General features: G+C 65.7%; 48 protein-coding genes and 5 pseudogenes (1 of these 53 only partly in view). 12 read left to right on the plus strand and 41 right to left on the minus strand.

Translation table 11 applies throughout. The features are described 5' to 3' along the window. From Q1B08_RS12335 to Q1B08_RS22040, 12 genes and pseudogenes are all read right to left on the minus strand, one after another. Positions 1–289: pseudogene (locus Q1B08_RS12335) on the minus strand (hypothetical protein); the annotation flags it as partial. Positions 290–344: 55 nt separating this feature from the next. Continuing rightward, complete coding sequence (tnpB, locus tag Q1B08_RS12340; protein WP_366140011.1) at positions 345–503, minus strand: IS66 family insertion sequence element accessory protein TnpB; 159 nt, start codon at positions 501–503, stop codon at positions 345–347. Between the two features lie 16 nt (positions 504–519). Beyond that, positions 520–696: pseudogene (gene tnpB, locus Q1B08_RS22035) on the minus strand (IS66 family insertion sequence element accessory protein TnpB); the annotation flags it as partial. Further along, positions 696–1073: a transposase gene (locus tag Q1B08_RS12345; RefSeq protein ID WP_299819059.1), complete on the minus strand. Its 378-nt coding sequence runs from the start codon at positions 1071–1073 to the stop codon at positions 696–698. The pseudogene tnpB (Q1B08_RS22035) and the gene Q1B08_RS12345, both read right to left, overlap by 1 nt. A gap of 301 nt (positions 1074–1374) precedes the next feature. Then, complete coding sequence (locus Q1B08_RS12350; protein WP_299819061.1) at positions 1375–4452, minus strand: DEAD/DEAH box helicase family protein; 3078 nt, start codon at positions 4450–4452, stop codon at positions 1375–1377. 4 nt (positions 4453–4456) lie between these two features. Further along, positions 4457–5821 (minus strand): DNA methyltransferase, encoded by a 1365-nt coding sequence (locus tag Q1B08_RS12355; protein ID WP_366140018.1) that lies wholly within the window; start codon positions 5819–5821, stop codon positions 4457–4459. Continuing rightward, entirely contained in the window at positions 5755–6492 is a 738-nt protein-coding gene (locus Q1B08_RS12360; RefSeq protein ID WP_299819062.1) for a site-specific DNA-methyltransferase, read from the minus strand. The genes Q1B08_RS12355 and Q1B08_RS12360 overlap by 67 nt, the downstream gene beginning before the upstream one ends. Continuing rightward, on the minus strand, positions 6492–7166 hold the full coding sequence (locus Q1B08_RS12365; RefSeq protein ID WP_299819064.1) for a DUF4391 domain-containing protein: 675 nt from the start codon (positions 7164–7166) through the stop codon (positions 6492–6494). The genes Q1B08_RS12360 and Q1B08_RS12365 overlap by 1 nt, the downstream gene beginning before the upstream one ends. After that, positions 7163–7339, minus strand: a complete 177-nt coding sequence (locus Q1B08_RS12370) for a hypothetical protein (RefSeq protein ID WP_299819067.1) — start codon at positions 7337–7339, stop codon at positions 7163–7165. The genes Q1B08_RS12365 and Q1B08_RS12370 overlap by 4 nt, the downstream gene beginning before the upstream one ends. Position 7340: 1 nt before the next feature. Further along, positions 7341–10391, minus strand: coding sequence for a helicase-related protein (locus Q1B08_RS12375; protein ID WP_299819070.1), 3051 nt, complete (start codon positions 10389–10391; stop codon positions 7341–7343). A gap of 144 nt (positions 10392–10535) precedes the next feature. Then, complete coding sequence (locus tag Q1B08_RS12380) at positions 10536–10961, minus strand: C-terminal helicase domain-containing protein (RefSeq protein WP_299819072.1); 426 nt, start codon at positions 10959–10961, stop codon at positions 10536–10538. After that, entirely contained in the window at positions 10930–11367 is a 438-nt protein-coding gene (locus Q1B08_RS22040; protein ID WP_366140012.1) for a hypothetical protein, read from the minus strand. The genes Q1B08_RS12380 and Q1B08_RS22040 overlap by 32 nt, the downstream gene beginning before the upstream one ends. Positions 11368–11459: 92 nt before the next feature. On the opposite strand from Q1B08_RS22040, the pseudogene Q1B08_RS12385 reads away from it, so the two are divergent. Continuing rightward, a pseudogene (locus Q1B08_RS12385) lies at positions 11460–12756 on the plus strand (IS66 family transposase); the annotation flags it as partial. A 367-nt stretch (positions 12757–13123) separates the two neighbouring features. Here the strand turns inward: Q1B08_RS12385 and Q1B08_RS12390 are convergent. Continuing rightward, a complete protein-coding gene (locus Q1B08_RS12390) occupies positions 13124–13606 on the minus strand; it encodes a metallophosphoesterase family protein (protein WP_299819075.1) in 483 nt (160 codons plus the stop codon). 423 nt (positions 13607–14029) lie between these two features. Here Q1B08_RS12390 and Q1B08_RS12395 point away from each other — a divergent pair, with 423 nt between their 5' ends. The 3 genes and pseudogenes from Q1B08_RS12395 to Q1B08_RS12405 all read left to right on the plus strand — a co-directional run bounded on the left by Q1B08_RS12395 (position 14030) and on the right by Q1B08_RS12405 (position 16534). Then, a complete protein-coding gene (locus Q1B08_RS12395) occupies positions 14030–14305 on the plus strand; it encodes a GntR family transcriptional regulator (RefSeq protein ID WP_299819298.1) in 276 nt (91 codons plus the stop codon). Between the two features lie 255 nt (positions 14306–14560). Beyond that, positions 14561–14980, plus strand: coding sequence for an FCD domain-containing protein (locus Q1B08_RS22045; RefSeq protein WP_366140019.1), 420 nt, complete (start codon positions 14561–14563; stop codon positions 14978–14980). A 404-nt stretch (positions 14981–15384) separates the two neighbouring features. After that, positions 15385–16534: pseudogene (locus tag Q1B08_RS12405) on the plus strand (IS3 family transposase). Between the two features lie 118 nt (positions 16535–16652). Here Q1B08_RS12405 and Q1B08_RS12410 read toward each other — a convergent pair. The 6 genes from Q1B08_RS12410 to Q1B08_RS12435 form a co-directional block, all read right to left on the minus strand. Continuing rightward, the gene (locus Q1B08_RS12410; RefSeq protein ID WP_299819082.1) at positions 16653–19019 is read right to left on the minus strand and encodes a hypothetical protein; all 2367 of its coding nucleotides are present in this window, start codon (positions 19017–19019) and stop codon (positions 16653–16655) included. Next, positions 19016–20521: a hypothetical protein gene (locus Q1B08_RS12415; RefSeq protein WP_299819085.1), complete on the minus strand. Its 1506-nt coding sequence runs from the start codon at positions 20519–20521 to the stop codon at positions 19016–19018. Before Q1B08_RS12415 ends, Q1B08_RS12410 begins: the two co-directional genes overlap by 4 nt. Beyond that, the gene (locus Q1B08_RS12420; RefSeq protein ID WP_299819088.1) at positions 20521–22557 is read right to left on the minus strand and encodes a chromosome segregation ATPase-like protein; all 2037 of its coding nucleotides are present in this window, start codon (positions 22555–22557) and stop codon (positions 20521–20523) included. The genes Q1B08_RS12415 and Q1B08_RS12420 overlap by 1 nt, the downstream gene beginning before the upstream one ends. Continuing rightward, complete coding sequence (locus tag Q1B08_RS12425) at positions 22554–24398, minus strand: hypothetical protein (RefSeq protein WP_299819091.1); 1845 nt, start codon at positions 24396–24398, stop codon at positions 22554–22556. Before Q1B08_RS12425 ends, Q1B08_RS12420 begins: the two co-directional genes overlap by 4 nt. Next, positions 24373–27537 carry an AAA domain-containing protein gene (locus Q1B08_RS12430; RefSeq protein WP_299819094.1) on the minus strand — a complete coding sequence of 1055 codons (3165 nt, stop codon included), beginning with the start codon at positions 27535–27537 and terminating at the stop codon, positions 24373–24375. The genes Q1B08_RS12425 and Q1B08_RS12430 overlap by 26 nt, the downstream gene beginning before the upstream one ends. Before the next feature lie 206 nt (positions 27538–27743). Continuing rightward, entirely contained in the window at positions 27744–31022 is a 3279-nt protein-coding gene (locus tag Q1B08_RS12435) for a TM0106 family RecB-like putative nuclease (RefSeq protein ID WP_299819097.1), read from the minus strand. Between the two features lie 145 nt (positions 31023–31167). On the opposite strand from Q1B08_RS12435, the gene Q1B08_RS12440 reads away from it, so the two are divergent. Next, entirely contained in the window at positions 31168–31329 is a 162-nt protein-coding gene (locus Q1B08_RS12440; protein ID WP_299819099.1) for a hypothetical protein, read from the plus strand. Between the two features lie 723 nt (positions 31330–32052). Here Q1B08_RS12440 and Q1B08_RS12445 read toward each other — a convergent pair. Both Q1B08_RS12445 and Q1B08_RS12450 read right to left on the minus strand, forming a co-directional pair. After that, a pseudogene (locus Q1B08_RS12445) lies at positions 32053–33093 on the minus strand (IS5 family transposase). A gap of 102 nt (positions 33094–33195) precedes the next feature. Further along, positions 33196–34113, minus strand: a complete 918-nt coding sequence (locus tag Q1B08_RS12450; RefSeq protein WP_299819101.1) for a zinc ABC transporter substrate-binding protein — start codon at positions 34111–34113, stop codon at positions 33196–33198. Positions 34114–34180: 67 nt separating this feature from the next. On the opposite strand from Q1B08_RS12450, the gene Q1B08_RS12455 reads away from it, so the two are divergent. The 3 genes from Q1B08_RS12455 to Q1B08_RS12465 are packed head-to-tail and all read left to right on the plus strand — an operon-like array spanning position 34181 to position 36173. Beyond that, on the plus strand, positions 34181–34657 hold the full coding sequence (locus Q1B08_RS12455; RefSeq protein ID WP_299819103.1) for a transcriptional repressor: 477 nt from the start codon (positions 34181–34183) through the stop codon (positions 34655–34657). Beyond that, entirely contained in the window at positions 34654–35379 is a 726-nt protein-coding gene (locus Q1B08_RS12460; RefSeq protein ID WP_299819105.1) for a metal ABC transporter ATP-binding protein, read from the plus strand. Before Q1B08_RS12455 ends, Q1B08_RS12460 begins: the two co-directional genes overlap by 4 nt. After that, positions 35379–36173: an iron chelate uptake ABC transporter family permease subunit gene (locus tag Q1B08_RS12465; protein ID WP_299819302.1), complete on the plus strand. Its 795-nt coding sequence runs from the start codon at positions 35379–35381 to the stop codon at positions 36171–36173. Before Q1B08_RS12460 ends, Q1B08_RS12465 begins: the two co-directional genes overlap by 1 nt. Positions 36174–36236: 63 nt before the next feature. On the opposite strand, the gene Q1B08_RS12470 is transcribed toward Q1B08_RS12465, so the two are convergent. The 7 genes from Q1B08_RS12470 to Q1B08_RS12500 all read right to left on the minus strand — a co-directional run bounded on the left by Q1B08_RS12470 (position 36237) and on the right by Q1B08_RS12500 (position 41129). Continuing rightward, on the minus strand, positions 36237–37034 hold the full coding sequence (locus Q1B08_RS12470) for an ABC transporter permease (protein ID WP_299819108.1): 798 nt from the start codon (positions 37032–37034) through the stop codon (positions 36237–36239). Next, on the minus strand, positions 37031–37774 hold the full coding sequence (locus Q1B08_RS12475) for an ABC transporter ATP-binding protein (protein WP_299819111.1): 744 nt from the start codon (positions 37772–37774) through the stop codon (positions 37031–37033). The genes Q1B08_RS12470 and Q1B08_RS12475 overlap by 4 nt, the downstream gene beginning before the upstream one ends. 4 nt (positions 37775–37778) lie before the next feature. Further along, positions 37779–38150, minus strand: coding sequence for a hypothetical protein (locus tag Q1B08_RS12480; RefSeq protein ID WP_299819114.1), 372 nt, complete (start codon positions 38148–38150; stop codon positions 37779–37781). Positions 38151–38229: 79 nt separating this feature from the next. Continuing rightward, the gene (locus Q1B08_RS12485; RefSeq protein ID WP_366140013.1) at positions 38230–38490 is read right to left on the minus strand and encodes a PepSY domain-containing protein; all 261 of its coding nucleotides are present in this window, start codon (positions 38488–38490) and stop codon (positions 38230–38232) included. A 12-nt stretch (positions 38491–38502) separates the two neighbouring features. Further along, positions 38503–38937, minus strand: coding sequence for a hypothetical protein (locus Q1B08_RS12490; protein ID WP_299819117.1), 435 nt, complete (start codon positions 38935–38937; stop codon positions 38503–38505). Between the two features lie 25 nt (positions 38938–38962). Next, the gene (locus Q1B08_RS12495; RefSeq protein ID WP_299819120.1) at positions 38963–39937 is read right to left on the minus strand and encodes a YVTN family beta-propeller repeat protein; all 975 of its coding nucleotides are present in this window, start codon (positions 39935–39937) and stop codon (positions 38963–38965) included. Between the two features lies 1 nt (position 39938). Beyond that, positions 39939–41129, minus strand: a complete 1191-nt coding sequence (locus Q1B08_RS12500; RefSeq protein WP_299819123.1) for an ABC transporter substrate-binding protein — start codon at positions 41127–41129, stop codon at positions 39939–39941. A gap of 120 nt (positions 41130–41249) precedes the next feature. Here Q1B08_RS12500 and Q1B08_RS12505 point away from each other — a divergent pair, with 120 nt between their 5' ends. After that, entirely contained in the window at positions 41250–41771 is a 522-nt protein-coding gene (locus Q1B08_RS12505; RefSeq protein WP_299819126.1) for a DUF3280 domain-containing protein, read from the plus strand. A gap of 3 nt (positions 41772–41774) precedes the next feature. Next, positions 41775–42614, plus strand: coding sequence for a quinoprotein dehydrogenase-associated SoxYZ-like carrier (locus Q1B08_RS12510; protein ID WP_299819129.1), 840 nt, complete (start codon positions 41775–41777; stop codon positions 42612–42614). A 20-nt stretch (positions 42615–42634) separates the two neighbouring features. Here the strand turns inward: Q1B08_RS12510 and Q1B08_RS12515 are convergent, their stop codons facing one another. From Q1B08_RS12515 to Q1B08_RS12545, 7 genes are all read right to left on the minus strand, one after another. After that, positions 42635–43171 carry a PQQ-dependent catabolism-associated CXXCW motif protein gene (locus Q1B08_RS12515; RefSeq protein WP_299819132.1) on the minus strand — a complete coding sequence of 179 codons (537 nt, stop codon included), beginning with the start codon at positions 43169–43171 and terminating at the stop codon, positions 42635–42637. Beyond that, positions 43171–43962 (minus strand): substrate-binding domain-containing protein, encoded by a 792-nt coding sequence (locus tag Q1B08_RS12520; RefSeq protein ID WP_299819308.1) that lies wholly within the window; start codon positions 43960–43962, stop codon positions 43171–43173. The genes Q1B08_RS12515 and Q1B08_RS12520 overlap by 1 nt, the downstream gene beginning before the upstream one ends. A 31-nt stretch (positions 43963–43993) precedes the next feature. Beyond that, positions 43994–44494, minus strand: coding sequence for a c-type cytochrome, methanol metabolism-related (locus Q1B08_RS12525; RefSeq protein ID WP_299819311.1), 501 nt, complete (start codon positions 44492–44494; stop codon positions 43994–43996). 658 nt (positions 44495–45152) lie between these two features. Then, positions 45153–46961: a methanol/ethanol family PQQ-dependent dehydrogenase gene (locus Q1B08_RS12530; protein ID WP_299819135.1), complete on the minus strand. Its 1809-nt coding sequence runs from the start codon at positions 46959–46961 to the stop codon at positions 45153–45155. A 112-nt stretch (positions 46962–47073) separates the two neighbouring features. Then, positions 47074–47499: a cytochrome c family protein gene (locus Q1B08_RS12535; protein WP_299819138.1), complete on the minus strand. Its 426-nt coding sequence runs from the start codon at positions 47497–47499 to the stop codon at positions 47074–47076. A gap of 52 nt (positions 47500–47551) precedes the next feature. Beyond that, on the minus strand, positions 47552–48397 hold the full coding sequence (gene fghA, locus Q1B08_RS12540; protein ID WP_299819141.1) for an S-formylglutathione hydrolase: 846 nt from the start codon (positions 48395–48397) through the stop codon (positions 47552–47554). Then, positions 48397–49509, minus strand: a complete 1113-nt coding sequence (locus Q1B08_RS12545) for an S-(hydroxymethyl)glutathione dehydrogenase/class III alcohol dehydrogenase (RefSeq protein WP_299819144.1) — start codon at positions 49507–49509, stop codon at positions 48397–48399. Before Q1B08_RS12545 ends, fghA begins: the two co-directional genes overlap by 1 nt. Before the next feature lie 160 nt (positions 49510–49669). Between Q1B08_RS12545 and Q1B08_RS12550 the strand changes: the two genes are divergently transcribed. After that, positions 49670–50278: a hypothetical protein gene (locus tag Q1B08_RS12550; RefSeq protein ID WP_299819146.1), complete on the plus strand. Its 609-nt coding sequence runs from the start codon at positions 49670–49672 to the stop codon at positions 50276–50278. Between the two features lie 4 nt (positions 50279–50282). Here the strand turns inward: Q1B08_RS12550 and Q1B08_RS12555 are convergent, their stop codons facing one another. Then, positions 50283–51317 (minus strand): quinoprotein relay system zinc metallohydrolase 2, encoded by a 1035-nt coding sequence (locus tag Q1B08_RS12555; RefSeq protein ID WP_299819148.1) that lies wholly within the window; start codon positions 51315–51317, stop codon positions 50283–50285. Positions 51318–51416: 99 nt separating this feature from the next. Between Q1B08_RS12555 and Q1B08_RS12560 the strand changes: the two genes are divergently transcribed. After that, positions 51417–52217: a quinoprotein dehydrogenase-associated SoxYZ-like carrier gene (locus Q1B08_RS12560; protein ID WP_299819150.1), complete on the plus strand. Its 801-nt coding sequence runs from the start codon at positions 51417–51419 to the stop codon at positions 52215–52217. A 292-nt stretch (positions 52218–52509) separates the two neighbouring features. On the opposite strand, the gene Q1B08_RS12565 is transcribed toward Q1B08_RS12560, so the two are convergent. The 5 genes in view from Q1B08_RS12565 to Q1B08_RS12585 are tightly spaced (at most 47 nt apart) and all read right to left on the minus strand, a layout consistent with a single transcriptional unit that may run on beyond the window. After that, positions 52510–52854: a hypothetical protein gene (locus tag Q1B08_RS12565; RefSeq protein ID WP_299819152.1), complete on the minus strand. Its 345-nt coding sequence runs from the start codon at positions 52852–52854 to the stop codon at positions 52510–52512. Continuing rightward, positions 52851–53522: a hypothetical protein gene (locus Q1B08_RS12570; RefSeq protein WP_299819154.1), complete on the minus strand. Its 672-nt coding sequence runs from the start codon at positions 53520–53522 to the stop codon at positions 52851–52853. The genes Q1B08_RS12565 and Q1B08_RS12570 overlap by 4 nt, the downstream gene beginning before the upstream one ends. A gap of 47 nt (positions 53523–53569) precedes the next feature. After that, positions 53570–55786 (minus strand): PAS-domain containing protein, encoded by a 2217-nt coding sequence (locus Q1B08_RS12575; protein ID WP_299819156.1) that lies wholly within the window; start codon positions 55784–55786, stop codon positions 53570–53572. Beyond that, on the minus strand, positions 55783–56937 hold the full coding sequence (locus Q1B08_RS12580) for an FIST N-terminal domain-containing protein (RefSeq protein ID WP_299819160.1): 1155 nt from the start codon (positions 56935–56937) through the stop codon (positions 55783–55785). Before Q1B08_RS12580 ends, Q1B08_RS12575 begins: the two co-directional genes overlap by 4 nt. A gap of 4 nt (positions 56938–56941) precedes the next feature. Next, positions 56942–57360, minus strand: partial view of a response regulator transcription factor gene (locus Q1B08_RS12585; RefSeq protein WP_299819163.1) — the 3' portion only. 313 nt of this gene lie beyond the right edge of the window; only the last 419 of its 732 coding nucleotides appear in the window; its start codon lies off the right edge, out of view; the stop codon is at positions 56942–56944.

The raw sequence follows: 57360 nt of genomic DNA on the forward strand, positions 1-57360 counted from the left end.
CGGCGGCCCCATGGCCGGCCCTGCCGAGCGAGCAGCCTGAAAACAAGGACAGGCGACAACTCCTTTGACAAATACCGTCGCCGAGCTTCTCGGACTTCTTGCCATGCACGACATGGTTCAGCTCGGCGACCAGATGCTCGAGCCGCTCGACGATCTGCTTCAGGTCGACGGCTTCCGCCTTCAGGACCGCGTTCGCAGCCAGCAGATTTGCGTGCTCCCGCAGGAGGTCGGCGATGATATCGCGCTGGCCCTCGGGCAGGCTCGACAGGTCGATCTTGGCGGCGGGCATGCTGCGAAGATACCCCGAACCAACTAGAAAGAAACGCGGTTTCGACTGCGGAGAGTCATTCCGCCGCAGCCGGTTTCCGGGCTTCCAGCGCCCGAACCTTGCGCCAGTCCAAGCCCGAGAACAGGGCCTCGAACTGCGCCCGGTTTAGTGTCATCACGCCGTCCCCGATCGTGGGCCACGCGAAGGTCGTCTCTTCCAAGCGCTTGTAGGCCATCACCAGCCCCCGTCCCGTCCCAGAACAGGATCTTCAGTCGATCCGCCCGCTTGGCCTGGAAGACGAACACCGTGCCGGTGATCGGGTCTTCCTTCAGAGCCGACTGGACCAGGGCCGCCAGCCCGTCATGCCCCTTTCGGAAGTCCACCGGCTGCGTCGCCACCAGGATGCGCATCTTGTGCGACGGCAGCATCACGAGGGCTCGACAAGGGCACGGGCGATCTCGGCGACGCGTGCGGCCGGGGTCGAAGCATCGAGATGGACCACGACCTCGCCGATGCCGATCCGGATCTCGGCCGGCGTACGAGTGGCTTCGGCGCCACGAACGGGAGGCTCGGCGTCACGCACGACCAGCGGCGCGAAGACCGCCTCGAGCGCATCGTCCTCCGGCACCGGTAGAACCAGATCGCCGTTCTTCGCCTGGCGCCGCCAAGCAGACAGCTGGTTGGGCTGGACCCCGAACCGCGCGGCGACATCCTTCACCGTGGCCCCCGCCCACAGGGTCTCCGCGACGGCCTGCGCCTTCACCTCGTCCAGCCAGCGCCGATGCCCCGACGCATGGATCTCCACACCCAGCGATCTGAGAAACGCATTCGTAGAACACATTGCGAAAAGCACTCCCTGCCTCATCACAGGGATGCATTCGCAACTCGTCAGACCAGCCGGAAGGCGGGGCTTAGCCGCCGCTTACGCAAGGAACCGGTCCAACAGCGTAGCGGATTCCGTGTCCTGTGCGAGGACCGGGCCAGCCGCCAGAGCCGCTGCTGCGAGGAGAAGCCGTTTCATTGAGGCCTTCGTCTTTCAAGCTGGGTCCAGACTACGCTGAAATACCACGATCCTTCGTTGCGAAGGCACCTGTTCCATTGTCACGCTAAGTGATCAGGTTCATCAGCTCATCGTACCCATCGATCTTTTCGTAGCGCACGTCGTCCACGACATCGTCAAAGAACTGGCTTGCGCATTCGATGCGCTGTCGTTCACCGGGCCGCAAGTCCTCGTCCTGCATTGATCCCTTCGTCTCCGCGACGAAATAGATATGCTTGGTTCCAGCGTCTCGGTTATCCAAGGCGATGGCCCAGTCGGGGTTATAGTCGCCGCCAGGCGTCGGAATGACGAAGCCCCGTGGGAGCTTGGCATAGACGACAACCCGGTCCTCGCCTTCCAGCTTAGCCGCGAACGCAAGCTCCGTATCGGAATCCGTCACGACGTGATCGAAAACGGACCGCGACGATTCAAGCGTTCGGGCCATGTCGACGGTCGGCTGATCCGACGTAAAAATTGCGGCGTCGTGGATCTCCATAGTCTTGTCATAGCGCAGCCGTTCGATGGCGAGGCGAACCTTCTCGGCCCTGATCAAATCGGCAGCCTTCTTGATGAATGTCTCGGGGTTCTGGCCAAACATGGCGAAGGTCTGCCCTTTAATTCTCTTGAGGATCGACCCCGTAGTCTGGCGAGTTAGACGCGTCTCGCCTGCTAGGCGGCCGACGAGGTCGTAGCGGATTGTGCTCCCGACGCTCGCAACCAGCTCGGTCGCGGCACGGTCCAGCTTGAAGCTTTGTCCCGAGCGCACCGCATCGGCGTCGAGCGTCTGTTTCTGTGCACCGCCCGTAACGACAACTTGCTGCTTAGGCACGCTCAAGTCTTTGTCGAGCCGACGGATGGCGGCCTCGATCAGCGCGGCGGTGTCGAAGGCGGTGAAGTAGACGGCCTTGCGGTTGATCCGGCCCCATAATTCCTGGAACGCTGCTTTGTCGAAGTTCTCGCGGCGCAGCCGGGGCGTGACCGTCGTACGACCGTTACCGACGATTTTCGCGGCCTGTGACGGATCGAAGACCGTGTCCACGAGGGCCAGAAGACCTTCTTGGATCGGGGCGAGGTCGTCTGGCATGGTAGCGAGTAGGCCTTTCTCCTTATGTTGATGATAGGACGGTTCGATACGATCGGCATCGTCAACGTAGCCCGCTCGGACAAGCCAGCGGTGCAGCTTGCGTGCCATCGCCTCGTCGACCGTGATGTCACCATCCTCGGTCTTGATTACCTTGCCGGTAAAGAAGGCCTCGTTCGCCTCCAGAGGACGCCCTTTCAGCGCTTCGCGCATCTCGTCCTGAAGCGCCTTGGCGAAATCCTCGTAGCTCTCGGACGCGACGACAGTCAGCAGATTAATATCGTGGACGTTCGGGCCGTCCATCCGGCTGCCGTCCTTATCAACGGAAATGCGTAGGCCGCGCCCGACCTCCTGGCGCTTACCAACCTCGTTGTCCGAGTGCTTAAGTGTGCAGATCTGAAAGACGTTCGGGTTATCCCAGCCTTCGCGCAGGGCGGAGTGTGAAAAAATGAAGCGTACGGGCTCGTCCAGCGACAACAGGCGGCCCTTGTTCTTCAGGATCAGGTCGTAAGAGTCGGATCCCTTCGCCTCCCCTGCTTCGTCACCTCGACCGTGAACGTCAGGATCGCTTAGACGTCCCGTCTTCTTGTCGACGGAGAAGTAGCCCTCGTGAACGGCGGTCGCCGCATCGCGCTGAACATAACGATGCCAGGCCTCATCGGTCGCGTCGAGTTCGCCCAATTCGTCGACCGCAGCTTGATACTCCTCATCGAACATCCGGGCATACTCGCCCGCCGTCGCGTCCCCGTCCTCGCTGTAGAGGCGGTACTTCGCAACCTCATCGATGAAGAATAGCGATAGGACCTTAATCCCGCGGTCGTGGAGCTGGCGCTCGCGCTCGAAATGGGCGCGGATCGTCTCGCGGATCTGGATGCGGCGGACGGCGCTTTGGTCCTCGGTGCCATTGATCTCGCCCAACTGAATGCGGTCCCGGGTCGTGAAGGACAGCCAGCCCTCCCCTGCATGCATGTCCTCGATCAGCAGGCCCTCGTACTGGTCGAGCCCGCCCGACATCTCGTACAGGTTCGATCCCTTCTCGACCCAGCGGGATATGCGGCGCGGCTCGCCGCCCTTCTTGGCGACCTCCATGTGAAGCCGCGCGCGCGGGGCTTGACTGCCGCGCCGCTCGAACGCCTCCAGCACCATGTAGCCGGTGGTGCCGCCCAGGCCCTTCGAAGTCACGCCGCGCACCATGATCCGCTTCACGAGCTTGGCGTTGTAGGCGTCGAGCGCGTCGAGACGGTGGACGAGGTCGTGCCGTGTCTTGTGCGTTGCGGAGTAGCGCAGCGCGACGGGTGCCTTGAATAGGCCGAGCGCTGCTTTGACCTTCGGGCCATCCAACCGCTGCGGCTCGTCCAGGATCAGGATCGGCCGGTTTGCAGCGATTACGTCGATGGGGCGTCGGGAGCCGAACTTGTCGGGCGTGTCAAAGATGACCCGTCCGCCGCCGGCCTTCTTGCCTTCTCTCGCCTTCTTCGCGGCGTCCACGTCGCCGGTGAAGGCCTGGCTGTTGATGATCATGCAGTGCAGACCGCGATCCTCGGAGAAGGTCGTCAGCTGCTCCAGCCGGCTGGAGTTGTAGATGAACCGGCGAACCTTGTGGCCGTACTTGCCCTGGAAGTGCGCCTCGGTGTCTTGGAACGTGTTGAACACGCCTTCTCGAATGGCAATCGAGGGGACAACGATGATGAATTTTGACCAGCCGTAATCGCGGTGCAGGCGGTACATCGTGTCGATGTAGACGTAGGTCTTGCCAGTTCCCGTCTCCATCTCGACGTCGAGGTTAATGGGTGCCGCGTCCGTGCGGGTCAGCGTCTCGGAGGGCGGCAGGAGGGCCTTGGCCTGGATGGAACGGATGTTGGCGAGCAGCTGGTCGTCCTTCAGCGCCACGGGGGCGTTGCGGGTGCCGGTGAACAGCTCGGCCTGGGTGGAAGCCTGCGCGCCGGGGTCGATCATATAGGCCGGCCCCGGATCGCGGGGCTGGCCTTCGAAGCAGGCGACGACCGCCTCGGCGGCGCGGTCCTGATGGGGGAGCGTCTTGAACTGCTGGACGGTGTCGCTCATCGGATCACAGCACCCGCAGCGTGGTGTCGGGGGCGAGCTGCTGGAAGCGGCTGGCCACGTTCTCCTTAGTGGCGTCGTCCACGAAGCCGTCGTCGCGGAAGACGACGCGCAGGGGCTTGAGGGCGGCGAGCGCGGCGGCGAGGTTCACGTCTACGTCGCGGGCGAAGCAGGCGATCAGGGCCGCGCGCTCGGCAGTGTCATCGGGCGCGTCGACCAACAGGACGTCTCGGCCCTCTACGCGATCGCGGCGCACCGGCAGGGTGATGTCCACGCCCCAGGCGAGCAGTGCGCCGAACAGCAGGTCCTCGTCCGTGCGGCCGTCCTTGATGTGCGAGGTCAGACCGTCGAGCAGGTCAGCCCGTTTGGCGTCGTCCGTGGCGACGGCGGCGGCGTCCGCTACGGTTAGGCGGGTGTCGTGAAAGTTGGAGTCGTCGATGCGGAAGGCACGAAAGCCGACGTCGAGCGAGTCCTTGGCATCGGGGTGGTCGGTGAGGATCTTATGCCCGGCGCGGCGGATGCGTTCGCGCGATAAGGCCGCGATGCTCGGGTACTCGCCATATGCTGGGTTCTTCTCATCGATGTCTTCTGGCCATTGGATCATAACAAATGGTCTGTGCTCGCCGTCCTTGACGGATTGCTTGATAATGGCATGAGCTGTCGATGATGACCCGGCGAAAAAGTCCATGACCATATCGCCGTCATCAGTGACGAACTCGATGACCTTCTGAAGAACCTCTTCGTCCTTCGGAAAATCGAAGACGGTTCCGTCCATCAACGTTCGTAGCCGCTTCGACGCAGCGCGACCGTCTTGGTAGAACACGCTATAGGGAACTTCGTCCTCACGGTCGGCAAGGTAGGCCTTGATGCAGGGGACGCTGTCTTCCGTTTCTCCGAAATGCACTCGCTCGTCCGCGATCCATTCCTGCATCTTTTCCGGATCGGCTGTCATCCATCCGCGCGAGGGAACTTTGACAGGTCTACGCGTGTCGGGATGCAGCACCTCATACTTCGGGCCACCGCCGCCAGGCCACGAAATATTGTCCGGAAAGTATATTCCGCGTCTATCAATGTGAGAATAGTGCTTGTGCCGCTTGGCGGGATGTCCATCATCCAAGCCCTTAAACCAGTCCTTCAGTCCTTGGGTTGATGCTTTAAAGTCGTCACCGTGCGCGCGCCGCAGCTTCTTTGCCTGCGAATAAATCGCGTCGAGGCCGTCCTTGCGCTGACGCCAAGTCGTATCGTCCGCGCGCAGACTTTCGACGCTTTTCGCGTAGCAGACTATGTATTCATGCGATGTCGAGATCAGCCGGGAATCGTTTTTCTTCCGCCAGCCCAGACCAAATCCGAAACCGCGTTTTCCTGACCGAATATGGTGTCGAGCATTCCGCGCATTCTGGAGTGCTCTCCTTCATCAATACTTACAAAAATCACCCCATCATCTCGCAGCAGCGACCGCGCCAGCTTCAGGCGCGGAGCCATCATGCTTAGCCAGTCCGAGTGGAAGCGCCCGTTGGCCTCCGTGTTCGCGACCAGCCGCCCCTCCTCGTCGGCCTGCCCCGACGCCTCCAACTCCTCGCCCGCCGAGCGGCGGAAGTCGTCGCGGTAGATGAAGTCCTTGCCCGTGTTGTAGGGCGGGTCGATGTAGATCATCTTCACCTTCCCCAAATACGTCTCCTGAAGGATCTTCAGCGCCTCCAAGTTGTCGCCCTCGATGAACAGGTTCCGCGTGGTGTCGAAGTCCACGCTGTCCTCGCGCACCGGGCGCAGCGTCTTGGTGGTCGGCGTGTTGGCCAGCAGCATCGCCTGCCGCTTGCCCGGCCAGTCGAGCCGGTAGCGCTCTGTCGGCCCCTCCACGAGGTGATCCGATAGCGCTTGGCGCAGGAGGTCGAAGTCGATATGCGGCCCCTCACCGTCCGGCCCCTCGGTCACGACCTCGGGGACAAGCTCCGCGATCCGCTCCGCGTTCTGGCGGGCGAGGTCGGGCGTGGCCGGGTCCAGCTTCTTGATCGGATCCATCTTCTGCCCGTCTGTGCCGTCCATCATGCATCCTTCATCTGCGTGAGCGCGGCCAGGCGCCGCTGCGCCTCCCGCAATTCCCTGTTCAACTCGACCTGCCGCGCAAAGCTCGTCTCACGCCTCACGCAACCCGCCATCCTATCCACCTTCCGCCGCTCGACCATTGCGGCCGCGACCCGTTCGGCCTGATCGCGCAAACTTTCTCCCGTTCGGTGCGGATGGGGCCAGAGCGACCGTAGCAGGCCGGCATAGAGGCTGCCCAGATGCGTTGCGGGGGGAAGCGGCACGCGCGGCCCGTCTTCCGGCTGCCATTCCTGCCGGACATGGGGTCCGACTACCATGCGGGAGGCATCGCTTTCGTCCTGGCGTTTGTAAGCCACTGCCATCGCCGCTTCGGCCCCGCGGCGCAACTCGAACAGCGTGTGCCGCGGCAGGGCGGCATCGATATGGGCCAAGACCTTGTCGTCGAGCCGGTCGCCCTTGAGCGCGACCTCCAGCACGACGATCTCCTCGACCCCGTCACCGAGAGCGAGATTGATTGACCGCTCGAACAGCTTGTGCGTCCAGGTGATGCGCTCGACCTGGTCGGCATAAAGCGCGCGGATCGTCTTACCGCCACCCGCCTGCGCGAAGAGGCGGTCGCGTGGTACCCTCTGGTCGAACCGCGCCCCCTGTGGCCAAGCGAAGAGGCCCGTCATGCCGCGTCGCGGACCACCACGAAGGCGATCAGCTCAAAATCGTCCAGCCCCGCCACGTCGCCCACGAGCGCCGTAGTCGGCCCGTCTCCGAAGAGTGAATCCACGTCCCGACCCGCCTTGGTTTCTACCATCGAGCGCACGGCGTCGCCCAGCAGGTCTGAATAAGTCGTCATCTCACGTCCGTCCTGCGTCTCTTCGTTGAACGGGCGGAAGAGGTTGGGATCGGGCTCGGTCCTGTTCTTGGCCGCTCCGCGCAGTAGGTCGAGGACACGCTTGGAGTCGGTGTGTCGGACATGCGCCGTACCGTTCATGCGGACGTAGACAAGGTAGTACGGGTGCAACCGGTTGTGCGAGGCCAGCTGATCGCCGGCCTGAAGGTTGCGCAGACAAAAGATTGCGCCCGGCGGCATGCTCGCCGTAGTCGTCACGATCGCATGCATACCCAACGGAGCATTGTCGAGCGAGCCGTGCTCTCGAACCCAGGATACGAGGTCCATGCGGAAGTCGTTCAGCCCAAGGTCTGTGATCGACACACCTTGACGGACATCTTCCGGCTCGATCACCTCGTCCTGCAAGCGGCGCAGTTGCTCGCGCCGGTAGACCATGATGATCGAGTGGGTTGTCGTCGCCCGTCGCGGTCATGTCGGCGATGACCATCCGGTTCTCCACCCGGTCCTTGAGATTGATGTAATCGTCGAGCGAGATATCCGGCCAATAATTCACCAGCTGGATCCGCTCGTTGGGCGACCCGATCCGATCGACGCGGCCGAAGCGCTGAATGATCCGAACCGGATTCCAGTGGATGTCGTAATTTACAACGACGTCGCAATCTTGAAGGTTCTGCCCCTCGGAAATGCAATCGGTTGCGATCAGCACGTCCACGCGACGGTCTTCGTTCGGCATCAAAAGGTCAGCGCGCTTCGAGCCAGGGCTGAACAGGGTGAGGACGTCGTTGAATGCGAAACCCGTGCCTAGCGTCGTACGCGGGTTACCCGACCCCGTAACGCAGGCCGCGTGGCGCCCGTCGCGGCCATGGATCGTCTGACCGAGTTCCCGGTAAAGATACTCGGCCGTATCGGCGAACGCCGTAAATATCAGCACCTTTCGATTGCCGTCGTTGAGCGGCGCTTTCGCTTTCGCTGCGACGTAGTCGAGCGCGTGCTGTAGCTTCGTGTCGTGCGTCGGCGTCACGTGCGCAACGTCTGTCAGCAACGCGTCGAGGAGTGCCACGTCGGCTTCAAGCTCGCGCTTATAGGTAACGAGATCCAGATCGGCGAAGGCAATCTCGACGTCACCTCGCTGTAGGCTCGTGCCGATGGAGGGCAAGTTGTCCTCATCCTCCATTTCCGTGACGGTGACGCCGCCGTTCCCGCTGCGTTCGAACGCGGCAATCGCGTCGAGCGTGTTGCAATGCTGGTCGACCAACTTCTGCAAGGTGATACAGAACGCAGCAACGGAGCTTTCAAGACGCTTAAGCAAGTTGACTCGCATCAGCGACTTGATCGACGCTTCCCGGTCTTGGTGACGCAGACGGTTGGTAGCCGTGCGCGTATCGTAGCGCTCTTCGTAGGCTGCCACTCTGCTTGGCAGCACGTAGGTCAGCGGCGCATAGACTGCGAGTGTAAGGTCCGAAAGCCGCTCGTAGATGTCATTGAAGTCAGGGACGTCGTCGCGCTCGGTCAACGCGCAGCGGAAGGATTGCGGCGGTAGCCTGTCGGGGAACCGTCCGATCTCGGTTGTGTCGTAGTGGGTCGTGATATGCCGTCGCGATCGGGCAATCGTCACAGCGTCCAGCAACTCGAAAAAGTCGAAGTCGAGCCGCGCTTGGATGGCGTCCGGCGTACGCTCCTCGACGGGGAGGTCTTGCCATTCATTGAAAGCCCGTTGGGCCCGACGAATCGTCTCCTCGACGCTTTGCGCGCTCTTCAGCTTGCTTGTCAGCTGACCGGAGTCGCCCTCGTAGGCAAGCGCCAGTTGGTTACGTAGGTCTGAGAAGCGGTTGTTGACCGGCGTGGCCGAGAGCATCAGCACTTTCGTGCGCACGCCCGCTCGAATGACCTTGTTAAGAAGTGCACGGTAGCGCGTTCCTGTCTCGCCGTCGTCCTGAGTCGCATTGTCATTGCGGAAATTATGCGACTCGTCGATCACAACGAGATCGTAGTTGCCCCAGTTGACTTGGTTGAGCGGCATTCCCATCGACTCACCGCCCGTGCGCAGCAGATCCGTATGCGCAAGCACGTCGTAGCGCAGCCGGTCCTCATGGAGGATGTTAGTGGTCAAGTTGCGATTATAGGTCCGCCAGTTCTCTGAGAGCTTTTTGGGGCAAAGGACGAGGACGGACTTGTTGCGCAGTTCGTAGTATTTTATCACTGCAAGCGCCGTGAGCGTCTTCCCCAAGCCGACGCTGTCGGCGAGGATGCAACCGTTGAACGTCTCCAGCTTGTTGATGAGGCCGACCACAGCATCCTGCTGAAACTTATAAAGCGTGCTCCAGACTTTTGTGTCGCGGTAGCCTGTCCTATCATTGGGCAGGGTGTCTTCGCTCACTTCGTCGAGAAACGTTCCGAATATGAACGCCAAGATGAGGTGGTAGATGCGCGACGGCGAGTTCTCCGCATAGGTCGCCTCGATCTGACGACAGAGGGCTTCAGTAACGTCCTCTAATCGAGCTTGATCGCTCCAGAGTTGATCGAAGACTTGACAGTACCGCTCGCCAGGAGCGCGGTCGATCGACTTGTTGATCATGCTCAGCCCGCCATCGGGTTCATAGCCCAAGTCGGAGGCCGTAAAGCCTGATAGATTCGTGTATGTTGTAAATTCGTCGGTCCTCTCTAGGGATAGGAACCCGGGTACGTTCCCACCTGCGACGTTCGCTTTGAACCGCGCAGAAGACCTGATCCATTGTGCACACTCCTGCGCCGTCGCCCGCGCCGTCATGCGGTTGCGCAAGCGAATTTCGAAAGGTGTGCCCGTGAGATCACGTGGACGCATGGTCGGGGGAATGATGAACTGACGATGTGGTGGCGCGGCCCCGACTCCGTCCGTGACAAATGATGGACCCGGAAAGATGAAGTCGAAGCGGTCAATTTGCTCGAGCTTTACCCGTAAAGCTTCGAAGGCGTATATGGAGAAGGAAGGGGCAACGCAGCGGACATGATCGCCTTGCTGTAAAGTGGCAGCTAAATCGTCACCGAAAAGTACCGAGACGTTATCGATTACATCCAAAAAACGTGCCTCCGGGATTCTTCGACCGCGACAAGCTCACATTGCCTTAGTGAAAGTTAACGCGATCTTAATCCTCGTTGAGAATGAAGATGCGGGCACGAATACTGCGATGCTAAGATTGACTACCGTCTGTTTGCTTCTCTACTAGCACGGCAAATCCGAGTCGACCGAGCCTTCACGAAGCACGCAGAGCGTATTGACCATCGCCATCTGCTCGACGGTGGAACACTTCGCCTCCAGCAACCGCGGCGAAGCGAAAACCAGGGCCAGCGCCTTGGCACGTGAGACGGCGACGTTGATGCGGTTCAGCGACAGCAAGAACTCAAGCCCGCGCGGCAAGTCGTCACCTGAAGACGCGGTCATCGAAACGAGGCAGACCGCCGCCTCCTGTCCCTGAAACTTGTCGACTGTGCCGACGCGGATGGCGTTGGGCAGCACCGCGCGCAGCGCATTTACCTGCAGGTTGTAGGGGGCGACGACGACGATGTCCTCGGGCTGCATCGGCCGGGCCGTTCCCCTTCGGTCCGTATAGGTCCCTTTAAGCAGCCTCAGCGCAGCGTCGCGGATCACCTCGACCTCTTCCAGCGCCGTCTGCGCGTTCCCGATGTGCGCGACCGGGACAAGATGCGCGCCGGCTTCGGGTAAGCCGTTCAGGCATCTCCGTCCCCACGACCTCGACCGTATCTCGCAGCTGGGCAATCAGGCCAGTCATGTGTTGATGCGTCACAGCGTTGTCTTCCGGACGCTGTTCGGTCTTAACAATCCGCCCATCCTCGAAGGAGAGAGAAAAAGTTGGCTCGTCTCCTGCTCCCACGAACGTCTCGGCATGCGCACTCAGTTCGTTCATTAAGGAGCTAGGCAACAGGACGCATTGGAAAGCGCTCGCGACGACTTCGAGCAAACCGAGATCCTCGAGCAGCAGCGCAGTGTAGCTATCGAGGACCAGAGGCCGCGTGGTCGCGCCCGCCGTCAGCACGGCCCGCTCGCTGGCTCGCTCCGCCGCCGTCCCGTCCGAGGCGTGGACCGTACGACCCCGGGCTGCGCCGCAAGGTCGCTCCGGCGCAGCGCAACCGTGGGAACCTGCCTGCGGACTTGCCGCGAACCGAGCAGATCGTCGAACCGAACAGCTTCGAATGCCCGTGTGGCTGCGGGCAGATGCACAGGATCGGCGAGGATCGGAGCGTCTCGACATCGTGCCCGCGCAACTGCGGGTGATCGCCAACATCCGCCCGAAATATGCGTGTCGCATCTGCACCGACGGCGTTACGCAGGGCGAGCCATCGTGCGCCATCGGTTCGAGAACGATGGCGAGCGCGCCTGCATCCCTCATCGAAGGCGGCCTGCCACCGAGGGAGCCATTGCCCATGTGCTGGTCAGCAAGTATGCCAACCATCTTCCATTGTATCGCCAGAGCCAGATCCTCGCCCGGTCGGGCGTCAATATCCACCGCAGCACGCTGGCGGACTGGGTCGGTGTCGCTGGCTTCCATCTGCGGCCCGTCGTTGACCGGCTGGCCGAACATCTGAAATCCTCCGGCAAACTCTTCATGGACGAGACCACGGCGCCAGTGCTGGACCCGGGGCGGGGAAGAACGAAAACGGGCTACCTGTGGGCCCTCGCGCGCGACGATCGCGGCTGGGGCGGTGATGATCCACCCGGGGTGGTCTTCTTCCACACGCCAGATCGCGGCGGGCAGAACGCCGAGAGGGTCTTGCGCGGCTTCGACAGCACGCTGCAACTCGATGGCTATACCGGCTACAACCGCCTTACGCGCCCCTCCCGGAAAAGCGGAGGTTCGATCCGCATGGCCCACTGCTGGGCGCATGCACGACGCAAGCTGAAGGAGGTCTTCGATCGCGACGGCTCCGAGATCGCCGCCGAGGGCCTGCGGCGCATCGCCGAGTTCTACGCCGTAGAGACCGACATCCTGGGCATCGACCCGGGCCAGCGCCTGTCGGCACGAAAGGTGAGGACCGCACCTCTGGTCGCCGCCTTCGGCGAGTGGCTCCAGGAGCAGCGCCTGCGCGTCTCGGCCAAGTCCCGTCTGGGGGAAAAGCTCGCTTGTATCCACCGCCATTGGGACGGCCTTCAGACCTTCCTCCATGACGGCCGCGTTGAAATCGACTCCAACGGCGTCGAGAACCTCATCCGGCCGATCGCCTTGAACCGGAAGAATGTGCTCTTCGCGGGTCACGATGAGGGCGGCAAGGCATGGGGCCGCATCGCGTCGCTGATCGAAACGGCGAAGATCAACGGGGTCGAACCCTTCGCCTACCTCAAGGCGACCCTCGAGGCGATCGCCAACGGTCACCCCCACTCCGCGATCGACGAACTCCTCCCCTGGAACTTCAAGCACACAAGCTGAAACGCCGTGGGGCGCAGCCGCCGCTTACACTAAAGCACCGGCAGCGATGGCTTTGACATGTTTGGAAAGAGCCCTTTCAAGGTGGGGCTTCGTCGCGTCGGTGTCCTCCGAGGGCGCCGGACTCTTGGCGATTGCGGAGGGACGCCATTCCCTGCTCGACGACGCCGATGCGGTGGAGGTCCGCGACACCCTAATAGATTGGCTCGTCGTCCGGCTGTGATCGCTCGACCGCTGACGAGGGTATTCGTCTCGAAAACTCGTTGCGTACTTACCGTGCGGAGTGGGGTCGTGATGTTGATAGCGCTACAACAGCCAGCTTTTGGCAGACCCCGTGCGGTTCAGAAGATTGCTTGCAGGCAGAAGTGAATCAGAGGGGCAAGGGATGGATGATGGCGCGGGGCCGGCCGGCTTCCTCCCAGAGGTAGGCCAGTGTGACGGGCAGACGGAAGCGCCGGGGGCCGGAGGCACCGGGGTTCAGCCAGAGTACGCCAGCAGTCTCGTCGATGCTGGGCTTGTGGGAATGCCCCGAGATCACGACGTCCCACCTCTCGGCCTCTGGATCGGCCTGCAAGGCTTTGCGATCGTGGATCATGTGAATGCGCAAGCCTCCGACCGAAAGGCTTACCGTCTCCGGCAGGGCCTTGGCCCAGTCGCCGCGGTCGATATTGCCGCGGATCGCCGTCACCGGGGCAATGCGCGCCAGCGACTCGAGGTGGCCGGGATTGCCGATATCACCCGCATGAAGAATGCAGTCGACGCCTTCGAGAGCCTCCAGAGCCTCGGAGCGTAGCAGTCCGTGGGTGTCGGAGATAACGCCGATCCGTTCCTTGGGGGATGGCTGGCTGAACATTTGAATGGGTGTAGATCCTGTTCCTGCAAAGAGGGTGCCGCAGCGTCATCGTGACAAGCGAAAGTCAAGCCTAGGCAGCTTTGTCCACGGTGACCGTTATCACTTTGGTCATTTCTTGATACAATTCGCAGCGAAGGTCCGAACCGACCCGTCGTCCGCGGATACTGCGAGGTGGCTGGACGACCGCATCGTTCGGAGGAGGGCTTCGTCAGGCATTGCAGGTCCTTCATCAGGGCGCTGGAGGCGAATTGTGATGCGTCCGCCTGAACGTTTCGCCAGCCCGTTGCGCATGGATCGGGTCCAATCCGATCCACGCGCCGCACGCCACCCCCCTCTGTCAGGAGAGTTGTCGCCCGCTCTTGCACTGAAAGTGCCGACCTTCGCGCCAAGACAAGGCCTGCCGCGCGGCACGCCTACACGCGCATCGCCGATGTCCTGCGAAATGGGATCGCGACTGGCGCTCTTGAGGAGGGTCGCGTGCTTCTCGAGGGACCGCTCGCGGAAATCTTCGGCGCTAGCCGCAGCCCGGTGCGGCAAGCCCTTCGACTGCTTGAGCGCGAGGGACTGCTCCATGCCTTCGATGGCCGTGGCCTGCTCGTCGGGCGCGCGCGGGATCCGGTTCGGATCCCGGTTACACGGGGAATGTTCCCGTCGTTGACCGACCACGCGGAGATAACCGGTCCCCGCATGCCGGCCTAGCAGGAATTCTGGTACGCGTTCGAGCGCGAGATCATTTTGCGATCCCTCTACGGGACCGGTGTGCTAAACGAGCTTGCCCTGTCCCGGCATTTCGACGTTGGACGCACCGTTGCCCGCGATCTCCTCCTGCACGCGCAGGAAGTTGGCATCGTATCGCGAGACCGACGGTCGCGTTGGTCCGTCGTCGCGTTCGACGACGACCGGTTTGACGACCTCTACCACTTGAGGTTGATGCTGGAGCCGGCGGCATTGCGGATGGCGGCGGACCGCATCCCGCGGGCAGGTATTGCCGAAATGATCGATCGCTGCGGGAGGCTGCTCGCCGGGGACGAGGACGACGCGCGCCTCGCGATGGACCGGCTCGAATACGACCTCCACGTCGACTGCATTGGCCATGCCCGGAACGTCGAGCTGCCGCGCGCTTTGAAGATTTCGAACTGCATGCTCTATGCGGGAAAGCATATCCAAGCGGCGGTCGGCCGGGAGGGTGATCCGGTCCCTTCCATGGTGCGGGAGCATCGCGACATCCTCGTGGCTCTTGCCGTCGGGGCAATCGAAGATGCCGCCTCCGCATTAGTCCACCATCTTGAGATGTCACGTGGACGGTCTGAAATCAGGCTCCGCAAGTTTCTTGAGAGCAATCCTTGCTACGAAGTTGATTACGTTTCGGCTTAATGTGTGTCCGAGGCTTTGCTTGCCGGAAGCTCGTCGATGACACCCATCGAGAGTCCACCAACGTAACCGGGCGGAATATCCACGTCTGCCCTGAGCCGCTACCACACCGTTGATAGAGTGCCCCCCGTGTCACGGACAGGTTGGAAATACTTGTTCGGAGATATGCGGCCTGGGCGTACGGTCCGGAGCGAGCCGGCGTTTTGGACGGTCCTATGCTTTGTGACCCGCTGAAAGGCGCCTGATGGCGCCGCCGCGCTAATCGTCCTCTGATTTGGTATTCGTTGAGGGGGCGCTGCGGCAGCTTGTCCGTCACCAGACTGTCGTTGCTGGATCAGGTGGTGGTCTGCCCCCAGAAAAGTGGTCCTCCCTGAAGTAGGCTTTCAAGCCAGATGGAGGACGAAGGAATGGGACAGAAGAAACACCAGCCGGAGGAGATCGTCGCGAAGCTTCGGCAGGTCGACGTGTTGGTATCGCAGGGCCGATCGGTGGCCGAGGCGGTGCGGTCGATCGGGGTGACGCAGTTCACCTATTACCGCTGGCGCAAAGAGTTCGGTGGGCTGAAGATCGACCCGGTGAAGCGCCTCAAGGAGCTTGAGAAAGAGAACGAGCGGCTACGGAAGGCGGTGTCCGATATCACGCTCGAGAAGCTGATCCTCCGGGAGGCCGCCTCGGGAACCGAAGGTCTGCGTCAGCAAAACTTCTGAGCCCCGCCCGTCGCCGAGCCTGTGTCGATCATGTCAGGCAAAAGTTCTCCGTTTCGGAGTCTGTCGCGTACTTGGACAGCATCGCTCTACCCAGCGGAAGATGCCGCGGGGCCGTCCCGACGATGATGCTCTGACGGTGGACATCATCGCGCTCGCAGCCCAATACGGGCGCTACGGCTACCGCCGGATCGCGGCTCTTCTTCGGGATGCGGGCTGGGCCGTGAATGTGAAGCGTGTCGAGCAGATATGGCGGCGGGAGGGGCTGAAGGTGCCCTCGAGACAACCCAAGAAGGGCCGGCTCTGGCTGAACGACGGATCGTGCATCCGTCTGCGGCCGGAGCGGCCGAACCACGTTTGGTCCTACGACTTCGTCGAGAGCCGGACGCACGACGGGAGGAAGTTCCGAATGCTCAACGTCGTCGACGAATTCACCCGAGAGTGCCTGGCGATCAGGATCGACAGGAAGCTCAATTCGACCGCGGTGGTCGATGCCCTGACGGACCTGTTCATCCTGCGCGGCGTGCCCGGCCACGTTCGCTCAGATAACGGGCGAGAGTTCATCGCCAAGGCGGTGCGGGATTGAATCGACGCCGTGGGCGCGAAGACGGCGTTCATCGAACCGGGGAGTCCTTGGGAGAACGGGTATTGCGAGAGCTTCAACTCGAAGCTCCGTGACGAGCTGTTGAACGGCGAGATCTTCTACTCGCTGGCCGAGGCCCGCGTGGTGATCGAGGTGTGGAAGGTTCACTACAATACAGCGCGGCCTCACTCATCGCTGGGCTATCGACCACCAGCTCCCGAGGCCATTCACTGGCCGTCCTGTGACGGCGGATCATCCCCACCTCAATAAACGATCTTGGCGCCGAGACCCGTCATGCACTAAGACTGAAACCGGACCGCTCGATAGGGGCAGGCCAGGAGGCCAACGGCGCTGGGATCGACGCTTGCAAAGGCATAACGTAGATCCCTCAGGCGTTGTAGCTATTTATCAACAAGCCCGAATTACCGCCTTCGCCGCGAACATAACGAAGTAGATCCTCCATGATCGGCACGTATCTCTCGCGTTTCCTTTTGAAAGCTTTGCTCGGAAGAGACCTGTCGATAAAGTCACAGCGGACCGCATCGAAGGCACCCAAAAGCTTGTTGCCTAGTGGATCATGATCGACGAGCAGGGCGTGAGGCTCAATTCGTCGATAACGGAATATCCCGGCAGCCAATAGATTAGTGTAATAAAATCTCGTATATTCTGTTCCCACCTCTCTTTGTATTTCGACAACGATACGCTGCCCGATGCAATCAATATCTTTTCGCGATAGAAGTTGCGGAGCAGTCTCGGATCGGGAGATAAGAAGGGCGAGGCACGCAATCTCGCGATTCCACTTCCAAGGTGTAGGATTGCTATCGAGGATTGCACGCAAGATCCGTTGCTCTATTTCCGGCCGTATCGCTGTTCGGGCCAAGCCTTGATAAAGCAATGTCCAGTTTGCCGCTGTCTGAGCGAATGGATGAGTGCCTATTTGCCCCGCATGGTTCTCGATGCAGTCCAGAAGCCATTCGGAGACTACCGACGGGCAGCGTCGGAACTGCCAAGTCAGGAACTGAAGTGCCGCGTTATTGGACTCAGCGTGCATCGGTCCGTCTTCGAGACGCTGTCGGGTCACGGCGAGGGCCCTCGCGACTACCCGATCTAGATCCCATGCCGCCAAGTTGGGCAAACCGATTGGCAACAAACCGTCACTGGAAACGCAGTAGTTGCCATGAGGCCGCGCCATCGCCTTCTGGGCTAACGTCTCCCAGTTGGGCGAACTGCTCTCCTGCGCCTCTGCCAGTAGGTTAATCATGCCGGGGCCCCTGTTCGACGCCTCCCATGGCTCCAACCCGCAGCTCAACACGAGCCGGTCGGGAATCGCGGGAGGCGGCGTAGCGAGGGAAGCGATGATGTCGTCCCAGTCGCGTGGGTCATCGTCAGCGTTGTCCCAATCCACTTGAAAACTTCGCGACATCGCAGAGGCATCCAAGACAATCTTTGCCCGACCCGCGGCAGGCTTCTGTTCGACCCAGACTGAAACAGGGATGTCGCACGTCGGGGCCATGTCCAAGGTGACGGTGGCCTTGCGCGGATGGGCCTCGGCGTCCTTGCGCAGGTAGATTGAGACGTCAACGACGCCCTTCGGGATCGCGAGCTTAGCTGGCTGCGGGCTGCGATAGATGCGCCCTGCCTCCAGTGTCTCGGTCTCGTCGATCAAGTCGTAATTCGTGGCTCCGGTCTTCCCGAAGACGATGGTCGAGATGCGGGGTAGGAAGTCATAATATACCGGATCGCCATTCGCCATGCGCTGCGCCGCGACCAGAGCGCCTCGTGCCACGGCATCGGGCAGGAGTGTCGTGTCGATGTTGAGGCCCCGGGTACGGGCAAGCGCTCTGACTTCCGCACATACACGGCCTTCGGTAACGGTTTCGAAGAATACCTCTGCGCAATCCGACAGGTCGACGACCCTTTCTGTCGGATTCAGAGCCGACGCCGGCAGCACGGGGGCGTCGATCACCTCCCAGCCCCCCTTGTCGAGCCGAACGATCTCTGGCTCATGCTGCATCCCGAACGCAACGCGGCCGATGGTGCGAGTCTGAGTCCGGTGCGCCGTTCGGGCTGAATAGCCATCCGCGCCAATTGCCGCCTGGCGCGCCAGCGTAACCAGTCCCCGCAATCCCGCGCTACCTTCCAAGATCGTCGCGAGGGCCTTGCGTTCCGGCGTCAGGATGCCGCCTCGAGAACCAGCGGACCGGATACGCAATTTCTGGATCGACAGCCCTGACGAGACGTGGGAGACTATCCCGATAATGCATTCGTCTTGGATCAGACCAGCATCTATCGCATGGAGCGCCGCAAGGACCGTGCGCCAGACGAGTGTAGGCGTTCCGCACCGGGCTCTTGCCATCCCGTTCAGCAGCCGTTCCTGCATCGCCTCGATGGTGTCCGGGCTGTCCTCAATAGCCAGAACTGTATGATTGGCGCGCCTGGCGAAATCGGCGAAAGCGGCGGCAAGATGCGCTGTTTCTCCTCCGCGCCCCTCCAGTAAGTCCCGTACCGAGCGCCGTCGGGACACGTCACCGATCTGGCCCCAGCCGCCGCCCTTTCCGTGGGGCGCGAGATCGGCGGGCTGCCCACCGATCCAGAGCGCGGTCCTGCCCTCTCCGATCTGCACGACCGACGTCAGCGGTCCTGCCGACCCCACATGTATTCGGTCGATCACCGCATCCTCACCCGGTATCGTCGTCCAATTGCGCGCGACGTGATCGCGCCAGCCATTGACGTCCAGCCCCGCCGCTTTCTTCATGCCAGAGCACCGTAGAACTCGCTGCGAACGAAGGCACGGACCGCTTCCAGTCCTTCGGCCAGCGCCGGCCCCGATGCGCCGAGCGCGATCCCGGTCACGCGGCCACGCTGCCCGTTGGCTGACAGCGTCTCGGGCGTATCGTGGGCAGGGGTCAGGATCAGACCGTTGCGCAGAGACTCTAAGGTCGCCAGCACCTGTAACTGATCGAGCAGCGCCGCAGCCTCTGCAACACCGTTGGTCAAATCAATTCGATTCATAGCGTGCGGCGTCCAGATTGGCACCCGTTGTGGAACCTCGTTCCGGGCCGGGTCGGTGATCCGCATGGCGACATGTGCCCGCGCCGCCGTCAGTAGCGCGCCGGGTCCTTCCGGTCGGGCTTGGATCTCAACGATCCTCCCGGTTTGCCTTAGCCAGAACACGGCGATGGGGCGATCCTGATTGAACCATCGGCCCGTGACGGCCTCGGCGCGCCAGTCGATCGGGGACTGCGCGACCAGCTGCGCTTCGTCCAACTCGTCGACGGCCAGCGTGACGGCGAGCACGGCAAAGTCGGTCCAGGTCTGGGCCTGCCACGCCCATAGATCGTCGATGATCCGTTCGCGTTGAAGCAAGAGCACCCAACAATCGTGAACGCGTCGATAGCCCGGATCCTGCGACAGCACGTAGTTCGGCGTCACCCCCGGTTCGGCCACCGAGATTCCCATCTCGGCCAGCGTGTCCGCCAGTGCACGGCACGTCTTCCGGAAAGCCTCGACCAGCGCATAGCGCGCGCTTTGGGTGGCGTGCGGGTGCTCGCGCATCCATTCACGGGCGACGTCGGCGGCTAGGCGGGCATAGGCATGCAGCACGCGATTTTCCAGCGTGTCAAAGTTCTCCTTGCGCACCGTCGCCAAGATGCGTTGCCCGGCCCCGGCCCGCTCGGCGACGGTGCGTCCCGGCTGGCGGCTCAGCCATACCATCGAGGCGCGATCCATCTCACGCACGCGGTCCAGCGGTGTCAGCTCGCGGTGGCGCCGAAGCACGCGACGGATGCGCGCTTGCAGCTCCTTCAGGACGGGCCGGATCTCACGCGCTTGCCGCACGATCTCGGCCATGCGCGGATCGGCCTCGTTCTCGGCCCGCTTCCAGGCGGCACGCAGGCGGGGCCAGACATCGGCCGGATCGTCCAGCGCCCCTTCCAGCTCCTGGATGCGGGCTAGTACCTCGTTCATGCGACGCAGGGCATCCGCGCCGCGGATCTCCGCATCGTCCTTCGGCTCCTGTCCCTTGCGGGGCCGTACCGGAAAGCCGACCCGGTCCGGCTGCACATCGCTCTCGCGCTTGGGATACGGAAAGAGCGCAAGGGATCTTTTCTCCCCCCGCACTGATCCCTCCATCAGAAGGACGTGCTTCGCCGTCGCGTCCGCCGACTTGTCGTAGGTTCCGACCAGGCAGTCGTTCGGCTCGAACGGGCGATCTTCAGGAATGGACCGCGCCGACCAGGGCCGGGACAATCGCCGCATCAGCGCATCACCCCGCTCCAGACGAACTGGCCGATTTCTTCCGAAGCCTGCACCGAGTCCCCTATCGCCTGCCCCAGCGCATCGTCACCCAGCTCGGTCTCGACGAAACCGCGCAGCCGGTCGAACTGCGGCCCAGCCGTTTCCACATCGACACCGCGCAGCTTCGGAAGAAGGCGCATCTCGACCTGGTCGGCCAGCGCGTCGGTAATCGGTCGGGCTCCTTCAGCCTGCGGGTAATTGGCGACATAGGCCATGATCGCCCGACCCAGACGATGACCGATCGGGCGCTTCATTTCGCGCATGATCTCGACCATTGTTCCCACGCCGTCCCGAACGCGCGCCTCGCGTTCGACGCCCGAAACAGGCCGCACCCATCCCTGCCACTGGGCGCGGGACAGAGCCTGCAGGGGTGGAACGCTCCCCGCCGGATGCGACGTCTGGATCGCGCGGGGCGCGGCGAAGCGCAGGACGTTCGCGCGATCGACTACCTTATCGGAGAGCGACTGCGTGCTCTCATCCTCGTTCATCGTGCCGGCGAAGAGCAGGTTGTAGCCGGGAAAGATCCGCGGCGGATTCACGAGCTTCGGGATCTCCAGCTCGATCTCGGCGTCTTTGCGCTCGTTTTCGTCGCCGACCGCGCCGGGGGCCGGCCGGCTCTCAAGACGGCTCAGGAAGTCCGAGAAATAGTATTCCACCCGCGCTAGGTTCATCTCGTCAAGCAGGATCATCATCATGCGATCCCGCACCGCGTACTCGTTGTTCTGCTCGTCCAGCGCCCAGAGCGCGCGAGCCATGTCGGTGGGGCGGAACTTGCCTTCGATGTAATTGTAGAAGCCCATCAGATCCTGCGGGCTGTCCCATCTCGGCTGCACCGGCACCTGCAAGAAGCCGATCCCCATACCGGCAGCGTATTGCCGGGGAAGCTGGCTCTTCCCGGTGCCAGAGATCCCTGCGAGCACCGCCATCTGCGTGCTCTCGTTCACCTTCATCGCGGTGTGGAAGGCGCGCAGCGTGCGCACCGGATAGTGCAGGCCTTTTGCCGCCAGCCGTTGTTCGACGCGGTGGAGCGCATCGGTTTCGGGAATGCGGTCGGACTCGGGCCAATCGATCATCTGACGAATGACGGGGGGCTTCTCGCGCAACTCCCGCAGCTTGTCGTCCCGGTCGTCGGCGTCCCCAGTGAGTGAGTCCATGCCCCTCGTATCCGCTTCGGCCTTTTCAATTTCGCCACGCAGATAGGCCAGTCGGGCCTCCAACGTGCTTCGCGTCTCTCCGATCGCTTCCAGTTCCCCCTGTCTGCGTTTTAGGTCGATGTTCTCGGCGGCGGTCAGGGCTTCGACGCGGGCATGTTCGGTCAGCGCATCGGCCAGCGCACTACGTTCGGCGATCCGGCGCGCGTCAATGTCGGCCAGATCGTCCGCCCGCGATGCGATTCGCCCATCCAGCCGGGCGGCGTCGGATTCGAGCATGCGTCCGCGGTCTTCCAGATTGGCCACGCGCGCCTCGGCCTCTTCCAGCCGCCGCAGCTGATCGCGCATTCCTTCGACCTTCTGCGCGATCGACTCGTGCTCGCCTTTCAGCGTGTCGATACGACCGACCAAATCTTCGGCCTTCTCCAGCCGGGCCTTAATATCGAGATATTCGTTGCGCAGCGGTACGATCTCGGCGTCGAGGGCCAGCTTTTCGGTTGCCGCATCCTCGATCTCCTCGCGCAGGGCCTGAACCTCCTGGCGTTTGTTCTCCAGGGTGTTCCACTCGGCAAGAAGATCATGCCGTTGTTTTCGCAGCGCATCGACCTCGGCACCTATGTCGGCGACGACCGCCATCGCCTCGCGCCGTTTTGCCAGTTCCTCCTCTAGATCATCCATCAAGCGGCGCTTCTCATCAAGTCGAGCGTCGTAGACGGACAGTTCCTCAATGGGACCGGCAGCGGCGTTCGCGCGGTCGTGGCGGATCGCCAGCGCTGTTTGAACGACGGCCAGAAGCGCCAGGACGCCGACAGCGGCGAAGACCAGAAGGGTGTTGTCGGTGATCATTCCACGGCCTCCAGTGCGGACGCTTCTTCCATGGTCTGCTCAGTCAAAGCGTCGTCTTCGGTTCCGGGCACGGACACTGGCTCGGTCGCGGATTGCTGTGTTACCGCATCCGCTATCAGCTCACGCTGCGCGGAAAGCTCGGAAGCGGCCTCGGCCAGTTCGCGTTCGCGTTCGGTCAGCGTCGCCTCGGCCTCGGCAATCCGCTGGACGAGTTCGGCACGGTCCTGCTCTGCCGCGTCGCGATCGGTCTGCGCCGCCGTCACCGCGCTTTCCAAAGAGGCCAACACTTCTTGTGCTGCCGCTGCTGCCGATTCCGCGCCTCCGACGGTCTCGACGAGTTCGGCACGCCGCGCGTCGAGTTGCCCGATCTGTTCGCGTAGGGCAGAGGCCTGCCCGGTCAGCGCCGTCAGATCCTCTTGCGCGCCATTCCTTTCGCTCAGCGCCCCGGCGGTTTCACTCTTTAGCGCCGCCACGGTCTCGCGCGCTGCCATCGCCGCCGCTTCGGCGCCGTCGACTAGCTCGGCAAGTTCGGCCCGCCGAGTGCCCAGCTGACCGATCTGTTCGCGCAGGGCAGCCGCGCGCCCGGCAAGCGCCGCGACGTCTTCCCGCGCGCTGTCGAGTTCCCCCTGCGCCTCGACTGCCTCGGCCCGGGCTGTGTCGGCCTGCGCGCGCAGTTCCGGTAGGGCGTTTTCCAATGCAGTCTGCCGCGCCTGCAGGTTCTCGGCCTGCGCCGTCATCCGTTCGACCTCGCTGCGGAGGGCGATCACGTTGGCGATCCCGATCTCGGCGCCTTCGATCTGCGCGCGCAAGGAGGCGAGACGCGTCGTGAGTCCGGCCTGTTCCTCGCGGGCCATTTCTAGCTCGGTTTTGCGTTCAGCAAGCTGCGCCTGAACCGTCGCCAGCCTGTCCTGCGCTGCGGTTTCGCGCGCGGTGGCATCCGCTGCGGCAGCCCTGCCGGCCGCGATTTCGACCTGCATCATGCTGCGGCGTTCTTCCAGTTCGGCGAGTTCGGTTTGCAGCCCTGCTACGGTGGTTTTCATTGTGCCGGCACGCTCAGTCTCCGCGGCGAGGGCCTTTCGCACAGTTTCCAGCTCCTGCGTCGTCTGACCCAGACTGTTGCGCGCCGCGGTCAGGTCGGTGCGCTGGCTTTCCAGCGACCCCTCCAGCCGGTCCTCCTCGGCCCGCAAGTTCTCGACCTGTCGCGCGCGTGCTTCCAGATCGCGCGTCTGCGGACCCAGATCGGCGACTTGCGTGCGAAGCGCGTCACGCGTTTCGGTCAGCTGCCGATTGCTGTTTGTGATCTGTTCGTTCTGCGCAATGGTCTCTGCATTTTCCTCGGTCAGGGTCACGATATCCGTTTCGAGCGACGCGATTTGGGTCTCTAGATCGCGTCGGCGGGAGGCCATCTCGGTCATCTCTTTCGACGCGGCACGGGCTTCGGCAATCATCGCGAGGGCCTCATTTCGATCCGCGTCTAGGTCTTGCAGCTCTTCCCGTGCGGCCTCGACTCGGGCCAGCGCGTCCGTTTCCCGCTGTTGCGCACTGTCGCGGGCCAGCTCGCGCTCACGCAGCTTCGCGGCAAGATCGGCCTCGGCATTGCGGAGTTGGGCGATCTGGGAGCGCGTCGCGACAGCCGCGTCGCGTGCCGCGTCCCGCTCCGACAACGCCGTAGCCAGCTGCGACTGCAAATGCGGCAGGTCGCTTCGAATGCGGCCGTAATCCCGATCTAGCGAATTGATCTGAAAAACGAGGTAGCCTGACACCGCCAACGCGAGAAGCGCCAGCCCCAGTGCCAGATAGGTGTTCCGGCTCGACCTACGCGAGGTCCCGTTCGACGACATCAATGCATCCCTCCATGTCTTGTGCCAGTTCGTCGACCCAGAAGCGGCGCACCCGCCAGCCCGCAGACTTCAATTGATGGTCGCGCCATATGTCCGATGTCTTGCGCCGCCCGTCCTGAGTTTGGTGCCAGCGGCGTCCGTCCACCTCGAGATCGAGCTTCACGCCATCCTTTCCGAACAGCGCGAAGTCGAGCCTGCGGCCCGCAATCTCGTGCTGTGGATGAGGATCGAGCCCGCGCGCCTTCAGGGCGTGATAGACGCGCCGCTCCCAGTCGCTGTCGAACACGCCCTCGCCGCTGCGCACCCGTGGTTCGGTCGCTCGCGCGGCGAGGCTCGCCAGCGCTTTCGACCGGCCCGACCGCGCGAATTCCAGATCGCCGAAGATCATCGCGACGGCCCGTGCGCGCGATATGGCGACATTCAGCCGCCGCGTGTTCTTCTGAAAGAAGGTCAGCCCCGATTGCGGACTACGCGGGCCGATGCAGGGCGAGAAGAGGATCAGGTCCCGCTCCTGCCCCTGGAAACCGTCCACGGTCCCGATCTTCAGTTCCGCCGCGACGCGCTTGTGCTGAGGGATCTTTGCAGCCGCCTGTTCCAATGCCATCACCTGCGCACGGAACGGCGTGATGACACCGATGCTGCCCTCGTAGCCCTGCTCTTCAAGCAGCAGCTGCAGATGCGCGACAACGGCTGCGACCTCGGCCGGATTGACGTTGCTGTTCTGCGCGAGCGCCGGTGCAGGCACGTCCTGCCATGCCAGTCCGGGCTTTGCGTTCTTGGGAACGACTAGGCCGGCGGGGTCATAGGACGTCTGAAGTTGACCGCTATAGAAGTAGTCGCTGATGTAATCGACGATGGGCCCGGCCGAGCGATACTGGTGGCGCAATGCGACCCGCGGGGCGTTCGGCACCCGCGCAGCGAAGTCGAAGAGCGACCGTTTGCTCTGTGCGAACCGCGCCATCTTTGTCAGCGGCAGGTCTTGCGCCTGCATCAGGTTGCGGTCCTGCGCCTGGCCCAATTGTGCGATGAAGGACAGCTGCTGGTCGTCGCCCACCACGACCGCGCGCTTGGCACGGGCGAAGAGCGGAATGGCCGTAGCGATGTCGCACTGGCTGGCCTCATCGAAGATCACCAAGTCGAATAGCCCGTCCTCCAGCGGGATACGTTTCGGCGTTCCTAGGATCGATGCGAGCCAAAGCGGACGGTGCGACAGGACGGCCGAGGCCAGATCGAATGGCAGGTGCCCTTTACCGTCGCTGAAGCTCCAGTCATCATGGATCTGGGCGATGCTACGGCGTCGATCGTCGGTAAGGAAGGTGCGCCCTGCCATCGTCGCAGGAAGCAACGTCTTGACTAGCGTCTGCGCCTTTTCACCAAGCGCGATGGGATCGCCTGCATCTGGCAGCCCGTCCCGCTCCTGCCGCGCCTGCTTCAACCGTTTGCGCAGCTCGACCAAACTGGGCGCGGCGGGAGAGCCATTCTTGGAGGACAGGATGTCTTGGCGACGGAGCGTCAGAATGCGAAGGATGGCAGCAAGTGCCGCCCTCAGACGCGATTGCCGCTGCTCAGGTACCTCCACGATCTCTTCCGCGCGCCCGCGAGACTCGCGGAACGCGATGCGCTCCAGCAAATCGCCAATCTCGCATTCCAGAACGGCGCGACGTCGCATTCCGTCAATCGCATTACCTCGGTCGCACGCCAATACCGTCAAATCGGACAGCGCCAGATCGTCGATTTCACCGCGTCCGGGACCGTCCTGGGTAAGGAGCGCTTTCAACGTCTCGGCAAAACCGACATCCACGTCGTCGTCGGGCTTGAGCGTACGGATTGCAAACGGTGCATCGGGTGCGAGCGCGCTGAGCCGATCCTCGACCGCGTCCAGCGCCTGATGGTTCTTCGACGCGACGAGAACGCTGCCACCCGAGAGCAGCACGGAGGCAGCCAGGGAGACGATGGCTTGGCTTTTGCCCGTTCCGGGCGGCCCGGTCACGACCGACAGGCGCGCGTGGCAGGCGTTGCGGACGGCATCGGTTTGTTCTGCATTCAACGGGCCGACATTGATTGCCGGAACATCCGGCACGTCGCTTTGAGGATCCAACCCGAAGATCGGCGCCAGCGCGGTCCGCGCGACCCGCTCCGTTGGCCATTCCGCGATCGCGTCGAGATCGCGCGCGGCGCCTGCAGTAAAACTCGAATCCGTTGGCAGGAAAAGCGCGGCCGCGTCGAAAAGCCCGGTCGAGGATATGTCGAGCCGCGAAGCCAGGTCATGGCCGGTCAGACGACCCCGGATCTGGGAGGCAACGGCATCCTTCAGCTTCGCCAAGAAGTCCGGAGCGCGCAGGCCGACCTCCCTTTCGGTGTCAAACAGAGCCTGCAGTGCCGAGCGGTTCCAGCCTGTCAGTCCTGCCGCGCTGCGCAACCAGTCGGGGTTCACCAGAACGTCGTCGGCATCGACATGCAGGACCAGATTGGTCTCGCGCCGCTCCCACGACGCCGATAGCAGCCCCACCGGTTGGAACGTGGGCATCCCCCGGCTGCGGGTGACGGCAAGCGGCCAGCCGATGGCCAGCGCGTTCTCGTTGCCCTCGCGCCGCACGATGGCCTCGCGGAAGGAAGCAGGCAGGGCATCGAGCGCGACAGTCAGCGTCAGCGTTTCGCCCTCCGCCGGCGCGACCGGTCCACGACCTGAAACCAGCGTCCACTCTACTCCATGTTTGTCAGCAACCTGCGTCGTCGCCCCACGCGGATCGGCGCGCAGAGCCGACCGCCAATAGCGCAGCACAGCTCGGTGATCGAGGCGCCGACGGTCCTCGTCCTCTACGATATCGGGAATGGCATTCACTTGCCGGCAGCAGTGCTGGAAATGGGCCGGAGAGGCCACCAATTCTTCGGATTGCACGTCCTGCAACCGGTATTCGAACTGCAGCGGCGTCGTTGTTATTCTGCCCGGCAGACGCGTAACAGCCCGCCACTTACCATCGTGTGCTTTCTCGATCCGACCGTCTCGAAGAAGTTCGTTTAGTTCGGCGAGCGCAGCGAGCCGTTTGTCGTGCGAGAACCCGGCTCCGGTCAGAACAAGCAATTCCTCAGTTGTACGGCCGCGCGGAAAGCTTTCTATCGTCCGATACACCAGAGACATCTAGTTCGTTAACTCCAGACCGGAGGACCGCTCCCTCCACTTGCATTTGCAAATCGCTTTTTTAACCCAATTATATCTCAACACTATAGAGTTAAGAACTCGTCAATCATAATCGGCTTTCGACCCGGAATGTTTGGACATCGAGCATGCGATGATCCATACAAACGATCCCTTATAGTATCACCGCTTCCGTTTCATGCTCAGGACTACTCCTCCGCTAAAGCGCAGAGCGTATTAACCATCGCCATCTGCTCAACAGTGCTGCACTTCGCCTCGAGCAATCGCGGCGAGGCGAAGACCAAAGCCAGCGCCTTGGCCCGCGAGACGGCGACGTTGATGCGGTTCAGCGACAGCAGGAACTCGAGCCCGCGCGGCAGGTCGTCGCCCGAGGAGGCGGTCATCGACACGAGACAGACCGCCGCCTCCTGTCCCTGGAACTTGTCGACCGTACCGACCCGGATGGCGGCGGGCAGCGCCGCGCGCAGGGCGTTGACCTGCAGGTTGTAGGGGGCGACGACGACGATGTCCTCGGGTTGCATTGGCCGGGTCGTCCCGTCGCGGTCGGTATAGGCGCCTTCGAGGAGCCTCAGCGCAGCGTCGCGGATCGCCTCGACCTCCTCCGGCGCCGTCTGCGCGTTCCCGTTGTGCGCAACCGGGACAAGATGTGCGCCGGCTTCGGGTAATCCGTTCACCCCCGCGATCCGTTGTCGCGCGGTGTCGGGGTGGCTCTCCAACGTGCCGGCATAAACCTGCTCGGAGATGAAGGCACAGACGTCCGGGTGCATCCGCCGGGTGACGGGCAGGAAGATACCCCGGTCGGGTGCCACGACTGGCGCGTCGCCCTGCAGCCAATCGAGACAGGAGCGGTCGGAGGGCGCGGGGTGCGCTCCCTGCACCACCTGCGGTAGCTGTCGCGGATCGCCCACGAGCACGACGTTGCGTGCCGCCGTCGCCATTGCGAGGAGGTTCGCGAGCCCGACCTGCCCCGCCTCGTCGACGAAGAGGTGGTCGAAGGCTTGGCGGTTCTCCTCGCGTGCGAAGAAGTACACCGTACCGCCGACCACGTCGGCCCCCGCGAGGGCGGGATCGTCGTTGCTTCGGGCCCGGCGGACCGGGCACTCCTCGGGATAGGTGTCCTCGCTCAGCTTGTGGGCGACGGCGAAATCCGGATCGTTCCAGTCGTGCGCGGCGATTACCCCCATCAGAACGTTGCGGATCGCCTCATGGCTCGTGGAGGCGACGGCCACCCGCTTGCCCGCACGGATTAGCGCCAAGATCGCATGCGCCGTGACGTAGGTCTTGCCGGTGCCGGGCGGCCCCTGGATCGGCAGCACGGTGTCGTCCATGTCGAGCACGGCGTCGATCGTGCCTTCGACCGGGTCGCGGTCCCCCAGCACCGTCGTGCGAGATCCCGAGCGGAAGCGTGGCGCTGCCCGGGACAAAAGGTCGTCGATTGCGCGGAATGCTTTCGGGCCGCATTGGTCGTCGATAGTGGCGTGAATGGCGGCCTGGATGACTTTGGTGGTGAGCGGGGCTTCGGGGTGCAGGGCTGTGACGGTCCCGAGCAGGTCCGCCTTGGCCTCGCCGATCTTCAGAACCACCTCACGTGTCGCATGGTCGATCTCGTCGAGGCCGGCAGAGACCGCAAACCCGTCCTCGCCGTAACCGACATTGGGCCGACCACCAGCCTTCAGCCGCGTTTCCTGGGGCGGAAAGCGGTAGCGTTGCGTCACGGACTGCTTCACAGGCTCGAGGCCACCGACTGGCTCGAGCCCACCAAGCGCGTCGACGCTGTCGATCAATTCGTCAGTCTCGCGGCCCAAGCTGTCGTGGATCGACCACCAGACCGGCTTGTCCTCGCGCCAGTGATACTGCGCGAGGTCGAAGAGCAGACGCTGTCGATCCTCGGGCAACCCGGCTTCGGCAAGCTTCGCGCGCAGCGCTTCGGCCGCCTCGTCGGCGCCGGCCTCCTGCTCGGTTGCCGCTTCCGCCACGCGGGGCCAGGGCATGTCCGGGCGGATCGAGACGAGCCAGTCGCGCAGTTCCTCGGTCGAGACGCAGTCGACCTCGTTGTAGGCGCGGATCTCCTCGAGGATTGTCGCGTCGCCCGACGCGCGCCAGTCTTCGTAGGCCACGACCGAGCCGCCCGAAGTCGTGACCCCGCCGTCGCGGCCGCCACGGTAGAAGGCTTCCATCGACTTGATCGAGTAATTCCGCTCCGAGGCGACGAGACCGCCGCGCACTACGGCGTAAAGGTCGACGAAGCGCCGCTCGCGCAGGAGCCGGTCGAGGAACGCTTCACCGATGCCGTACTTGGCGGTAATCCGCTTCAGCGCCGTCACCTCGTATGGGGCATAATGGTAGATGCGGGCGTCGGGATAATCCGCGAGCCGGGCCCGGAACCAGTCGAAGAGATTGCCGAGCGCCGTCGCCTCCGCCCCGTGGTCGTGCGCCCAGAACGCGGTAAAGGCGCCGTCGGCCCAGATGCCGTGCAGGTATTCGAGACCGCCCTCATAATACGGGTCGCCCTCGATATCGTAGAACACGTCGCCGGGTGCGGGCTCAGGCAGTAGGTCGAAGCCCCGTCCCGCTTCCGCGGGGCGCAATTCGTAGGCCGGCACCCCGTCCTTCCGGGCATGCTGCAGCCGCGCCTGCGCCACGAGCTTTGCGAGCGTCGGTGCGGCCAGGCGGCGGACGGGCTCGTTGCGCTCCGCCAGCGCCGCCATCGTCGTGACCCCGGCCGCCGCAAGCTTGCCGATCTGGCCCGCCGTGATCCCCGCGACGTTGTAGAGACTGTCCTCGGCGTCCCAGACGGATTGGCAATGATCCTGCCAGCGGCAGAGCGTGCAGGCCGGCCCACGCCGCGGTGCGGTCTCCGGGCGTTCCGCAACGAAGGCTTCGAGCCGCTGCCGCGCCCGCCGGGCATAGGCGGCGTAGTCCGCGAGGCGGAAGGTCGCCCGTGTACCGTCGCCGAGTTCCACATGCGCGCGCTCGGGCGCCACGCCCTGCAGCTCGGCGAGGAGGTCGGAATAGAGCACGAGTTGCAGCACGTGCTTCGGGTCGGGCCGTCGCTTCAGCTTGGTGTCGGTGACCTCGTAGCTCCAGCTTCCGAGTGCCGAGGGCTGCTCGACCCGCTCGAGGAAGTCCGACCACCCGCCCCAGGCCCCACCGGCCAGCGCTGCCTGAAAGATCACGTCCGGGCCGTCCTCAAGGGCCGACCGCGTTTGGACGATGCCCGTCGCGAGGCTCAGGCCGTCCCGCGCGATCTCGACGACGCGCTTGCCGCTCCCTTTCAAGGCTTCGAGATGAGCGACCTCGTGCGCGTCACCTTGGGCCTGCAGGAGCCGCGCTTCGGCGTCGTCGGCCCGAGGCTCCGGCCCCCGGCCTTCGAGGCGCTCAAGATCGAGCGTGGTGGCATGGGCGCAGCCGGTGAACCGCATCAGGTCCGACGCCGAGAACAGGTAGCTGCCGTCGATCCGCTGCATGGCCGGTCTCATCTTCGCACGTTGACGCAGCCCGTCCTAGATCGAAGACGTCAACGAGACGTTGCGCGAAGAGCAGTTGGGGAAGAAGGTTCTTAACTCGCGATCCGTATCACGGAGGCCGAAAGCCACAGAACCGAGAGACGGCATGCCTCTGCTCGACAGACTCGCGCGTTTCCTCGGCGTGCTTGCGGGCGTCCTCTTGGTCGTCGTGATCCTCGTTGCCAGCTTTTTCCATGTCGTCATCTACGGCTTCGTGACCCTGCTCTCGATCGGCTGGCTCCTGTTCATCGTGTGGTTGTTTCTCTGAGGCCGATCGGCTTTCTGCCAGGCAGACCGCATCGCTCGCTGACCTTCACGTACGCTGGTGGCCTAAGCTTTGGTCGCGGCACCACATGAATTTGCCTCGGACGAAAGAATACGACTTGTCGGGCACAAAACATTACTATCTGACCCAGCGTCAAGTTCAGGAGATACAGCCATAATACGGACGGTCTGCAGACAGTGCCCTTCGGCGCCTGAACCCGTCCAAATTGGTTTGGCGCTGTTTCGATCTCCGGAGCCCGCCATGATCTCTCGTCTTTCAGCAGCACACAACGACCGCCCGATTATCTTCCGCGGTTCGATACCCGAGATAGCCTCGCATTCCTGCGAGCCTGATCTGGTATCTCGCCCTTCGATCGGACTGCTGCCTCGGTAACGCGTGTATCTACGTAAGAACCAGCTGCCCCTCCGACACGTCACAGGACCAGACCTCGGCTCGCCTAACTTCTCTCGAACTCACGTCTACAGTCATGTCTGCTATCTACCGTCACCGGCCCCGTTACGAGCCCTTCTGTCGGATGCTGCAGTTCCCTGCCACGACGGCTCCCGTCCGCCCGCTGAAGCGAAGACAGGAACGCTCGGCTAATGTACCTGTGAAAATCCTGCGCCCTGGAAAGACCTTTGTCGTGCCGGAGGGCTCTGTTGCGCAAATCGTTTGACGGACGGACTTTCCCTTCCCCCTTCCCCCTTCCCCCTTTCCCGTTTGACGTCAGCCGACGGGCTTCGTGACGGGGATGCCGGGCGCTGTGAAGCGGTTGAGGATGGCGATGCGGACTTGGAGCTCGGCGGTCTGACGGTCGAAGTCGCGGGACATGCGCCTTTGGCCGAGCAGTTTCGCTTCGCGGACCTTCGGTTCATGCAGCTCATCCTGGTCTCGACGCGGCTCCGTCGATGGGAGCCGGACCAGTTGCGCCAGAGCGTTCGGCCGAAGCGCTCGATGGCGCGCAGGGCCTCGTTCCTCGCTCCCGCCCCGGGGCTGTCCGTCTTCCAGGGCTTTGCGTTCCGGCGGGGCGGGATGATCGCTTCCGCTCCACGGTCTGCGATGGCGTCGCGGCGGGCGCGGCCATCGCAGGCGCCATCCACTGCCCGGCAGGGTCATGCGAAGCATGATCCCGAGAGGGGCGGTGACCGGGGCGACCGGCTCATCCGCGGGGATCTGCGACAGCGGGCCGGGCAGCATGGGCGCGTCGCCCACGCCGCTCCCGGTGATCTCGACCGCTCTGACGTCCATCGTCGCCTCGTCGACGGCGAGATGCACCTTGCACCAGACGCGCCGCCTGGCCCCGCCATGCTTGCGGGCATGCCATTCGCCTTCGCCCCGGACCTTGATGCCCGTGCTGTCCATTGCCCGGCAGGGCATCACGAAGTGATGTCCCGAAAGGCGACGGGCAGGTGCGGCGGCCCGCCCGAGCCCCGATAGGGCAGTTGCACGGCCAGCGTCTTCTGACGACGGCACAGCGTCGAGGAGTCCGGCACCGGCCAGGCGAGGCCCGCCGGCTTCAGCAGGCTCGCCACGAAGCCGGTCGTCTGCCTGAGTGGCAGCCCGAAGAGGACCTTGAGCCCTCTCGGGACATCACTGCGTGATGCCCTGCCGGGCAGTGGTCAGGCAGGCCTGGATCGCGGCGTCCGGGAAGGTTTGCCGACGGCCGCGCTTGCCCGAAGGCACTGCGTGCCACGCCGTGTCGGGATCGAACCAGACCGTGAGCGACCCGCGCTCACGCAGCGCAGCGTTGTCGCCGGTCCAGTTCAGGGTGCGGTAGCGGGTGGACGCAGGCCTGGACCTGCCGCCCGGCTATGCCGCTGGACCCGCAATGTGAATCCCGGGGCAGGCTTTGCGCAACAAGGCCATAATTCAGCCTTCCAGCAGGCAGGACGCCATCGTGCGCGCCAAGTTGTCGAGCAGCGCCGGATAGAGGCCCTTGCCCGTGGGAATCAGCGTGCCGAGCGGGTCGAGCACGGCGGTCCGGGCCTCGGTGCCCTCGATCAGTGTCCGCACGAGCCCGGCGCTGTATTGCGGCTCCGAGAAGACACACACCACGTCGTCCGCCAGAACCCGCTCGCGCAGGGCGGCGACGCCCGCGGCCGAGGGCGGCGACGCCTCGCTTGGCTGGATCGCGCCGCGGGCGGCGATGCGGAACCGTTCCTCGAACGCGCCATAGGCGTCGTGGAAGACCACGAAGCCGCGGCCGCGCACCGGCGCCACGATCTCTTCGATCCGGGCCGTGAGCTTGTCGAGCTCGGCGCGGCCGGCCTCGGCATTCGCCTCGTAGATCACCGCGTTCTCGGGATCGAGCGCGACCAGCGTCTCGCGGATCGTGTCGAGCCATGCCTTGCCGACCTGCGGATCGAGCCAGGCATGCAGGCGGGCGTGATCGTGGTCGTCGTCACGCCCGCCCTGGCCCTCGTGATCGTCCTGCTCCTCGTGGTCGTCGTGATCGCCGGCTTCCTCATGGTCGGCCGCCGCCGGCACCAGCGCCACGGAATGCGCATCCGGCGCAAGGGCCCCGATCGCGTCGTCGAGCCAGGGTTCGAGGTCCGGACCGATCCAGAACACGACCTCCGCGTTCTCGATCGTCCGGGCCTCGGAGGGCCGCAGGGCATGGCCGTGGGGGGATGCGGCGGGAGGCAGGATCAAAGCCGGCACATCGACCCCGTCCATGACCCGGGCGACAAGCGAGTGGACGGGTCCGATATCGGCCGCGACCCGAGGCACTTGCGCCGCAGCGGGCATGGACAGGAGCATCAACAGGAAAAGGGATCGGAGAAACATCGCGCACTCGGAGACGGTCGGGAACGGATCGGTTGTTAATTCCAATGTTATAACATATCAATCCCCCATGACACCGATCGGCTTCGAGCCCCACGACCATTCCGACTGCATCGACGCCGCGGTAAGCGCGGCGCATGCGCAATGCGACGTGAACGGGTTGCAACTGACTCCCATACGGCAGCGCGTGCTGGAGATCCTCCTGCGTCAGCATCGTGCCGTGGGGGCCTACGACATCCTCGCCGTGCTGCGCGCCGAGGGGCAGAAGGCGCAGCCGCCGGTGGCCTATCGCGCGCTCGACTTCCTCGTCAGCCACGGCTTCGCGCATCGGGTGGAGCGCCGCAACGCCTTCGTGGCCTGCTCCGTGCCCGGTCAGCGTCACGCGCCGGTCCTGCTGATCTGTCGGGGATGCGACGCAGTGGCGGAAACGCAGGCGGATCGCGACGACGCGCTCGGAAAGGCGACCGCGGAGGCCGGCTTCACGGTGGAACGCGCGGTCCTCGAGGCGGAGGGTCTCTGCCCGGCCTGCCGGACCGCCGCGGCGTGAGCCTGTTGTCGGTCGAAGGACTGGACGTCCGGCTGGGCCGGCGTCGCATCCTCCATGACGTAAGCCTCGCGATCCGGCCGGGCGAGATCGTGACCGTCGTCGGGCCGAACGGGTCCGGCAAGTCCACGCTGGTGCGGGCGCTGATCGGCGCGCTGCGCCCCAGCGCGGGCCGGGTCCGGCGCGATGCCGGGCTTCGGATCGGCTACGTCCCGCAGAAGCTCGCCGTGGACGCGACCCTGCCGATGACGGCGCGGCGGTTCCTCGGCCTGCCACGGGGGATCGGTAACGCGGCGGCGGCCGAGGCCCTCGCGGCGGCGGGCGTGCCCTCGGTCGGCGACATGCAGGTCGCGGACCTGTCGGGCGGACAGCTCCAGCGCGTGCTCCTCGCCCGCGCGCTCCTGTCCGAGCCGCAGCTGCTGATCCTCGACGAGCCGACGCAGGGGCTGGACCAGCCGGGCGCCGCCGCCTTCTACCGTCAGATCGAGGAGATCCGGTCGCGGAGCGGCTGCGCCGTGCTGATGGTCAGCCACGACCTCCATGTCGTCATGGCCGCCTCCGACCGGGTGATCTGTTTGAACGGCCATGTCTGCTGCCAGGGGCATCCCGAACAGGTCGCCTCCGCGCCCGAATACCGCGCGCTCTTCGGGTCGGGAACGCAGGGGGCGCTCGCGCTCTACCGGCACGAGCACGCCCATTCCCACGATCCCGCGCACCCGCATTGATAGCCGCTCTCGACAGCTTTCTGGTCCGCGCCGCACTCGGCGGGGCGGGCGTCGCGGTGGCGGCGGGGCCGCTCGGCTGCTTCGTGGTCTGGCGGCGGATGGCCTATTTCAGCGATGCGACGGCACATGCCGCGATCCTCGGCGTGGCGCTCGCATTGGCGCTCGACGCCCCGATTTTCGCAGGCGTCCTGCTCGTCGCGCTGGCCATGGGGGCGGCGATCGCGACGCTGGCGGGACGGGGCGCGGCGACGGACACGCTTCTCGGGGTGATGGCACATTCGGGGCTAGCCGCGGGGCTGGTGGCGGTGTCGTTCCTGCCGGACGTGCGGATCGACCTGATCAGCTTCCTGCTGGGCGACATTCTGGCGGTGAGAGCGGTGGATCTCGCACTCATCTGGGGTGGCGCCGCGGCGGTGCTCGGCGTGCTCGCTTGGCGATGGCGGGCCTTGCTGACGGCGACGCTCGGATCCGATCTGGCCCATGCAGCCGGGATCGACCCGGACCGGGAGCGGATGGTCCTGACGCTTTGCCTCGCGCTCGTCGTCGCGGTCGCGATCAAGGTGGTGGGGGTCCTGCTGATCGGGGCGCTGCTGATCGTTCCGGCGGCGGCGGCGCGGCGCTTCGCACGGACGCCGGAGTGGATGGCGGCCGGGGCCGTGGCGCTCGGGCTCGTTGCGGCGCTCGCGGGGGTGTGGCTGTCCTTCCGCTTCGACACGCCGACGGGGCCGAGCATCGTCTGCGTCGCGGCGGCGCTCTTCGCGGCGGCGAACCTGTTCGGTCGGCCGCGAGCCTGACGAGATGCGTGGGACGGGTATGGAATACGGGCGACCTTTCGGCCCCCCAAGGATAGCCGGCCGTCAGGGTGGGCCGCGCCGCGTCCGCAGGCCCTTCGCGGGATCGTAGCCGAGAAGGGCCAGACCGAAGAACGCGGCGAAACCCAAGATCACCCAAAGGAGCGGCCAGAGCGCGAGTTGGCCGTAAAGCGCGAAGCGGATCAGCTCGACCGCCTGCGTGAACGGGTTGACCGCGCAGATATCGCGCAGGAGGTCCGAGCTCTCGGCCATCTTCCACAGCGGATAGAGCGCGGTGGACAGGAAGAACATCGGAAAGATCACGAAGTTCATTACCCCCGCGAAGTTCTCCAGCTGCTTCACGGTGGAGGAGATCAGGAGCCCGAGCGCGCCGAGCATCAGCCCCGAGAGGATCAGCGCCGGGAACGCGGCGACGTAGCCCCGGAGCGGCATCTCGATCCCGAAGGCCGCCGCGATGGCGAGGAACACGTAGACCTGAAGGAGCGAGACGGCGACGCCCGCCGCCAGCTTGCAGAACAAAAGCCAGCCGCGCGGCAGGGGCGAGGTCAGCAAGAGCCGCATGGAGCCCATCTCCTGATCGTAGACGAGGCTCAGCGAGGATTGCATCCCGTTGAAGAGCTGGATCATGCCGCAGAGGCCGGGAACGATGTAGACCTCGTAGGTGATGTAGGTCTGGTAGGGCGGGATGATCGACAGCCCGAGCGCGGCGCGGAAGCCCGCGGCGAAGACCACGAGCCAGACGAGCGGACGCACGAGGGCGGACAGGAACCGTCCGCGCTGATGCACGAAGCGCTGCGCCTCGCGGAGGGTGATGGCGCGGAGCGCGGTCAGGTAGCCTTTCACGGCGCGCGCTCCACGCTCGGCGGCGCCCCGGCGGCGGTGATCGCCATGAAGGCGTCGGTCAGGCTGCTCGCGCCGGCCAGCGATCCGGCCGTCTCGCGCGCGAGGACCCGGCCGCGATGCAGCACGACCACGTCGTCGGCGGGCCGGATCTCGTCGACGAGATGGGTGGCCCAGAACACCGTCAGCCCACCCTCCGCCAGATCGTGGACGTGGCCGGTGATGGCCAGCCGGGCGGCAGTGTCGAGGCCGACGGTCGGCTCGTCGAGGAGCAGCACCTCCGGCTCGTGGACCAGCGCGCGGGCGATCTCCATGCGCCGCCGGTGACCGCCATTGAGCGCGCGGACCTTCTCCCCCGCCCGCTCGGCCATGTCGAGCCGGTCGAGTGCGGCGTCGATCCGCCGCTCCGCGTCGCGCCCCGACAGGCCGTGCAGCGCGGCGAAGTAGCTCATGTTGCGCGCCACGCTCATGTCGAGGTCGAGCGTCGATTGCTGGAATATGACGCCGATCTTGGACAGCGCGGCGCGCGGCGCGCGGGCCATGTCGTGTCCCGCCACCGCGATCCGGCCGCGCCGCGTGACGAGAAGGCGCGTGAGGAGCGCGAACAGCGTGGACTTGCCCGCGCCGTTGGGCCCGAGCAACGCGCAGAACCGTCCTGCCCCGACCTCGAAGCTCACGCCATCGAGCGCGGTCCGGGATCCGTAGGCATAGCTGACATCCTCGACGGAAAGCGCGGTTCTCATGGCGTCACCATGCGCGGAGGAAAAGTGGGCCGCAACGCGTCACGCGAGCGTGGCGGCCTGACCGCCGAGGTGCGGGATGCGGTCGGCAAGCCACTCCTCCGTCATCCCCGGGCGCCAGCACGCCGCCCCTGGCGGTCGAATAACAATCGAACACGTCGTCGCGGCCGGCAGCGCGCTGGGTGGCGGCCCAGAGCCAGCGCGCCACGGCCATGTCCGTCTTCTTGCCGGCCGGCGCGATCCGGGTGTCGCCGTTGCCGGCCTGTTTCCGGAACACGAGGTTGGAGCCCTGCTCGACGCCGAAGCCACGATCCCCGATCGTGTTCAGCGCCCAGCCGGCGGCCCCGATCTGCAAGGTCGCCGCCCGAAGTCCGGACATGTCCTGCGCCGGCGCGCGATGATGCCCATATCGGTCTCCCTTGCCCGTGGTCGCCGCCCTTCCAGGCGCGGCCCCGCGGTCATTCGGCGCGGCGGTTCACCTCGTTGAACGCCTGGTCGAGCTCGATGTCGTATTGCTGGCCGCCCTCGCAGATCACGTCGTCGAGGTCGTAGCCATCCGTTTCGGTCACCTCGATGTCGTCGGGGTCCATCTGGCAATTCATGTCTTCGAGAACCTCGGTGATCGTCGCGACGACCTCCTCGGATACCGCCTCCTGCGCCGTGGCGAAGGTCGGGACGAGGAGGGCGAGCGCGGCGAGCGGTGCGAGACGTCTGATCATGGCGGGGCCTTTCTACTGGATGTTGAAGGTGACGCTCTGGGCATCGCCGGTGGAGCCGGGGATGCGCAGCGTGTGGCTGCCGGGCTTGATGGCGATGAAGGAGATCTCGGCCGTGCCGGCGGCGTCGAATTCGAGGCTATCGACGGCCATCGGCCGGATCTCGATCTGGTCGATGACAATCTCGTTGATCCAGATCGCCCGGAAGAAGTCCGGCCCGGAAAGGGCAAGCTCCGCCGAGCCGTCGGCGGTGATCCGGAGCTTGTAGTAGGCGCCCGACTGGAGCGTGCGGTCCTCGCCCAGAGGCTCGCCCGAGGCCAGCGTGAGTTCGATGGGATCGCCCCGGTTGCACGACGCCAGAAGCCCCGCGAAGCCCAGATCGTCGCAGAGCGGTGCGGCGGCGGCGGGGCCCGCGAGGGTGAGCAGGAAGGCGGTCGCGATGCGTTTCATGGTGCCTCGTCTCATGTCTTCTCCCTTAATCCGTGACAGCCACGCCCCAGGGTTGCTGGCCCACCGGGATCGAGCGGACGACCTCCTCGGCCGCCACGTCGATCACGCTCACGTCGTTCGAGTTTCCGTTGGTGGTGATGAGGTACCGCTCGTCGGGGGTGAAGGCCATCTGCCAGACGCGCTGCCCGACGAGGAGGTAGTCGAGCACTTCGTCCGTCGCCCCGTCGATCACCGCCACCCGGTTCGCGGGGCCGAGCGCCACGAAAACGCGCGATCCGTCCTGTGTGACCTTCACGCCCACGGGCTGCAGCCATTCCGGAAGCACGCCCGCCACCTCGAAGCCGATTTTGCGGGCGATCTCCCCGGTGCCGTCCTCTCCGATCTCGATCACGCTGACCGTGCCGCCGATCTCGGAGGAGACGTAGAGCTTGGAGCCGTCGCCGGTATATTCGGCGTAGCGCGGACGCTGATCGACGAGGACGTTGTGGACGATCTCGTAGGTTTCCGTGTCGATGAAATGCGCCATGTTCGTCGTCTCCGACGTGTTGATGACGATGGCGGCGTCGGGGCTGATCGCCATGCCCTCGGGCTCCACGCCCACGGGGATCTCCTCGAGCACGGTGCGGGTCTCCACGTCCGTCACGGTGACGAGGTTGTCGTCCTCGTTGGCGATAAAGAGCGGGTTGCCGGACGGGTGGAGCACGAAGAGCTCGGGGTCGGGCCCCGAGGGTAGGGAGGGCAGCTCCTCGTAGGTCTCGGTGTCGAAGACCCGCACGAGGTTGTCGTCGGAGGCGCAGACATAGAGCCGCGTGCCGTCGGGCGAGAGCGTGATGCCGCGCGGCCGGTTGCCGGCGGCGAACTCTGCGAGCACTTCCCAGCTGTCGGTGTCGATCACGGTGACGGTGTTGCCGCGCTCGTTCGACACGAAGGCCTTTCCCGCGAGGGCGGGGCCGGCGAGGAGCGGCAGGATCAGGGCGGTGGCGGTGGCGAGCGTCTTCATTTCATTCCTCTGCAAAGGCCGTGCAGGCCGATTCCGGCGCGTCGATCCCCAGCGTGTCGAGCGGCGAGACCTGGTGCAAGAACCCCTCCTGCGGCGACACGCTCACGGTGATGCGCCCATCGTGAAGCAGCACCGGCTGGCGGAGCTGGCCGTTCCAGGCCCGCACCGTGACCGGCACGCCCTTGAACGCGGCGAGTTCGAAGGCGTCCGACAGCACGTAGTCGCGCACCTCCGCGATCCCGGCCGTCCCCGTCCGCGTTACCGCCTCGCCCAGCACGCGCAGCGCCAGCCAGGTGTCGTAATCGGCCTCCCGCACATAACGCCCGGCCTGCGCCTCGAAGCGCCGCTGGAACTGCGTGGCGCCCCAGGCCTCGTGCGCGGGGTGGAAGCTCGCCGGGCGCAGGCCCCCCGACCCCAGCACCGGCCGCGGCGTCCACAGGTGGAACGGCAGGTAGGGCGCGAACACGTCGGACGCGTCGGCGGCCACCACCACGTCGTGATCTCCGGCCCCCTGCATGAAGACCGGCAGCTGCCGCTGCACAAGCACGTGGCCGGTATCGGTGCGTCGCGCGCCGCCGGTATCCTCGAACAGCCGTTCCTCCACGATTTCCGCGCCGAACTTGGCGGCGGCCCGGCGGTAATCGTCGGCCAGCGCGAGGTCCGCGGGGTTCGAGCCGTGGACCAGCAGCCAGTCCGGCCAGCGTTTCCAGACCGCGAACTGCGCCACCGCGTCCGCCAGCATCGCGGCGCTCGGCGTGACGTGCAGCACGTTGGCGCGGCAATCGGCGTCGCGGAGCCGCGTGTCGCGCGCGCCGACGTTGTAGATCAGCGCCCGCTCGCCCGCCGCGTCGGCCAGCCGCAGAAGGTCGTCGGCGCGGGCGTGGATCGCGATATGGGCATGGCCCGCCGCGATCAGGTCCTCCAGCGCGGCCCCGGCCTCCTCGGGCGGCACGGCGCGGGTGGCGGTCTCGAAGCCGTGGCCGAGAAAGCTCCCCGTGGTCGCGTTGTCCTCCGTGGCGAGCGCGGCCCCCGCGAAGCCCAGATCGTCGGGCCGCGCCTCGAAGCGCGAGATCGGCGCCAGCGCGGGGTAGTCCACCCGCAGCACCGCCGCCCGCACCTCCACGGCCGCCGCCATATCCGCCCCGAAGAGCATCGCGAAGCCCAGGGCCAGCGCATGCGCCAGACGTTTCATCCTTCCTCCCCCGCCCCGGAAGGGCCGCGAACCCGACACAGAGGATGACAGACCGGCCAACGACGAAAACCGATACTTTCGGCGCATTGCAGGGGGCGGGGCCGGCGCTATCCTCGCGGCATGCCCGACCGACACATGCTCCGCGCCGCGCTTCTCGTCTGCCTGCCCCTCGCCGCGGCGGCGCAGCCCGCGACGGACCGGGAAGTTCCCGAAGGCGCGTCGGTCGCGTTCCTCGGGATCACGCTTGTCGATACATCGACGGAAGGCGACTATTTCGGCGCCCGGGAGGACGAGGCGGCGCGGATCGAACTGATCGAACGAGTGGTGCGCGACCGGTTCGAGGCCGAAGGGCCGCGCTTCGTCGACACCGCCCCCGTGGCAGAGGAACTCGGGCGGACGCGCAACCCCGCGCATTGCAACGGCTGCGAGGTCCGCATGGGTGGGAAGCTCGGCGCCGATCTCGTGCTGGTGGGGCAGGTGCAGAAGGTCTCGAACCTGATCCTCGCCATCGACCTGGCGCTGCGCGACGTGGCGACGGGCCGGTTCCTGCGCGGGCAATCCGTCGACATCCGCTCCAACACCGACGAGAGCTGGCGGCGCGGCGTCGACTACATCCTGAAATACAACGTCTTCGCGGAGTAGCCCATGCGACGCGCGGTCCCGGCCATCCTTCTTCTTTCGGCCCTGCTCCTCTCGACCGCCATGCCCGTCGCCGCGCAGGCCCAACGGGATCCGGCCTGGCCGGACATCCGCGCGGCGATGTGGGGCGGTACGGATCTCGGGGACGGCGCGCATCTGATCGCCATCGACAGCCCGGCGCGGACCATGAACGACCCCCGCACGCAGATCGCCGCCCGGATCCTCGCGCCCGAGGGCGACGCGCTGACCCGCGTGTCGCTGGTTCTGGACGAGAACCCGATGCCCGTCTCCGCCGTGTTCGACTTCGACGCGCCGCAACCCGGCTTCTTCTTCGACGTGACCGTACGGGTGAACGGACCGACGCCGCTGCATGTGGTGGCGGAGACGGCGACGGGCGCGGCTTTCGTGGCGGACACCTTCGTGAAGACCTCGGGCACCGGCGCCTGCGCCGCGCCGCCAGGCACCGACCCGGAGCTCGCCCTCGCGACGCTGGGCGATATGGAGCTCACAATCTCGCCGGTCGGCGGCGTTGGGGCGGACCCGATGCGGACGTTGCGGGCGATGGCCGCGGGGGAGCGGCAGGTGGATCTCGACATCATGCATCCGAGCCATTCGGGAATGCAGATGGACCAGATCTCCCTCCTGTTCATTCCGATGCGCTATGTCGAGACGCTGGAGCTCAACCTCGACGGGGCCGGTTTCGCAACCGTGACGGGCAGCATCTCGCTGTCCGAGAACCCGAGCCTTACCGTATCGGTGCCGGGCGGCGCGCAGGCCGTGGACGTGACGATGACAGATACGGACGGCACGACCACCCATGCGCGGGCGACGGTGGCGGGTTACTGAGCGCCGTCGCGGCGGTCGACCTAGCGTCCGCCCGGTCGCGGCTCCAGAACCTCCGTCGGGTAATCGTAGAACGCCCAGCCATCGGTCCCTTCGGGGAACCACATCACATCGACATAGCCGTATTCCATCGCGCGCTTGGCCGCATTCCACGACATCCAGCATTCCGCCAGGCAGAAGAACACGAGGGCGCGGTCCATGTCGCCGCCCGTGGCGGCGGTCAGCCCGTCGCGGAAATAGGCGTCGTTCAGCGGGGCCAGCGCACCGTAGCCGACATTCGGCATCCATGTCGCTCCGGGGATCGAACGCCGGGGCGGCTCCCGCCAGATCGTCCCGTCGGGCAGTCCCTCGGGCTTCGGCGGACGAGGAAGCACGTCGACGAAGACCGCCCCGCCGGCCCGCCAGATGGCATGCGCCGCCTCCGGCGACAGGACCCGCGCACCGGCGAGCGTTTCGGGCACCGGCGCGCGGTAGGCTTCGGTGCGGTAGCCCGCGGGTTCGGGAACGGCCAGGGCAGCGAACGGCCAGAGCAGCGCCAGCGCGATCCCGACACGGCGCATCAGCCGCTGTCCTTCGGCGCGTCCCCCATGTCGTTGATCAGAGGCACACCGGCGTCGCGCAGGAGCGCGTCGATTTCGTCCTGGTTGCGGCGGATCAGCGAGTTCAGCTCCCGCTGCCACACCTTCTCGCCCTGCCGCACGCCCATCGTGATGCGGAAGAACAGGCGCGGCGGCAGCGTCTCCTCCAGAAGCGGAATCACGGCGAGGTCGGGATGGTCGGACTTCACCAGCGGTCCGGCCAGCGGCCCCCAGACGAGCGCCGCGTCGATCTCGCCCGCGTCGAGGTCGTCGAGCATGTCGACAATGGGGGATTCCGCCCGACGGTCCACCACGAGGTTGTAGCCCCGCGCCTTCCCGATCAGGCCGTTGCGCACCATGTGCGTCGCCGGGGGCGAGCCGGCGACGACGCCGATCCGCAGATCCTGCAACGCCGGGTCGGACAGGGTGGTGACCCCGGCGAGCGGTCCGTCCTTTGGCACGACCAGCGTGTAGACCGAGGTCATGTAATGGTTGGTGTTGAGGACCATTTCGTGTCCCTGCGCGTAGCCCATCACCACGTCGCACGTTCCGGCCTGCAGCGTGTTCCGCACGAAACCGGTCGCCATCGGGTACCAGGTGTACTGGACCGGCCGCTCCAGCTTGGCCGCGAGGAGTTCGGCCAGGGCGTTCTCGTAGCCTTCGCCCGCCTCGTTCGACATCGGCACGTTGGCCGGGTCGGCGCAGACGCGGAAGGCCGTGTCGGAGACGAGATCCGAGGTTTGCGCCGGCGCTCCCGTTCCGAAGATCAGCAGCGCGGCAAGACAGGCGGCGGGGCGCCGGAGGTCAGCCAAGGCAGGCATTCTCCGCCTCGCGGATCGCGTCGGACTTGTCCTCCCTGTCGCCGGGGCGGCCGCGCGGGACGACGCCATCGCCGCGCGCGGCGAGATAGACATAGATGTCGTCGAGGTAGCACATCACGTTGGCGTTGTCGCCGAAGGCCGGCATCACCGAGTTGCCGGCCGCGCCGACATGCTTCCGGCCGTTCACGACCACGTCGTAGAAGTCGTAGTAATCCATGCGCACCGCCGAGTTCTTGATCGCGGGTGCGTAGCTCGACCCCTCGCCGTCGGGGCCGTGACAGACGTGGCACTCGGAATGGTAGCGGCGGAAGCCCGAATAGGTGAGCCAGTCCACCGTGCCGTCCTCCCCGACATGGAAGGTCGGCGTGTCCTCGGCCGTCCAGTAGCGGCCGTCTTCCTCGTAGGAGACGGCGAACTTGCTTTCGGCGCCCGCCGCCCCACCGGCATCGGCGTCCTGCCCGCCGGTCGCGTCCGGCTGCTCGATCTCGCCTTCGGGCGCCTCGGGATCGGCTTCCGGATCGGTCATTTCCACCTCGCCGTCCGTGTCGCCCTCGGCCGGGACCGGCGCGGTTGCCGCGCCTTCCACGGGGCCGCGCTCGGAGGTCTCCCCCTCCAGCCCGCAACCCGGCTCGGTATCCATGTCTTCAGGGCAATCCTCGCCCTCGGCCGTGTCTTCCGAATTCACGAGGTCTTCCGTCGAATCGTCGGTCCCGCTTTCGGTGCCGGTGGCGCCGATCTCCCGCGCCGTGTCCTCGGTCGCGTCGGTGCCGGTCGAGGTGGTGCCGGTCGCGGCGGCGCCGGAGGTGGGATCGGTCTCGCCCTCCATGCCTTCCGGCGAGGCCAGCGTCTTCGCATCGTCGCCTTCGGCCGCTTCGGGGGCGACCGGGGCCGTCGCCGCGCCCTCGATCGGGCCGCGCTCGGAGGCTTCGGCGCCGTCCATCTGGCAGCCGGGCTCGGTGTTCATGTCCTCGGGGCAATCGGCCTCGGAGGTGTGCTGCTCCGCCATCGCGAAGCCCGACAGGGCGAGCATCATCGCGCCAGCCGCCAGCAGTGTGAAACCGTTCGTTCGCATCGCTTTCATTCCTCCCTAAGCGAAGCGGCCGGCGCGCCCGTCCCGCGCGCCGGCCTCGTTCATCGCCCGATCACTCGGAATCGGGCAGCTTGAAGACGGTCAGCTGTCCGCCGAGCGCGGTGTAGTCGCTCAGCGCGGCATAGCCGCCCACGGCGCCCAGACCCTCGTTCGGGTTGGTCAGACCGGCCGCCAGGCCGATACCGGCCCAGCCGCCGACGCCGGAAAGGATGGCGACGTACTGCTCGCCGTCATGCTCGTAGGTCATGAAGTTTCCGATGATGCCGGAGGGGGTCTTGAACTTGTAGAGTTCCTCGCCCGTCTCGGCGCTCACCGCCTTCATGTAACCTTCCAGCGTGCCGTAGAAGACGACGTCGCCCGCGGTGGCCAGAGCCCCCGACCAGACCGAGAACTGTTCCGGAAGGGACCACTTCATCTCGCCGGTCGTCGCGTCCCATGCGATGAAGTTGCCCATGCCGCCGTGGCTGTCCGGCGCGGGATACATCGACAGGGTGGCGCCCACATAGGGCTGACCGGCGGTGTAGCTTACCCGGAACGGCTCGTAATCCATGCAGACGTGGTTGGTCGGCACGTAGAACAGGCCGGACTTGGGCGAGAACGCCGCGGGCTGCTGATCCTTGGAGCCGAGCGCGGCCGGACAAATGCCGGTCGAGTTCGTGTCTTCGCCGTTCTGTTCGGTCGAGTATTCGGCCACGACCTGCGGACGCCCGTACTGGTCGCTTTCCGGATCCATTTCAACATGGGTCGCCCAGTTGACCGCCGGGTCGAACTTTTCGGCCGAGAGCAGTTCGCCCGACTCACGGTCCATCGTGTAGACGAAGCCGTTGCGATCGAAGTTCACGAGCAGCTTGCGCATTTCTCCGTCGATCTCCTGATCGACGAGGATGTTCTCGTTCACGCCATCGTAGTCCCACTCGTCGTGCGGGGTCTTCTGGTAGAACCACTTGGCCATCCCGTCGTCCGGGTCGCGGGCCATGATGGTCATCGACCACCTGTTGTCGCCCGGCCGCTGCGCCGGGTTCCAGGTCGAGGGGTTGCCGGTCCCGTAATAGACGAGGTCGAGCTCGGGGTCGTAGCTGAACCAGCCCCAGGTCGTGCCGCCGCCGATCTGCCACTGGTCGCCCTCCCAGCTTTCGAGCGACGAATTCTCGCCGATCGGCTCGCCGAGATGCGTCGTGTTCTCGGGATCGACGAGCATTTCCTCGTCCGGACCTGTCGAGTAGGCCCGCCAGACCTGCTCGCCCGTCTCGATGTCGTAGGCGGTCAGGTGCCCGCGGACCCCGAACTCGCCGCCCGAGATGCCGACGAGCACCTTGTCCTTGACCACCATCGGGGTCGCGGTGATGCTCTCGCCCTTGGTGGGGTCGCCGTTGCTGACGGTCCACTTCACCTCGCCCGTCTGCGCGTCGAGCGCCACGAGGGTCGTGTCGGCCTGCGCGAGGAAGATCGTGTCGTTCCCGTAGGCGACGCCGCGATTGACGGTGTCGCAGCACATGATCGGAATGACATCGGGATCCTGCTGCGGCTCGTACTTCCACAGGATGCGCCCGTCCTCGTTCAGGTCGAGCGCGTAGACGGTGTTCGGGAACGGCGCGTGCACGTACATGATGTCGCCCACGACGAGGGGGCCGCCCTCGTGGCCGCGCAGGACGCCGGTCGAGAAGGACCAGGCCACCTGCAGATCGCCGACGTTGTCGGCATTGATCTGGTCGAGTTCGGAATAACGCTGGTTCTTGTAGTCTCCGGTCTGGATCACCCACTGCTTGGAATCATCGATGCCGGACATGACCGACTCGTTGGCGAAGGCGGAACCTGTCACGCCGATCCCGATCGCGGTCGTCAGTGTAAGTAGCTTTCTCATTACTCTCTCCCTATTGCCGACCGACCCGCCGACCGCCCCGCGACCACCTGTCGATCCATTGTGCCGGATGCGCTCGAGACGGCGCAGCCGGCGTCAACTCCCTTGCGAGGCTCTAGGAGCCCTCCTCCGACGACACCCCGTTCTCCGGGAACGTCGCGAGATACGCGATCACGTCCGCCCGATCCTCGTCCTTGCGCAGGCCCGGAAACGCCATCTTGGTGCCCGGCACGTGCGACTTCGGGTTGAGGAGGTAGGCGTCGAGCTCCTCGGGTGTCCAGGCCATGCCGTTCTCGCCGGCCTCCACCATCGCATCCGAATATTCGAAGTCCTCGCGGACGCCGGCGGTCCGGCCGATGACGCCGTTCAGGATCGGCCCGACCTTGGTCCGAGCGTCCGGTCCGACCGCGTGGCAGGCCATGCAGCGGCGGAACACGCGCTCTCCGGCCTCGGCGTCGCCCGTGATCTCGGCGTCCTGCGCGAAGGCCGCCCCGGCGGCCAGGGCCAGAAATCCGGCGGCGGCGAAAGTCTTGACGGTCATGTTGTCTCCCAGGGTCATGTTGTTAACGCCTCCTTCCGGAACCGCGTTCGGTTCATCGCCCGCCGCGGTGCAGACGCTCCGCGTGCCAGGCCACGTGATCCCCGGCGAAGGTGGATACGAAGTAATAGGAATGGTCGTAGCCGGCCTGCAGGCGCAAGTGGCCAGATTGCCGCTTTCGCGCCATCGCCGCGGCCAGCGCCTCCGGCATCAGCAGGTCGAGGAACTGGTCGTCGGCGCCCTGGTCCACGAGGATGTCGCCGTGCCAGCCCCGCTCCTCGATCAGGAGCGTGGTGTCGTGGTCGCTCCAGACGGCCTCGTCCTCGCCCAGATAGGCCGCGAACTGCTTGCGGCCCCAGTCGGAGCGCGTCGGATGCGCGATCGGCGCAAAGGCCGACAGCGAAGCATAGGCGTCGGGGTTCTTGATCGCGATGGTCATCGCGCCGTGGCCGCCCATGGAATGCCCGGTGATGCCGTGACGCCCCGTGTTCGGCACCTGCTCGTCCACGATCCCGCGCAGCTCGCGCGTGACGTAGTCGTACATGTTGAAGTTCGGCGCCCAGGGGTCGCATGTGGCATCCAGGTAGAAGCCCGCCCCCTGCCCGAGGTCGTAGGCCTCGTCGTTGGCGATGCTCTCGCCCCGCGGCGAGGTGTCGGGAAAGACGACGGCCAGACCCTGCTCGGCGGCATGGGCCTGAAAGCCGCCCTTCGCCATCGCATTCTCGTGGGTGCAGGTCAGGCCGGACAGGTACCACAGCACCGGCACCGGCCCGTCCGCCGCCTCTGGCGGCGTGAAGACGGCGAAGGTCATGTCGCAGCCGCAGGCGTCGGAAGCGTGGCGGTAGACCCCCTGCACCCCGCCGAAGCACCTGTTCTGCGAGACGACCTCCAACTCGGGCATCAGTAGATCACCACGCTGCGGATGCTTTCGCCGGCATGCATGAGGTCGAACCCCTTGTTGATGTCCGACAGCGGCATGGTGTGGGTGATCATCGGATCGATCTCGATCTTGCCGTCCATGTACCAGTCGACGATCCTGGGCACGTCCGTCCGGCCGCGCGCGCCGCCGAAGGCGGTGCCGCGCCAGACCCGTCCGGTGACGAGCTGGAACGGACGGGTGGCGATCTCCGCCCCTGCCGGGGCCACGCCGATGATGACGCTCTCGCCCCAGCCCTTGTGCGCGCTTTCGAGCGCGGTGCGCATGACGTTCACGTTGCCGGTCGCGTCGAAGGTATAGTCCGCGCCGCCGCCCGTGAGCTCGACAAGATGCGCGACGAGATCGCCATCGACCTCCTTCGGGTTGACGAAGTGGGTCATGCCGAACCGCTCGGCCATCTCCTTCTTGTCGTCGTTCAGGTCGACGCCGACGATCTGGTCCGCGCCCGCGAGGCGGAGCCCTTGGAGCACGTTGAGGCCGATGCCGCCCAGGCCGAAGACGATGGCGGTGGAGCCGATCTCGACCTTCGCGGTGTTGATCACCGCGCCGATGCCGGTGGTCACGCCGCAGCCGATGTAGCAAATCTTGTCGAACGGTGCGTCCTCGCGGACCTTGGCGAGCGCGATCTCGGGCAGAACCGTGTAGTTCGAGAAGGTGGAGCAGCCCATGTAATGCAGGATCGGGTCGCCATCGAGCGTCCTGAAGCGGGAGGTGCCGTCCGGCATCTTGCCCTGCCCCTGCGTCACACGGACTTTCTGGCAAAGGTTCGTCTTCGGGTTCAGGCAGTATTCGCATTCGCGGCATTCGGGCGTGTAGAGCGGGATGACATGGTCGCCCTTCTTCACGCTGGTCACGCCGGGGCCGACATCGACGACGACGCCCGCGCCCTCGTGGCCGAGGATCGCGGGAAACAGCCCCTCGGGATCCGCGCCGGACCGGGTGAACTCGTCCGTGTGGCAGATGCCGGTGGCCTTGATCTCCACCAGCACCTCGCCCGCCTTCGGACCTTCGAGCTCGACATCCATGACCTCGAGCGGCTTGCCCGCTTGGAGCGCGACGGCGGCTTTTGTACGCAAGTTTCCCTCCAAAATCCGGCGATTGCACCGGAATTCTTTTGTTCGTTCGGGGAAAGTATGAAACCCGGGTGGAGGCATGCCAACGCATACCTTGGTGGGTGTCGCCCCGGTGGACAGCCCCGCCCCCTCCCAGCACAGTCGCGAGTGGAAAGGATTCGAGATGCGCCTTGATACCGTTTCGATGGCGATTGCGGGGCTGATCCTCGCGACCGCCGCTCCGGCAGCCGACTTCGCCGACCCGGCCTGGCCTTGTGTGCAGCGCAAGGTGGAGCGCCTGTCGGTCGGCCTGATGTGGCCCGACCCGCCGCTGTCCGCGCCGGAGATGTCCGACGACACCGCGGCGGCGGTCGACGATCTCGTCGCGCGGCTGTCGCTGCGGCGCATTCCGGTCGAGGATCTGCCGCCCCGTGTCGAGGCCTTCACCAAGGCGCACGGGACCGACCGCACCCTGCTGGGCCATGTCTTCGCGCAGGTGTTCGACCGCCTCGCCCGCACCCGGTCGGAGGTGATGACGGGGATCGAGGATTATTCTCTCGACCAGATCGCGCTGTCCCGGCGCATCGACGCGGCGCGCGGGGAGATGGACACGCAGATGGCCCAGGACGCGCCGGATTTCGACCGGGTCGATGCGCTGGAAGAGCAGATCGACTGGGACCAGCGCATCTATACCGACCGTCAGCGCTCGCTGACCTATGTCTGCGAGACGCCGGTCCTGCTGGAAAAGCGGCTCTACGCCATCGCGCAGATGCTGGCGGCGGTGGCGGAGTAGCCGCCTATTCCCATTCGAGTTCCGTGAAGGCGACCGTGGCGTTGCGCGCATTGTAGGCATCGAAGAGTGCCCAGTCGTCGGCCTCGGACGCGGCGATGCGCTCCACCGCCTCCGCCATGCGCATCCCCGCCGCCAGCGCTGCCTCCGTATCGCCCGCGAGCGTTTCGAGATAGCGTCGCATCGGTTCCGCGCCCGCGGGCCAGTCGAGATACGGGCCGCCATGGCCGGGGACCACGCCGGCGAACTCCATCTCCGCCAGCGTGTCGAGCGCGTCCTGCCAGCCGCGCAGCGCGCCGTCGAGCGCGGGAATGTGGTCGTCAAAGACGAGATCGCCCGCGAAAAGCGTGCCGCTTCTCCGGTCGAGCACGGTGACGTCGGTTCCGCTATGCGCCATCGGCCAGGCTCGCAGATCCAGCACCCGGCCGCCCAGATCGACCGTCGCCATCCCGTCGACCGCGATGTCGGTGGCGACCGCGCCGCTGCCGATGACGGCCGCGGCGCCGAGCGTCGCCTCCAGGCTCTCGAGGTAGTTCGCCTGCCGGTCCGCCAGCGCCCGGTCGAGCGTGGCATGCCCGACGATTTCGGCCCCCGCCTCCGCGAAGAACGGCGCGGCGAGCGTGTGGTCGGGATGCACATGGGTCAGGATCAGGTAGCGCACCGGCAGGTCGGTTCGCGCCCGGATCGCGCGCCAGACGCCCTCGGCCACGCCGCGCGTTGTCCCGGCGTCGATCACGGCCACGGCTTCCGATCCGACGACGAAGCCGATATTGGCGACGTCGCCGCCATTCCCGGCCGCCGGCTCCGCCACCGCGCCCCGATGGACAAAGAGACCGGGCGCGGCCTCCGTGAAGGCGAGCGGCGCGGGAGCCTCGCGGCAGGCGGGCGGTGCCTTGGCGACGTGTTCCGCGGGCGGCACGTATTCCTGCGGCAGCGTCGTCTCGCAGGACGCGGCATCCCTTCCCGCGATACCGGGCAGGCGCGTTTCGCGGCAGATGTCCGGCGCGCCCGCAAGGCATAGCGTTACGACGGCTTCGAACATGGCGTCCCTCCCCGCTCCCTACGAAGGTGTGCGTATCACGGCGGGTCCAGATCTGTCATACTTCGCGACGCGCCGTACGTCACGGAAGGGAGACGCGTCATGAAAGCCCTCACCCTCGCCGCAATCTTTGCCGGCCTCGCGCTGCCCGTTTCGGCGCAGGACAATCCGATGACCGGGAGCGAGACCTGGGACATGATCTCCGGGGCGGTCCTGAGCGACGCGGACGCACCCGCCGACGGGGCTGCGCTCTTCGCGGTCGAAGCGCCCTACCGCGCCCACGACGCGGCGACCGTGCCGGTCGAGATCCGGCAGGTCGACGACGCGGCCGTGATCGAGCGGGCGACGATCGTCGTCGACGAGAACCCCGCCCCCGTGGCCGCCGAGATGACGTTCGGGGCGTCCATGCTGCCGCTCGACATGGAGCTGCGGGTCCGGGTCGACCGGTATTCGAACGTGCGGGTCATCGCCGAGACGGCGGACGGCGTCTACATGAACGGCCGGTTCGTGAAGGCCTCCGGCGGCTGCTCCGCGCCGGCAACGCGCGACCCGGAACTGGCGCTGGCCTCCATGGGACAGATGCAACTGCGCAGCTTCGACGCGACGACGGACCCGCCGGACGGACGCAGCGAGGCGCAGGTGATGATCCGGCACCCGAACTATTCCGGGCTCCAGCGCGACCAGATCACGCATCTCTTCATTCCGGCGCATTTCATCGACGAGCTGACCGTGTGGCAGGGCGACGAGATGCTGTTCACGATGACCGGCGGCATCTCGATCAGCGAGAACCCGGCCTTCCGCTTCCGCTACGACGACGACGGCTCGCCTGACCTGCGCATACGCGCGAAGGACACCGAAGGGAACGTGTTCGAGCAAAGCCTGCCGAAATCGACCGCGAGCTGAACGCTTCGCGCGGGCGGACCACGGTGGCGATACGGTCGGGTGGCGATCGGGCACGAGCCATCTCATCGTCGCCACCCGTTCGGGTCAGCGTCGATCGGAACGTGGAACTCTACCGACGATATCTTGGACATTCCCACACCGCCCGCCAAAACGCCGGGCAGCCCCGTCCGCCCCCAGGGCGGCGGCTGCCGTCTCGCTTCGTTTATGTCGGCCCCCTGACGCACTGACGCACCGACGCCTAACAGGGCTTTGCCGCGCGCGGAGGCAGGTAAGCTTGTGACGGCCCGACGCGTCAGAAGCAGCGGATCTCGGCCTCGGCCTGGGCGCGCCGAAGGTCGGCGACGATGCTGTCGGCCGCGGCCCCGCGGAAGACCGACATGCGCTCGCCGCCGGTCTGGCGCAGCGACAGGACCGTCTCCGCCTCGACATATGTCTCGTAGGGCAGGATCTCCGCGATCGTGTCGATGGAGCAGGCGCATTTCTCGAGCACATCGCGCCCCTGCCCGTTCGCGGCCATGCAGCCGAAGACGTAATCGGCCCGCGTGGCGGTCGGGAAGTCGTTGAACCGCGCCCCGATATCCTGTGCCGAGGCCGGAAGCGCGAGGAGGAGCGCGGCGGCGACGAGACGGCCCGTCATTCCAGGGGTTCCAGCGTGATGGTGGAGCTGTAGATCGGCGATTCGCCGTCGATGGCGGGCACGGTCGCGTCGAGCGAGGCGTACCAGCCCGGCACCCCCTCCGACATCGTCACGGTCAGTGCCATGCGCTCGAAGCCCTGCATTCGCGCCGCGTTCGGATCGCCCTCGAATGGATGGAGCGTCACGGTGCGCGCCTCCACCGTCTCGTCGCCGAACGCCACCTCCCGCATCTCGATCTCCGCCGGTTCGAACAGCGCGGCCTTGACGCGGTTGCGGATGTAGAAGCCGCTGCCGCCCGCCGTCTCGGCCATGTCGCGCACGACGGTTTCGACGAAATACATGATGATCGGGTTGCCGACGCTCGCGGGGAAGGTGCCGATCGCCTTGAACCGCTCGTCTTGCATGAAGCGCAGACGCGCCGCCTCGGGCTCGTCCCCCTCGAAGGTCAGCTCGATCTGCCCGGTGTCGCGCGCCTCCGCGTCGGGCATCAGGGCGCTTTCGACGGTGCGGTCGTAGACCAGCGTTTCGTCGCGCGGCAGGTCGTCGAGCGTGCCCGCCCGGAACAGCAGGTCGTAGGTCTCCTCTGCCCGGGTCATCCCCGTCTCCTGCGCGGCGCCGATACCGCCCGGCAGCATCGTCGCGGCGCAGATCGCCATCAGCAAACGCATGTCGTGTCTCCTTCGGACCCTCAGGCTCCGCGATGCCCGCGCGGGTGTCAAAGTCGACTTTCGTCGGGGGCTGCGTCCGCTCCGTCCGCACCGCCGCTGCGGACGATGGTGCGGCGCAGCCGGGCGAGGTCGACAGGCTTCGGCAGCACGGTGACGTTCTCCCGCGCGCCCTCCACGATCAGGGCCGGGCTCCGGTCGGCGGTGACGATGATCGCCGGGACGTCCTGTCCGGCGAAGTCGCGTACCGCGCGGATCGTCTCGAGCCCGTTATCCGTGCCGTCGAGCTGGTAGTCGACCAGCACGATATCGGGCGCCATCGCCGCGTCGCGGAGGAGGCCGAGCGCTTCGGCGGTGGAGGTCGCCGCGAAGACGCTCGCCCCCCAGCTCTCGAGCTTGCTCACGGTGGCGAAGAGGACGTCGGCGTCGTTCTCGACGACCAGGGCCAGCACGTCGAGCTCCCCCGTCTCGGACACGGCCGGCCTGCGGGCCGGCACCTCGCCCGCTTCCGCCCGCGTCATCTCGATGGAGAAGACCGAGCCCTCGCCTGGGCTCGACCGGACCTGAAGGTTGTGGCCGAGATGGCGGCAGGTCCGCTCGACGATGGAGAGGCCCAGACCGATCCCGGTATCGGGCGCCGCGTTGCCCGCCCGCGTGAACTCCTGGAAGATCCGGACCTGATCGGAGAGCGAGATGCCGACCCCGGTGTCCCAGACCTGCAACACCACCCGGTCGCCCCGCCGCCTGCACCCGACGAGGACGCGGCCCGTCTCGGTGTATTGCAGGGCGTTGACGACGAGGTTCTGGATCGAGCGCAGCAGGTAGCGCTGGTCGCTGCGCACCCAGACGCTGCTCGGCACGACGTCGAGGCGGATGTTCTTCTTCGCGGCGAGCGGCGCCTGATCCTCCGTCACCGCCTCCATCAGAGGGCCGAGGCAGACGTCCTGCGGCGTCAGCGCGGCGTCGGCGCTCTCCAGTCGCGAGATGTCGAGGAGCGCGTGGAGCAGCGTCTCGACCGACGTGAACGTGTCCTGCAGACGCGTGACCATGCTCGCGAGGTCGCCACCGCGCGACATGTCCTCCAGCGTGGAGATCAGGAGCTTGGCGGCGTTGATCGGCTGCAGGAGGTCGTGGCTCGCCGCGGCGAGGAACCGGGTCTTGGACGAAACCGCCGCCTCCGCGGCCTCCTTGGCGACGCGCAGTTCGTCCTTGACCCGGCTTTGCAGGCGGGACTGCTCCGTCAGGCGGCGGTTCGCCTCGGTCAGGTCGCGGGTGCGCGCCTCCACCTCCTTCTCGAGCACCTCGGTCGCCCGGTGCTCGAGCGTGACGTCGGTGATGTCGACGAGGAAGCCGCGATCGGGGAGCAGATGCACATGCAGGTCCAGCACCCACCCCCCGGCATGGCGGAGCCGGGCGCGCAGGCCCGACCGGCGGCGCAGCTTCAGCGGCCAGCCGTCGATCCCCTCGAGCTCCATCGCCGCGATCAGACCCTTCTCGCGCAGAAAGGTCAGGACGTCGGCAAAGGGCGTCCCGGTCCGCACCAGCCGCGCCGGCAGGCCGAGCAGGTCGCGGAACCGGTCGTTGTGGATCGCTAGACCGCCCGCACGCGAGAAGGTGGCAATGCCGATGGCCATGTTGTCGAAGGCCGCTTGCAGGTAATGCGCCTGCATGTCGATCAGCGCGTCCTTTTCCAGCCGGTTGGCGCGGACAATGCCGGTAATCTCGGTCAGGAGGATCACCAGCGAGCTCGCGGAGGTGCGCTGCCGGCTGAACTGGAACCAGCGATCGCCGCTGAGTTCGACGACGAAGGTCGCAAGATCGCCGCCGTCGTCGGCACGCACGCCGTCGCGTCCCTCGCGGCCGACGAGGTGGTCGCTGCCTGCCGCGAGATCGAGATAGGTCTCGAGCGGCAGGCCCGGCACGATCCGCCCGGAAATGTCGGGCAGGAGCCGGGCGAAGAGGTCGTTGCACACGTGCAGGCGCCCGTCCTCGAAGAGCGCGAAGCCCCCGTCGAGGACCGACAGCGCGTCGGCGAGGTTTTTCTGGGTTCGCGCCCGGTCGAAGCGGAGCGTCTCGAGTTCGCTCGAGGCGCGCTCGAGGTCACGGGTCTTGGCCCAGACCTGCCCCTGCAAGGCCATCGCCGACTGGAACGCGGCATAGGCAGAGGTCGAGACCTCGTGCTGGCGGCCCGCGCGCCGGATCAGCGCCGCGATGATCCGCGCCTGTCGTTCGATCTGGACCTCGGGCGGTTCCGTCGGATCGATCAATGCAGCGCTCGCTCCCCTGGCGGAAAGAAGGCGACGCCGACGAAGGTCTGGTTCACGTGCACGCCGCAATGCTGCTCGCCATAGGTGTTGAACCCCACGACCCCGGCCCGGGCGATGATCGCGGAGGCGGCCTCGGTCATCCGCTTTTCCTCGATCTCGAGCCGGCGGAGATAGCAATCGAAGCCGAGGATCAGCTCGGGTCGCCGCCCGGACGCGTCGCGCACGGCGAGCCCATCCTCGAGCGTGCGCAGGATCTCCGCCCCCCGGCCAAGCGTCAGGACGAGGCCGTCGTCGATGGCCGACAGGAAGGCGAGGGCCTGGTCGTCCCGCACGGACCCGATGGCGCGGACATGATAGAGCGCGTTGGTCCGCACCAGGACCGGGTTCTCCGCGAAGACCCGCGGCGACAGCGCCTCGACCGGGCAGCCGACGAGGCGGGCGTATTCCTGCGCGGCGGGCGCGCCGTTCAGCTCCCGCACGATGCGCTCTTCGGGGATCGCGTCGGTCACCACCATCTGCTTTCCGGTCGGCAGGAAGTGGTCGAAGCCCAGGCCGGCGAAGTCGTGGTCCGTCTCCAGGACGAGCAGCAGCGCCGCGCATTCGTGGAACCGGCCGCCATGCAGCACGCGGGTATCGCGAAACGCCCCGGCATCGCCCGCGGAGCCGCCGAAGACCGGCATGTCGGGGAGCGCGGCCGTGAGGGTCGCGGCCAGGAGGTCTTCCTGCTTCGATAATCCGTCCGCGAAGGTGAGCGCGAGACGGCGCCACCCCGCCGTCCGCCGGAACTGGGCGTCGAGACGCCGCGCCTCCCTCGCGATCGCCTCGATGCACAGCGGGGCGAGCGGGCGGATCAGCAGCGAGGCACAGTGGAAATGCGCGCGCGGAAAGGCCACCACGAGCAGGGCGCCGGCCTCGTAGCCGTCGGGCGTGATCTGTCCGGCGGTGGTGCACCCGAAGACCGGCACGCCCGCGAACCGTTCCGTCAGGGCGGCGGCGAGCGCGTCCAGGTCGAGCCCGTCATGCGGAAAGACCAGAAGGAAGCACAGCCCCGACGGCTCGATTTCCGCGGCGATCTCCGCCACCGCCTCCCGCGCGCCTCCGGCACGGGACACCGCGATGCGAAGGCCGGACGCGGTTCCCGGACGCGTCATCGGCTCAATGGGTCAGGAAGTTGCGGGCTTCCGCCTGTTCCGGACGGTCGCGATCGGCCAGCGTCGCGCTTTCCATGAGAAGCGCGGCCTGCGTCCGGTTCTGCACGTCCAGACGGCGCAGGATCGCCGTGATGTGCGCCTTCACCGTCGCCTCCGCGAGCGAGAGCTCGTAGGCAATCTGCTTGTTCGGCATCCCCGCGCAGATCAGCTTCATGATCCGCGCCTGCTGCGGCGTCAGATCCGCGATCCTGCGCGCGACCTGCTGCGCGGGCGTGCGGGCGCATTCGGGTTTCCGACCGGCAAGGCTCCGGTATTCCATGGGCAAATAACGCCGTCCCGCCCGGACCTCCCGCAGGGCAGTCTGCAGCACCCCGATCGAGACGTCCTTCGGCACGAACCCCGCCGCGCCCGCCTCCATCAGCG

Source organism: uncultured Jannaschia sp. (genome assembly GCF_947494025.1).
Taxonomy (GTDB): Bacteria; Pseudomonadota; Alphaproteobacteria; order Rhodobacterales; family Rhodobacteraceae; genus Jannaschia.

Excerpts from the sequence above, each read along its gene's own strand:
- Q1B08_RS12535 (WP_299819138.1), bottom strand. The coding sequence starts at position 47,499 with ATGACCGTCAAGACTTTCGCCGCCGCCGGATTTCTGGCCCTGGCCGCC.
- tnpB (WP_366140011.1), bottom strand. The coding sequence starts at position 503 with ATGGCCTACAAGCGCTTGGAAGAGACGACCTTCGCGTGGCCCACGATC.
- Q1B08_RS12500 (WP_299819123.1), bottom strand. The coding sequence starts at position 41,129 with ATGAAACGTCTGGCGCATGCGCTGGCCCTGGGCTTCGCGATGCTCTTC.
- Q1B08_RS12430 (WP_299819094.1), bottom strand. The coding sequence starts at position 27,537 with ATGTCTCTGGTGTATCGGACGATAGAAAGCTTTCCGCGCGGCCGTACA.
- Q1B08_RS12350 (WP_299819061.1), bottom strand. The coding sequence starts at position 4,452 with ATGAGCGACACCGTCCAGCAGTTCAAGACGCTCCCCCATCAGGACCGC.
- Q1B08_RS12490 (WP_299819117.1), bottom strand. The coding sequence starts at position 38,937 with ATGAAACGCATCGCGACCGCCTTCCTGCTCACCCTCGCGGGCCCCGCC.
- Q1B08_RS12510 (WP_299819129.1), top strand. The coding sequence starts at position 41,775 with ATGCGACGCGCGGTCCCGGCCATCCTTCTTCTTTCGGCCCTGCTCCTC.
- Q1B08_RS12390 (WP_299819075.1), bottom strand. The coding sequence starts at position 13,606 with ATGTTCAGCCAGCCATCCCCCAAGGAACGGATCGGCGTTATCTCCGAC.
- Q1B08_RS12485 (WP_366140013.1), bottom strand. The coding sequence starts at position 38,490 with ATGATCAGACGTCTCGCACCGCTCGCCGCGCTCGCCCTCCTCGTCCCG.
- Q1B08_RS12420 (WP_299819088.1), bottom strand. The coding sequence starts at position 22,557 with ATGATCACCGACAACACCCTTCTGGTCTTCGCCGCTGTCGGCGTCCTG.
- Q1B08_RS12415 (WP_299819085.1), bottom strand. The coding sequence starts at position 20,521 with ATGCGGCGATTGTCCCGGCCCTGGTCGGCGCGGTCCATTCCTGAAGAT.
- Q1B08_RS12480 (WP_299819114.1), bottom strand. The coding sequence starts at position 38,150 with ATGTCCGGACTTCGGGCGGCGACCTTGCAGATCGGGGCCGCCGGCTGG.
- Q1B08_RS12365 (WP_299819064.1), bottom strand. The coding sequence starts at position 7,166 with ATGACGGGCCTCTTCGCTTGGCCACAGGGGGCGCGGTTCGACCAGAGG.
- fghA (WP_299819141.1), bottom strand. The coding sequence starts at position 48,397 with ATGCCCGAGTTGGAGGTCGTCTCGCAGAACAGGTGCTTCGGCGGGGTG.
- Q1B08_RS12555 (WP_299819148.1), bottom strand. The coding sequence starts at position 51,317 with ATGTTCGAAGCCGTCGTAACGCTATGCCTTGCGGGCGCGCCGGACATC.
- Q1B08_RS12455 (WP_299819103.1), top strand. The coding sequence starts at position 34,181 with ATGACACCGATCGGCTTCGAGCCCCACGACCATTCCGACTGCATCGAC.
- Q1B08_RS12425 (WP_299819091.1), bottom strand. The coding sequence starts at position 24,398 with ATGTCGTCGAACGGGACCTCGCGTAGGTCGAGCCGGAACACCTATCTG.
- Q1B08_RS12495 (WP_299819120.1), bottom strand. The coding sequence starts at position 39,937 with ATGAAGACGCTCGCCACCGCCACCGCCCTGATCCTGCCGCTCCTCGCC.
- Q1B08_RS12515 (WP_299819132.1), bottom strand. The coding sequence starts at position 43,171 with ATGCGCCGTGTCGGGATCGCGCTGGCGCTGCTCTGGCCGTTCGCTGCC.
- Q1B08_RS12435 (WP_299819097.1), bottom strand. The coding sequence starts at position 31,022 with ATGCAGCGGATCGACGGCAGCTACCTGTTCTCGGCGTCGGACCTGATG.
- Q1B08_RS12565 (WP_299819152.1), bottom strand. The coding sequence starts at position 52,854 with ATGACGGGCCGTCTCGTCGCCGCCGCGCTCCTCCTCGCGCTTCCGGCC.
- Q1B08_RS12410 (WP_299819082.1), bottom strand. The coding sequence starts at position 19,019 with ATGAAGAAAGCGGCGGGGCTGGACGTCAATGGCTGGCGCGATCACGTC.
- Q1B08_RS22045 (WP_366140019.1), top strand. The coding sequence starts at position 14,561 with ATGGCGGCGGACCGCATCCCGCGGGCAGGTATTGCCGAAATGATCGAT.
- Q1B08_RS12370 (WP_299819067.1), bottom strand. The coding sequence starts at position 7,339 with ATGACGACTTATTCAGACCTGCTGGGCGACGCCGTGCGCTCGATGGTA.
- Q1B08_RS12550 (WP_299819146.1), top strand. The coding sequence starts at position 49,670 with ATGCGCCTTGATACCGTTTCGATGGCGATTGCGGGGCTGATCCTCGCG.
- Q1B08_RS12580 (WP_299819160.1), bottom strand. The coding sequence starts at position 56,937 with ATGACGCGTCCGGGAACCGCGTCCGGCCTTCGCATCGCGGTGTCCCGT.
- Q1B08_RS12360 (WP_299819062.1), bottom strand. The coding sequence starts at position 6,492 with ATGGACGGCACAGACGGGCAGAAGATGGATCCGATCAAGAAGCTGGAC.
- Q1B08_RS12570 (WP_299819154.1), bottom strand. The coding sequence starts at position 53,522 with ATGCGTTTGCTGATGGCGATCTGCGCCGCGACGATGCTGCCGGGCGGT.
- Q1B08_RS12440 (WP_299819099.1), top strand. The coding sequence starts at position 31,168 with ATGCCTCTGCTCGACAGACTCGCGCGTTTCCTCGGCGTGCTTGCGGGC.
- Q1B08_RS12450 (WP_299819101.1), bottom strand. The coding sequence starts at position 34,113 with ATGTTTCTCCGATCCCTTTTCCTGTTGATGCTCCTGTCCATGCCCGCT.
- Q1B08_RS12530 (WP_299819135.1), bottom strand. The coding sequence starts at position 46,961 with ATGAGAAAGCTACTTACACTGACGACCGCGATCGGGATCGGCGTGACA.
- Q1B08_RS12560 (WP_299819150.1), top strand. The coding sequence starts at position 51,417 with ATGAAAGCCCTCACCCTCGCCGCAATCTTTGCCGGCCTCGCGCTGCCC.
- Q1B08_RS12475 (WP_299819111.1), bottom strand. The coding sequence starts at position 37,774 with ATGAGAACCGCGCTTTCCGTCGAGGATGTCAGCTATGCCTACGGATCC.
- Q1B08_RS12505 (WP_299819126.1), top strand. The coding sequence starts at position 41,250 with ATGCCCGACCGACACATGCTCCGCGCCGCGCTTCTCGTCTGCCTGCCC.